This is a genomic window from Pseudomonas sp. Tul2A7 (assembly GCF_054790505.1).
Genome location: NZ_CP186499.1, coordinates 2,083,648 through 2,141,318, shown reverse-complemented (window position 1 = coordinate 2,141,318; position 57,671 = coordinate 2,083,648). Strand labels below are relative to the sequence as shown.

The following is a 57,671-nucleotide window of genomic DNA, read 5'->3' as shown; positions in this document are numbered from 1 at the left end:
CGCTTTGCGCTTCGACCTGCCGTGCGAGCTCGCGCACCTTGGCGTGTTCGCTGTCGGTAAAAATCACCGAAGCGCCCTGACGCACAGCAAACAGTGTCGCCACGCCTTCGCCGCAACCGACATCCAGCAACGTATCGTCAGCGGTGATCGCAAAGCCCTTGAGCAACTCGCCGCTGTCATTCAAGAACCAACCGTCGAGCACGGCGTCATGTAAACCGACGTCGCGAGGCGACACCTTGGCCAACGGTGCCGACAGCGGTTGCGCGGCACGCGCCGGACGCCATCGTGCGAGCAGACGACGGATCATGCGAGCGTGACTTGCGCAGGCAACGTTCCGCGGGCTTGCAGTGGCTGCGCAAAAAAATCGCGCAATCTCTGCTCGGTGCTGGCCTGGCTGCAGAATCGCTGCAGACTGCGAATCGCCTCGGCGGACATCGCGGCGTAACGCTGCTCATCGGTTTTTGCCACGTCATAGCTGGCGCGATACGCCAGACACAGCGAGTCCCAGTCGGTGATGTAACGCATCGTGCGATAGGCCGCACGCGGGTCATGAGGCCAGGCGGTGAGCTCTTCGGTGAAGTCGACGATAAATGCATTGTCGCTGCTCACATAATCGGCCATTGCGGTGTTCAACGGCGCAATCGCCGGTTTGCCGCAAGACATGAACTCCATCAGCGGCAGGCACTGTCCTTCACCGTAAGAACTGTTGACCACGTAGCTGGTGGCCTGCACCAGGGCTTCGTAATCGGCATCCGCCAGATAGCCATGGATCAGCACGATCCGGCACTGGAACGACTGGTTCTTGTACAAGTGATGCAGCATGTCGCTCAGCGCATCGGCGATGTCATGGTGGGTCAGCTTGAGCACCAAGGTCACATCGCTGATGTCGCGAAACGTGGTGCAGAACGCGCTGACCATATCCTGCCAATTCTTGCGGCCGTCGTAAGGATTGAACACCGAGGTGTAGACCACGCCCTCCAGTTGCAATTGGCAATCCTGCGGCGGTCCTGCGAAGGAAATCGGCGTGCCTTCGCGCAATCGTGGTGGGCCATACGGCCGCAAGTCCGTGCGACGACTGTCGATCAGCAATCCACGCAGGTTCAGCGTCACAAGGTCAACTACCGGACGCTTGGCCAATTGCTCGCCGCGAGCGGCAAAGCGATCCCACACCGGAGCCGGGATCGCGCAGATCGGATAGTCCGCCCCCATCACGTCGCGCACCGCGTTCACCGTGAATGTCGAATGCGTAATCGCCCGGCCACACGCCTGCAACACCACACGCCAATCGTGGCGGGATTCGCCCTGCCAGCTTTCGGTCGGGATGGTGCTGAATTCCCAGGCGAACACCGGAATGGTCGGGCATGCGTAATGGATGGGCGTGCGATGCGGCGGCGAGAACGACAGGAAGACGCAATCCTCGCCCCGGCTCAAGCAGTCGAAATACAAGCGATCAACCAGCTCGTCAGGGTGGCTGACTTCGATGACCTGACCGAGTCGCTCCAGCACCGGGCGGAATTCCTTGAGCACGAAGTAATAGCTGTACTCGGGGCGTCCGAGGTTCTGCTGGATGTTGCTCTTGTTGGTTTCCGAATGAATGATGATCAGCATGAGGCCGCTCCGGTCTCGACCGCCAGCGAGGTGATCGCGCGATTGGCCTCCAGGCCGAAAAACGCCGCCACTCGCTGCTGCAGCGGCGCGAATCCACAGTACTCACGCATGCGTTCATTGGCGGCAATGGCCATCGCCTGGTAAGCCTGCGGGTGGTTTTTGGCCATGGCGTAGCTGTCCTCATAGGCGGCTTTCAACGAGCCCCAGTCAGGGCGATGGCGCAGGGTGCGGTAGAGGATCCGCACATCTTCCGGCCAGATGGTCGGCTCGCGACTGGACTTGACGATAAAGCCGACACGTTCGTCGATGTAATCGCGCATTGCCGTGTGATCCGGCGCGATCACCGGCCGAGCGCACGACATGAACTCCATCAGCGGCAGGCACAAACCTTCGCAGCGTGACGCGTTGACGTAGAAACTGGCGGCGCCATACAGCCGGGCAAACTCCTCGTCTTCCAGGTAGCCATGCAGGACCACGACACGACAGGCAAAGGGCGATAGCTGCGAGAGCAAAGTGATGAGATGAACGTAGTAGCTCGACAGGTCGTTCTGGGTGATTTTCAGCACCAGTGTCGCGTCTTCGACATCACGCATGGCCCAACAGAACGCGGTGATCAGGTGGTGCCAGTTCTTGCGCCCGTCCTCGGGGTTGAACACGCTGACGTATACCACGCCACTGACGTCGATCCGGGCGTTTTCACGGGTGTCCGGCAACAACGCTTGAGGATGCTCAATCAACTCCGGCACTTCACTCTCGGCTGCAGCCGATGGCACTGGCTCGGACAACTCGGGGCGGTTCTCGCGACTGGCAGCCGGCAGCAAATCACTGACGGCTTCGCGATACCACAGCCGCAGGTTGTGCTTGAGCAAAAACAGCGTTCGATGCTGCGAAGGCGTTGCGACGGCTTTGTAGCCTTCGTACAAATAATGCTTGGTGATGAACGCACGCCGACGCAAGGTCAGTGGCGGTGGCGGTTCTGGCGTCGGCTCCGGTACTTCCTCGACAGGGCTCGGCGTCAGCGCTTCCTGTTCATTGAGTATCGGTGCGATCAAGCCATCAGCCGACAGTCCCAGCACGCGGCTGTCGATGATGCAGCCCTTGATCTGCAACGTGGTGCCGGGGTTTACCGGGACACTCGGGTAGTCTCGCCGTACCTGAGCAAAGCGTTCCCACAGCGGTGTGGGCAATACCAGTACGGGGAAATCTTCACCCAGGCTGCGACGTATCGCCTGCGCCGTGTGGGTCGACAACGTAATCACCCGGCCATGGCGCGCCAGTGTCTGGCGCCAGTCCTGGCGCACATCGTTGTCAGCGCATTCGGAGGGGATCGAGTCATATTCCCAGGCAATCACACACACCATCGGGCATTGCAGGCCGATCGGGGTTTTATGTGGCGGCGCAAACGAAAGGAACAGACATTCCTGACCGTCCTGAAGCAACTGCAGATACAGCGGGTCAACTTCAGCGACCGACGCCACAACATGCACTCGGCCGAGGCTTTCCAGCACCGGGCGATACGCCTTGAGCACAAAGTAATAGCTGTATTCGGCACGCCCGAGGCTCTGGCTGATGGAGTGCTCGTTGACGTCCGAGTAAAGAATGAAATTCATGGCATCCCACGATGAAGCAGCCGTCCCGGCAACCTCATGCTATGACGACCGGGCGTTGGATCAAGTCGGCATCGCCGCTGCTTGTCCATCATCCTCAGGCACGTCTTCGTTCTTGTTTTAGTGGTTGGTTTCACCCTGTTGCGCTACACCCGCGGCGGACCTGGGGGAATGGCGACGAGGGCCATTCTAAACACATCCTTCAAGGATCCGGGAACCGCCCGACGAGAATAAATCGGACTACGCTGACGAGAACTGACCGGTCACGGTTTGGCCTGTTGAAATTGCTGCGCAATTGGCACAGATTGGTAACAAACAACTACAACAACTGACTTCGCCCGTCTTTCAACCGGTTTTTCCTTCGGTCTGACAGACCTCTCCTTAAAGCCTGTGAGAAAGTGGCGCAAGTTCAAGACCAAGGGGTCGCTGTTTGAAAAAGCGTCTGTTCGTCACGGGTCTCAGTGGATTCGTGGGACAACATATTCAGTCGCGTCTGGCATTGCCTGATTCGTCGTGGGAGCTGCTGTCTGCCGCATCGCCCTACGACCTCGCGAAGGCTGACAGCCTCAACGATCTGTGGCCGCAAATGCCCGACGCGGTGATTCACTTGGCCGGGCAGACCTTCGTCCCGGAAGCCTTCCGTGATCCGGCGCGCACCTTCGACATCAATCTTTTCGGCACCCTCAATCTGCTGCAAGCACTCAAGACACGTGGCTTTGCCGGCACCTTCCTCTACGTCAGCTCCGGCGATGTCTACGGGCAAGTCGGCGAAAGCGATCTGCCGATCAGCGAACAACAGCCGCCCTGCCCGCGCAATCCTTACGCGGTGAGCAAACTCTCGGCGGAGTTTCTCAGCCTGCAATGGGGCCTGAGTGAAGGCTGGCCGGTGTTGGTGGCGCGTCCGTTCAACCACATCGGCAGCGGCCAGAAAGACAGTTTTGTCATCGCCAGTGCCGCCCGCCAGATAAGTCGCATCAAACAGGGCCTTCAAGCACCGCAACTGGAGGTTGGCGACATCGACGTGACGCGAGATTTCCTCGATGTCGGCGATGTGATTTCGGCCTATTTCGCGCTGCTGGAAAAAGGCACACCCGGACAGGTCTACAACATCTGCTCGGGCCGCGAGCAAAGCATCCGCAGCCTGATCGAGCAGCTCGGCGATCTGGCTGAAGTCGAGATGCAACTGGTGCAAGACCCCGCGCGCATGCGGCGCGCCGATCAGCGTCGCGTTTGTGGCAGCCATAGCAGGCTGACCCAGACCACAGGATGGACGCCTGAAATCACCACACAACAATCCCTGCGGGCGATCCTGTCCGACTGGGAGACGCGAGTACGACAAGAATGACAAAAAGTGCACTGATCACAGGGATCACCGGCCAGGACGGCGCGTATCTGGCCAAGCTGTTGCTCGACAAGGGCTACAAGGTTCACGGCCTCGTCGCACGGCGCAGCAGCGATTCGCGCTGGCGCCTGCGCGAGATGGGCGTCGAAGCCGACATCGTCTATCTGGACGGTGACATGGCCGACGCCTGCTCGGTACAGCGTGCAGTCATCAAGTCGGCGCCGGACGAGGTCTATAACCTCGCCGCGCAAAGCTTCGTCGCCGCCTCGTGGGATCAACCGGTGACCACCGGTATCGTCGATGGCCTGGGCGTTACTCACTTGCTCGAAGCGATCCGTCAGTTCAGTCCGCACACACGCTTTTATCAGGCCTCGACCAGCGAAATGTTCGGCCTGATCCAGGCTGAGCAGCAGGATGAAAACACCCCGTTCTACCCGCGCAGCCCTTACGGCGTGGCCAAGCTCTACGGTCACTGGATCACTGTCAACTACCGCGAAAGCTTCAACCTGCACGCCAGCAGCGGCATTCTCTTCAACCACGAATCGCCGCTGCGTGGCATCGAGTTCGTGACGCGCAAGGTCACCGATGCCGCTGCACGCATCAAGCAAGGCAAACAGCAGGAGCTGGCCTTGGGCAACATCGATGCGAAACGCGACTGGGGTTTTGCCGGCGACTACGTCGAAGCCATGTGGCTGATGCTGCAACAGGAAAAGCCTGACGATTTTGTGGTCGCCACCGGCGTCACCACCACGGTGCGGGAAATGTGCCGCATCGCCTTCGATCACGTCGGCCTCAACTACCGTGACTACGTGAAAATCGACCCGGCATTCTTCCGCCCGGCCGAAGTCGAAGTGCTGCTCGGCAATCCGGCCAAGGCTCAGCGCGTGCTGGGCTGGAAGCCGAAAACTGACCTGGATACCTTGATCCGCATGATGATGGATGCGGACATGAAACGCGTCGCCAAGGAGTAGGCCATGCTGATCCCCGTGATTCTGTCCGGCGGTGCCGGCACCCGTTTATGGCCGGTGTCCCGCGAGGGCCATCCCAAGCCGTTCATGACCCTGCCCGACGGCCAGTCGCTGCTGGGCAAGACCTATCAGCGTGCTGCCGCGTTGCTGGACGGCTGGGGCGATATCGTCACGGTGACCAACCGCGAGTACTACTTCCAGAGCAAGGATCACTATTGCGCCGCGCACGTGTCGCGCCATCGCGGGCACTTCCTGCTCGAGCCGACCGGCCGCAACACTGCTCCGGCCATCGCTGCGGCGGCGTTGTCGTTGCAAGCATTGCATGGTGATGACGCGATCATGGTGGTGATGCCCGCCGACCATTTGATCGTCAACCAGGACGCGCTGAAAACCGCCGTCGAGCACGCGGTCAATCTGGCCAAAGACGGTTATCTGGTGACCTTCGGTGTGACGCCGACCGCCCCGGAAACCGGCTTCGGCTACATCGAGACCGGCGCCCCGCTGGACGCCAGAGGCGCAGCGAAAGTGCAGCGTTTCGTCGAGAAACCCGACCTGCAAACCGCCACGCATTATCTGGAAAGCGGCAACTTCCTGTGGAACTCAGGGATGTTCTGCTTCACCACCGCAAGTGTGCTGGCCGAGTTGCAACTGCATGCGCCGCAGTTGCTGGAACAGACCCGCGCCTGCATGGCGGCAAGCACCCCGCTGGAAACTGTCGGCTGCCTGCAACAGGAACTGTCGCCAGCGCTGTTCGCCGAGATCACCGACATCTCCATCGACTACGCGTTGATGGAGCGCTCGGAAAAAGTCGTCGTGGTACCCGCAGGTTTCGACTGGAGCGATATCGGTTCCTGGGGCGCTGTCGCGGCCTTGATACCGGCCGATGCCGATAACAATCGTGCCAGCGGCGAAGCGATTTTCATCGACAGCCACAATAACTTCGTCCAAAGCGAAGGTCGGCTGGTAGCTGCCGTCGGCGTCGACAACCTGATCGTCATCGACACCGCCGACGCCGTACTGGTCGCTCACGCTGATCGCGCGCAGGACGTGCGACGGGTGGCCAAGCAGCTCAAGGACAAATCCCACGAAGCCTACCGCCTGCACCGTACGGTGAGTCGGCCATGGGGCACCTACACCGTGCTTGAGGAAGGCCCGCGCTTCAAGATCAAGCGCATCGTGGTCAAACCCGGCGGCAAGCTCTCTCTGCAAATGCACCATCACCGCAACGAACACTGGGTGGTGGTCGAAGGCATGGCCAAGGTCACCAACAACGGTACCGGCACCCATCTGGTGGCGAAAAACGAATCGACGTTCATCGCTGCCGGCCACCGCCATCGCCTGGAAAACCCCGGCGTGATCGATCTGGTGATCATCGAAGTACAAAGCGGCGAATACCTGGGAGAGGACGACATCGTTCGCTTCGAAGACCAATACGGCAGGACGGTTTGAATGCTGCTTTCCCTGTACCGCTCAATGCGCAGTTATCGCGGATTCATCCTCGGTAGCGTCAAGCGGGAGTTTCAATCACGTTATCGCAACTCGTTGTTCGGCGCGCTGTGGACGGTACTCAACCCGCTGTCGATGATCGTTGTGTACACGGTGATCTTTTCCCAGATCATGCGCGCGCGGCTGCCGGGCGTGGACGATGGCCTGGCCTACAGTGTCTATCTCTGCGCCGGCCTGCTGACCTGGGGTCTGTTCGCCGAAATCACCTCGCGCAGCCAGAGCATGTTTCTGGAAAACGCCAATCTGCTGAAGAAAATCAGCTTCCCGCGCATTTGCCTGCCAGTGATAACCCTGCTCAACGCCGGGATCAACTTTGCGATCATTCTGGCGCTGTTTTTCGGCTTTCTGCTGATCAGCGGGCGCCTGCCCGGCATGGCCCTGCTGGCACTGATCCCGCTGCTGATCCTGCAGGTGATCTTTGCCGCCGGGCTGGGCATGTTGCTCGGCATTCTCAATGTGTTCTTTCGCGATGTCGGGCAGATGTTCGGTATCTGCCTGCAGTTCTGGTTCTGGCTGACGCCCATCGTTTACCCGCTGTCGATCCTGCCGTCAGGCATCCAGCACGTCATCAGCCTGAACCCGATGACGGCGCTGATGACCAGCTACCAGAACGTGTTCCTCTACAACCAATGGCCGCAGTGGTCGTCACTGACACCGCTGCTGATCATCGGCGTGCTGCTCTGCGCCATGGCGCTGCGTCTGTTCCGTCAGCGTGTCGGTGAAATGGTGGACGAACTCTGATGGGACACATACGCGTCACTGGCCTGGCCAAAGCCTATAAACAGTACCCGAATCGCTGGAGTCGCCTGCTGGAATGGCTGGTGCCGTTCTCCCCGAACCGCCACCACCTGCACTGGGTCTTGCAAGACGTCGATTTCGAGATCAGCCCCGGTGAAGCCGTTGGCATCGTCGGCGTCAACGGCGCAGGCAAAAGCACCCTGCTGAAGATGATCACCGGCACCACCCAACCGACCTGTGGACAGATCCATCTGCAAGGCCGCGTGGCCGCGTTGCTGGAATTGGGCATGGGTTTTCACCCGGACTTTACCGGTCGGCAGAACGCTGTCATGGCCGGTCAGCTGCTGGGCATGCAGGTCGAAGAGATCGAAGCGTTGATGCCGCAAATCGAAAGTTTTGCCGAAATCGGCGAAGCCATCGATCAACCGGTGCGCACCTATTCCAGCGGCATGCAGATGCGCCTGGCATTCAGCGTCGCGACTGCGCGGCGTCCGGATATCCTGATCGTCGACGAAGCGCTGTCAGTGGGCGATGCGTATTTCCAGCATAAAAGTTTCGAGCGCATCCGCAGCTTCCGCAAAGCCGGCACTACCCTGCTGATCGTGTCCCATGACCGCTCAGCCATTCAATCGATCTGCGACACCGCGATTCTCCTGGAGAACGGCCGTCTGGCCATGCGTGGCAAGCCCGAAGAAGTCATGGACTACTACAACGCCATGCTCGCTCAGCGCGAGGGCCAGACGGTACGCCAGGAGATGCTCGCCAATGGCCAGGTACAGACCATTTCCGGCACCGGTGAAGCTGGGATTCTCAGCGTGCGCCTGCTCGATGCGCAGGGCCGCAGCCTTGAAGTCGCGGAGGTCGGTCAGCCTGTGGTGCTGGAGGTGCAGACCGAAATTCGTGAAGACATCGAGCGGCTGATTCTCGGCTTCATGATCAAGGATCGTCTGGGCCAGGCCATTTATGGCATCAACACCCATCGCCTCGACAAAGCGATTACCGAGCTGAGTGCCGGCGAACGCGTGACCTTTCGCTTCGCTTTCGACATGCGTCTGGGCAAGGGTAACTACTCGGTGGCGTTGAGCCTGTCACGTCTGGACTCGCACCTGGATCGCAACTTCGAGTGGCGCGACTATGGTTTGATCTTCCACGTGATCAACAATCGCCAGGAAGACTTTGTCGGCTGCTCCTGGTTGCAGGCCCGGACCGAAATCAGCCGCTCCAGTGAAATCCTTGTAGAAGCGCCTGATACGGAGATCTTGCGATGACACGATTGTTGGTGGAGTGCACCTACGTATTCGAACATCCCTCCGCCAACTCGGGCATTCAACGTGTTGTACGCAACGTCATTCAGCAGTTGCCGGCGGCCGATGAAACCGTCGAATGCATCCCGGTGGTGATGATCAATGGCCGTTTGTACGAAGTTAAAAGTCTGGCGCCGCTGAAGTCCACGAAGCTCGACCTGATGGGCCTGCGGGTGAAACTGGAACAGTGGGCCAACGCCTTCTGGCTACGTCACCGGGCCGTGGAACGGCGCTGGCCGTTCAACCGGTCGCATTTCACCCGTCGGGTGCTATACGTCGGCTGCCGGCTCACGGCATTCGCTTGTTTGAGCTTGCCCATGCGTCTGCTTGATCGAGTCCTCAAGGGCCAACATATTCCCGAGCGCTGCGTACCGCTGGCCCACCGGGCAGGCGATCAATTGGTGCTGCTCGACTCATCCTGGCACGCCAACTTTTTTCCCCTCGCCGAGCAACTCAAGCGTGAGGGTGTGGGCATCATTTCAGTGATCTACGACCTGATCCCCCTGACCCACCCGCAGTTTTGCGATGCCGGGCTGGTCAAAGTGTTCAACGACTGGTTCGACTGGATCGCGCGCACCGCCGACGGCTATGTCGCGATCTCGACCACTATCCGCGATCAGGTGCGCGAGGAAATGCTGCGCCGGATCGGCACGCAACAGGTCGGGCAGCGCTGGTTCGATTACTTCCACCTCGGCTCCGAGCTGGACTTGAGCGAGGCCGATGCCAAGGTCGACCGTGGCCTGCTGGACATGTTCCAGACGACTGACCCGGTGTTTCTCATGGTCAGCACCATCGAGCCGCGCAAAAACCATGCGTACCTGCTCGAGGCGTTTGAGCTCGCCTGGGCAACAGGATCGAAAGCGCGGTTATGCATCGTCGGCAAGATTGGCTGGAAGTGCGACGCACTGATCGAACGAATCCGCCAGCATCCCGAGCTGAACCGGCGTTTGTTCATGTACAACTCGCTCTCTGACAAAAGTCTCGAACACGCCTACTCCCACGCCACGGCGCTGGTGTTTCCGTCCCATGTCGAAGGTTTCGGCTTGCCACTGGTGGAAGCCATGCAACGCAAGTTACCGGCAATGGCCAGCGATATTCCGGTGTTCCGCGAGATCGGCGGCGACTACATGGCGTATTTCGACCTGGCGAATCCACAGAGTCTGAGCGATCTGGTGACCGGCATGGAGCGCTCCGGCGAGTTTCCGGCAGCGCTGGGCCTCGAACAATGGCGCTGGCTGAGCTGGCGCGAAGCGAGCGCCCAATTGGTCGAGCGTATTGAGCGCAACTTGCATGCATCGTTGCCTGCCCCTGAGAGCCAGCATGCGCATTGCTCTTAACGCGCGCATTCTCCAGGCACCGCGTACCGGCATCGGCCATTACGTTGCCGAACTGGTCAACGCCTTGCGCAACGAGCCCGATGTTGACGTGACGCTGTTCCACGGCTGGGGCTGGAGCTCGGCGCTGCCGGAAGCGGCCATGCCCGGTTACTCACGCCTGACGCCGCTGCTGCGGCAGATTCCCGGGGCCTATCAGGCGCGTCGCTGGCTGGAGCAGAAACGCTTCGATCAGGGCCGCGCGCAAGGCATCGACCTCTATCACGAACCGAGCCTGTGGCCGCTGGCCTTCGACGGCCCGACCGTGATCACCCTGCACGACCTGACTCACCTGCACTTCCCCGAGACCCAGCCACCGGCACGGCTCAAGGAAATCGAGCGTCGATTGACTGTCGGGGTGCAACAGGCGCAGGTGATTCTCACCGACTCGCAAGCGATTGCCGACGAAGCTCAAGCGTATTTCGGGCTGCCTGCCGAGCGTTTTGTGGTGGCACCACTGGGGGTCGCCGCGCGCTTTCATCCGCGTGAGGCGAGCGCCATTGACGCGGTACTCAAGGCGCACGCGGTCGAGGCGCGGGAGTATTTTCTCTGCGTGGGCACGCTGGAGCCGCGCAAGAATCTTGGCCTGGCCCTGCGCGCCCATGCCCTGCTGCCGGAGGCGCTGCGTCAGCGCTTTCCATTGCTGATCGTCGGCATGGCCGGATGGGAGCGCGAGCAATTCAGTGAACCTTTGCGTCAGGCACTGGCCAGCGGGCATGTGTGCCTGCTCGGTTATCTGCCCGACGAACAAGTGGCGCAGCTGTTGGCTGGCGCTCGGGCGCTGATTTTTCCATCGTTGTATGAGGGTTTTGGTCTGCCGGTACTGGAGGCCATGGCCAGCGGCACACCGGTGCTGCTCACGCGTTCTTCGGCGATGCCGGAAGTCGCCGGTGCAGCGGGCAACTATATTGAAGCTGACGATGCAGAAGGCCTGCGTGATGCGCTGAGCCGACTGATCGACGATCAAGCGCATTGGCAGGCATGCCAAGAAGCCGGGTTGCAGCAGTCACGGCTTTTTTCCTGGGAGCGTTGTGCACAGGCCACCGCCGGTGCCTACCGTCAGGCCATGGGAGGTTGAATGCGAGTTCTTCATTTTTTCAAGACGTACCTGCCTGACTCGGTCGGCGGCATTGAGCAAGTGATCTTCCAGCTGTGCGAGAGCGGCGCCCAGCACGGTATCGACGGCCAGGTGCTGACGCTCAGTGCTGACCCGACACCGGCCGTGCTGAAATTGGGCCAGCACGAAGTGCACCGCGCCAAACTCGATATTCAATTCGCCTCCACCGGTTTTTCCTGGAGCGTGTTCAAACGGTTTCGCGAACTGGCGGCCGAGGCCGACGTGGTCAACTACCACTTCCCGTGGCCGTTCATGGACCTGGTGCATTTCGCCAGCGCCAGGAACAAACCCACTGTGGTGACTTACCACTCGGACATTATTCGCCAGAAGCACCTGCTCAAACTCTACCGGCCGCTAATGAACCGCTTCCTCGCCAGCGCCGACCGCATTGTTGCCGCTTCGCCGAACTACCTGCACACCAGCGATGTGCTGCAGCAGTTTCAGGACAAGACCCGAGTGATTCCCTACGGTTTGAACAAGGCCGGTTATCCACAGCCCGATCCCGAACGAATGAATCGCTGGCGCCAGCAGGTTGGGGATAAGTTTTTTCTGTTTGTCGGCGTGATGCGTTACTACAAAGGCCTGCACATTTTGCTGGAGGCCCTGAAAGATGTGGATTATCCCGTAGTCATTGTCGGCGCCGGGCCGCTGGAACTGGAACTGCACGCTCAAGCGCAAGCGCTGGGCCTGCGCAATATTCATTTCCTCGGACGCCTGGGTGATGAGGACAAAGTCGCGCTGCTGCAACTGAGCTACGCGATTGTGTTCCCGTCGCACCTGCGCTCGGAAGCGTTCGGCATTTCTTTGCTGGAAGGCGCTATGTACGGCAAACCGATGATCTCCAGCGAGATCGGCACCGGCACCAGTTACATCAATATTCACAACGAAACCGGTCTTGTTGTACCGCCAAGTCACCCACAGGCGTTTCGCGAGGCGATGCGCACGCTGTGGGAAGACCCGGTGCGAGCCGCCGCGATGGGGGTGAAAGCCGAAGCGCGTTACCGGCAGTTATTCACCGCCGATGACATGGGCCGCAAGTGGACGGAGTTGTATCAGGAATTGCTGGAAGAGAAATCGCTGTCCTACGCCTGAACCCTATTTTGGAACGCATACCCACTGTGGGAGCGAGCCTGCTCGCGAAAGCGGTCTGTCAGCAACAATGATGTTGACTGATCCGACGCATTCGCGAGCAGGCTCGCTCCCACAGGGTATTTGTGGTGGGTTCGGAATTACAGATCCAGCACTAAAGGCTGATTGCTTTGCGCCGGAACGGCACAGCAAATCAGCACATGTCCCGCTTCCGGAATATCCGCCGGTACCTGTGGATAATTCACCGCGCCACTGACCAGTCTGGTCTTGCAGGTACCGCACGAACCACCGCGGCAACTGAACTCCGGGCGTAATCCGCGGCTTTCCGCCAGCTCCAGCAAACTGCCGCCATCGGGCTGCCAGCGCGCCTCTTTTGCCGAGCGCTCGAACACCACCGGCACCGAAGTGGTCGCTGCGGGCGGTTGCTCGATGACGATCGCGTCCGCATCGGCCTGACGTTTCAGCGTCGACGGGCCAAAGGTTTCCGCATGGATCTGCGCATCGCGCACATCCAGTTCACGCAAAGTGTCGTAAAGCCCTTGGGTAAAACCACCGGGGCCGCAGAGCACAAAGTCGAGCTGACCAAAATCCTCGGCTTGCAGCAGGTTTCTCAGCACTGCGCCGTCGATGCGCCCACGCACATCGAAATCCTCGCCCTCTCGCAGATCGGCTTCCGGCTGGCTGAGCAAGCGCAGGACTCGCACAGAGTCGCCTGCGGTTTCCAGCAAACGATCCAGCTCCTTGCGAAACGGCTGATCGACGAGGCTGCGCGAACTCTGCAGCAACAATGTCGGACGAATCCCCCGCGTCCGTAGGCCTTGGTAGACCACCTCGCGCAGCATCGACAGCAACGGCGTGATGCCCACACCGGCGGCCAGCAGCACCAACGGTCGCTGCTCCAGCGGTGCCACGGTGAAATTCCCCTGCGGCGCCCGCGCCTCAAGCACATCGCCAACGCGGATCTGCTCATGCAGGTGCGACGAAATCAGCCCTTCGCGCTTGACGCTGATCCGGTAGAACCCATCCGACGGCGCACTCGAAAGACTGTAGGTGCGGATATGCACCTCGCCATCGATCGTGAAACGCAGCGGCAAATGCTGGCCAGCGAGAAACACCGGCAAACCGGCGCCATCGGTCGGCTCCAGATAGATCGAGCGGATGCTGCGGCTTTCCGCCTCGATCTTCGCCACCCGCAGCGGCCGCCATTGATTGCCCAACGCCTGCGCCTGCAATCGCGCGTCGGCTTCGGCCCAGTTACCGGTCAACAGGCTGGTCGGCGACATGCCGTCGAAGCGCCAGCGCAAGGCCAATGCGGCCGGGCGCCGCACCAGTTTCTCCACTTCAAATGTCCACAACCGCTCCGCACCTTGAAACGCCTCGATCTGCGGGTCATCGAGAAGGATCTCGGTACGCCCGCTCAGTTGCAGCAGATCGCCTGTGGAAAAGTTGATGAACAGCAAGCCAGCCTTAGGGTTCAGCAACAAATTGCCGAGGGTGTTGAAATGCAGATTGCCGGCGAAATCGGGGATGGTCAGACGATTGCCTTCCACCCGCACGAAACCGGTCTGGCCGCCACGGTGAGAAACATCCACCGCACGCTGGTCCTCGACATCGACATAACTGGCGACAAAGAACGTGTCGGCGCCATTGATCAGCGCGATGGCCGCGTCATCGAGGCCGTTCAGATGCTGAGCCGGACGAGTATTCGGATCCGTCAGCGGCACCCGTTGAAACTGGCGCAGTTGAATGTACTGCGGGCAATTACCGAATGCCTGATCCACGCTCACGTCAAAACCATCAGCGCTCAGATTGCCGACATGGCCGTTGAGACGATTGCGCCGGCGGGTGTGCAATTCGATGCCGAGCAAACCGATCGGCTCGCCGTTACGCAGTTGCGCCGGGTCATCGGCAGCAGGCTGGCTGGCGAAATGCAGATGCTCAGGATCGGGCGAATGGGCAAACCCCGGCGCGCCTTCGAGCACACTGGCCCACGGGCGCCCATCTGCATCAACTGCGCCGTACAACATGAAGGGTAATTGCTGATAGAACTCACGGTGCTGATCCGGCATCCAGGTGCGAATCACCTTGCGCCCGAAGGCTTCCATGCGCTCGGCAACGCCGACATGGGCCTGTAACTGTTGCTCGCCAGCGTGCCACGGTGAACGTTCCATCACGACCTCTCCCCTGCACCGTCGGCACAGTGTGGATTGCGAAAATCAGGCGGTGGTTTGCAGACCGGCGACGGTGCGCGGCATGCCGACGAACCCAGGCAAGGCTTCAACCCGGGCCAGCCAGGCGCGGACGTTGCCGTAGTCGTCCAGCGACACATTGCCTTCCGGTGCGTGGGCGATGTAACTGTAGGCCGAAACGTCGGCAATAGTCGGTTCGGCGCCGGCCAGATACGGCGTTTTGCCCAACTCGATGTCCATCACCTTGAGCAGGTTGTGCGCACGGGTAATCGCTTCTTCTGCATTCAGTTGGGCACCAAACACCGTGACCAATCGCGCAGCGGCGGGGCCGAAAGCAATCGGTCCGGCGGCAGCCGACAACCAGCGCTGCACATGTGCCGCACCGACCGGATCCGTTGGCAGCCAACGACCGTGGCCGTATTTCTGCGCGAGATAAACCAGAATTGCGTTGGAGTCGGCCAGCACCACGCCGTCGTCGTCGATGGCCGGCACCTGCCCGAAACTGTTGATCGCCAGATACGCCGGCTGCTTGTGCTCACCTTTGGCCAGATCGACGAAGATCAACTCGGTCGGCAGTTGCAGCAGGGACAGCATCAGCTCGACACGGTGAGCGTGGCCGGAACGTGGAAAGTTGTAGAGTTTGATCGCTTGCATGGTCGACTCCGCTGAACAGGGGCGCCACTGCGGGGATGAGAGCGCCGATGCAGGCCATCTTCCACTTATCTCGAAAACAACAGAATCACCAGCAACTGCAATCGATTATTTCACTGAGTGAAATAACGCAGCATTTTTCAAGGCCGGATGTTCGCGCAAAGCCTCTGCCGTGAAATCGACAAAACTGCGGATCCGCGCTGGCGCCTTGCGCCCGCCCTGATACACGACGTGGATCGGCAGCGGCGGCAGTTCAAATTCGGCGAGCACTATTTCCAGTGTGCCGGCGGCAACCTGACTCGCCACTTGATAGGACAACACCCGGGTCAAACCCAAGCCCGTGCAAGCTGCTGTAATCGCAGCCTGATTGGCGGTCACGATCAGACGCGGCTCAGGACGCACACTGAGCGGCTCGCCCGCGTCGAGAAACGGCCAACTGCGTTGCTGGCCAATCGCTGAAGTCGCCACCACTGGCGCGCCCGCCAATGCGTGGGGATGAACCGGTCGGCCATATTTGGCAAAGTAGTCCGGCGAGCCGCAAATGACCCGACGCACCTCACCCACGCGAACAGCATGCTGATTGCTGTCCGGTAGATCACCAATGCGCACCGCCACATCGATGCCCTCCTCGACCATGTTGACGATCCGATCAACCAGTACGGCATTGATCGTGACATCCGGATACTGCGCGAGATAACTCGCCATCACCGGCGTCACAAACAAATCACCGAACAACACCGGCGCTGTCACCGTCAATTGCCCGCGCGGCTCGGCATGACTGCCCGCCGCCGAATCCTCGGCTTCCTGCACCTCGGCGAGAATCCTCCGACAATCTTCCAGGTAACGCTGCCCGGCTTCGCTCAAATGCACACTGCGCGTGGTGCGGATCAGCAACTGCGTGCCGATGCGCAACTCCAGCGCCGCCACCGCCCGCGTGACGCTGGCCGCTGACAAACCCAGACGCCGCGCCGCCGCTGAGAAGCCTTGCTCCTGGGCGACAGTGGTGAAGATGTGCATTTCCTGGAAGCGATCCATGGAGACCCTCAAGTCAGATACAAAAATCGCAGCCGAAGCTGCGATTTTTTTGTGGCGATATCAGCTGTGGATAACTTATTCCACCGTCACCGACTTCGCCAGGTTACGCGGCTGATCGACGTCCGTGCCCTTGAGCACCGCAACGTAGTACGACAGCAACTGCAGCGGAACCGTGTAGAGGATTGGCGAGAGGATGTCGTGGATATGCGGCATCTGCACCACGTGAGTGCCTTCGCCGTTGGTCATACCGGCTTTTTCGTCGGCGAACACGATCAGTTCGCCGCCACGGGCGCGGACTTCCTGCAGGTTGGATTTGAGCTTTTCCAGCAGTTCGTTGTTCGGCGCCACGGTGACCACGGGCATGTCGTTATCCACAAGTGCCAACGGGCCGTGTTTCAGTTCGCCAGCCGGGTAGGCTTCGGCGTGGATGTAGGAGATTTCCTTGAGTTTCAGGGCACCTTCCATCGCCACCGGGAATTGCGCGCCACGACCGAGGAACAGGGTGTGGTTTTTCTCGGCGAACAGCTCGGCGATTTTCTCCACAGTACTATCCATGGCCAGTGCTTCGCCGAGACGGGTTGGCAGGCGACGCAGTTCTTCGACCAGACGTGCTTCGACGCCGTCGGCCAACGTGCCGCGCACCTGGCCCAGCGACAGCGTCAGCAGCAACAGGCCGACCAATTGCGTGGTGAAGGCTTTGGTCGAGGCCACGCCGATTTCACGGCCGGCCTGGGTCAGCAGGGTCAGATCGGATTCGCGTACCAGCGAACTGATGCCGACGTTGCAGATGGCCAGACTTGCGAGGAAGCCAAGTTCCTTGGCGTTGCGCAGGGCAGCCAGGGTGTCGGCGGTTTCACCGGATTGCGAGATGGTCACGAACAGGGTGTCCGGCTGCACCACCACTTTGCGATAGCGGAATTCGCTGGCGACTTCGACCTGGCACGGAATGCCAGCCAGCTCTTCAAGCCAGTAACGCGCGACCATACCGGCGTGATAGCTAGTGCCGCAGGCGACGATCTGCACATTGCGGACTTTGGCGAACAGCTCGGCGGCTTGCGGGCCGAATGCCTGCACCAGCACCTGATCATTGCTCAAGCGACCTTCAAGGGTGCGCTGCACAACGGCTGGTTGCTCGTGGATTTCCTTGAGCATGTAGTGGCGGTACTCACCTTTGTCGGCGGCTTCGGCACCGTCGCTGTACTGCACGGTCTGCCGCTCGACGGCATTGCCGTTGATGTCCCAGATCTGCACGTTATCGCGGCGAATTTCGGCGATATCGCCTTCTTCCAGGTACATGAAGCGATCGGTGACCTGACGCAACGCCAACTGGTCGGAAGCGAGGAAGTTCTCGCCCAGACCCAGACCGATCACCAGTGGGCTACCACTGCGCGCGGCGACCAGACGATCCGGCTGTTTGGCATTGATCACGGCCAGACCGTAAGCACCGTGCAGTTCCTTGACCGTCGCTTTAAGCGCAACGCTCAGGTCTGGCTGGTCTTTGAGTTTGTGGCTGAGCAGGTGGGCGATGACTTCGGTATCGGTGTCCGAAGTAAACACGTAACCCAGCGCTTTCAGTTGTTCGCGCAGGGCTTCGTGGTTTTCGATGATGCCGTTGTGCACCACGGCGATGTCGCCGGAGAAATGCGGGTGGGCGTTGCGTTCGCAGGGTGCGCCGTGAGTAGCCCAACGGGTGTGAGCAATGCCGAGACGGCCCACCAGTGGGTGTTCGGCCAGCGCCGCTTCGAGCTCGCTGACTTTACCCGGGCGACGCATGCGCTCGAGGGTTTCGTCGTTGGTGAAGACCGCGACACCGGCGCTGTCATAGCCGCGGTATTCAAGGCGCTTGAGGCCTTCGAGCAGGATGGCGGTGATATTACGTTCAGCAACTGCGCCGACAATTCCACACATGCTTATTTCTCCTGACTGACAGCCGCGCAAATCACGGTGATACCGCGGGCCTGTATCTGATCGCGCGCTTCGATAGGCAGGCGATCATCGGTAATGAGGGTATGGACGCTGCTCCACGGCAGTTCCAGATTGGGAATCTTGCGACCGATCTTGTCGGCCTCGACCATGACGATGACTTCTCGCGCCACCTCGGCCATGACCCGGCTCAGTCCCAGCAATTCATTGAAAGTCGTCGTGCCGCGCACCAGATCGATACCGTCGGCGCCAATGAACAACTGGTCGAAGTCGTAAGAGCGTAGTACCTGCTCGGCGACCTGGCCCTGAAAGGATTCCGAATGCGGATCCCAGGTGCCGCCGGTCATCAACAGCACCGGTTCGTGCTCGAGTTCGCTCAGGGCGTTGGCGACGTGCAGGGAATTGGTCATTACCACCAAACCCGGCTGCTGGCCAAGTTCGGGGATCATCGCGGCGGTGGTGCTGCCGCTGTCGATGATGATGCGCGCGTGTTCGCGGATGCGTTTCACCGCTGCACGGGCGATGGCCTGTTTGTACTTGGAAACGCTCTGCGCCGTTTCCGCGACCAGTTCCTGCGGCATGGTGATCGCCCCGCCGTAGCGGCGCAGCAACAGACCGTGGCTTTCCAGCGCGGCGAGATCCTTGCGAATCGTAACTTCGGAGGTTTCGAAGCGCTTGGCCAGTTCATCCACACTGACTTCGCCCTGCTCGTTGAGCAAGGCGAGGATGTTGTGGCGGCGTTGCGGCGTGTTGCGTTTCGACATGGCGGCTTAAGTTTCGTTTCGAAAGATAACGTAAGCAATCAAAACCTATCGGCCCTAAATCGTCAAGCGGTCGTCCAAAAAAAATCGCAACCCCAACAGTCCCCGTAGGAGCTGCCGAAGGCTGCGATCTTTTGATCTTCAAAAAGCCGCAGTGGATAACTCAGCTCTTCTTGATCTTCTCCGGCCGTTTCCAACCGTCGATATTTCTCTGCCGCGCTCGGCCCACGGCCAACTGCGCGTTATCCACATTCTGCGTGATGGTCGACCCGGCCGCCGTGGTTGCACCGGCAGAAATATCCACAGGCGCGACCAGCGAATTATTGGAGCCGATGAACACGTCTGCACCCAACACGGTTTTCCACTTGTTGGCGCCGTCGTAGTTGCAGGTAATGGTGCCCGCGCCGATGTTGCTGCGCGCTCCGATCTCGGCATCGCCCAGATATGTCAGGTGTCCGGCCTTGGCGCCTTCGCCCATGTGGGCGTTTTTCAATTCAACAAAGTTACCCACATGCGCACGCGCTTCGAGCACCGTGCCTGGACGCAGACGCGCGAACGGGCCGGCATCACTGCCCTCGCCCAGAACGGCACCTTCAATGTGCGAGTTGGCCTTGATCACCACACCTTTGCGCAGGGTGCTGTCCTTGATCACACAGTTCGGACCGATCTCCACATCATCTTCGATGACCACGTTGCCTTCGAGGATCACGTTGATGTCGATCAGCACGTCACGACCCACGGTCACTTCGCCACGCACATCGAAACGTGCCGGATCCCGCAAGGTGACGCCTTGCGCCATCAACCGCCGACCGGCGCGCAACTGGTAATGGCGCTCCAGCTCTGACAATTGCTTGCGATCGTTGGCGCCCTGCACTTCCATTGGATCATGCGGTTGTTCGGTGGCGACAGCCAGGCCATCGCTGACCGCCATTTCGATCACATCGGTCAGGTAATACTCGCCTTGGGCATTGTTGTTTGACAGACGACTCATCCAGTCGGCCAGACGATTGGCCGGCACGGCGAGAATGCCGGTGTTGCCTTCAGTGATCGCGCGCTGCGCTTCGCTGGCGTCTTTGTGTTCAACGATGGCTGCGACCTTACCGTCTGCATCGCGCACGATGCGACCGTAACCTGTCGGGTCATCCAGCTCGACGGTGAGCAAACCCATCTGCCCTGGAACGACGTGCTTGAGCAGACGCTGCAGGGTTTCGACTTCGATCAGCGGCACGTCACCGTAGAGGATCAGCACGGTGTCGGCAGTAATGAACGGCACCGCTTGCGCAGTGGCGTGGCCGGTGCCCAATTGCTTGTCTTGCAGGACGAAATTCAGATCATCAGCGGCCAGACGTTCACGCACCACATCGGCGCCATGGCCGATCACCACATGAATGCGCTGTGGATCAAGTTGCCGGGCGCTGTGGATAACATGACCCAGCATGGAGTTGCCGGCAATCGGATGCAGCACTTTCGGCAGCGCCGAACGCATACGGGTGCCTTGACCGGCCGCGAGGATAACGATTTCAAGAGACATGACTGGCTACCAATCCTGGGTGGTCAGCAACTGCGACCGGGTTTCGGGAATTCGGAAAAGAAAAAAGGGTAGCCGAGGCTACCCTTTTTTATCAATCGCACAACAAGCGGCTGACGGATTAACCGCCAAACTTCTTGCGGATCTGCTGGACGGTGCGCAGCTGAGCTGCAGCCTCGGCCAGACGTGCGGACGCAGCTCCGTAGTCGAAATCTGCGCTCTTCTCGTGCAGAGCAGCTTCGGCAGCCTTGAGAGCTGCTTGAGCTTGAGCTTCATCCAGGTCGGCGGCGCGTTGCACGGTATCGGCAAGCACCTTGACCATGTTCGGCTGAACCTCGAGGAAACCACCGGAGATGTAGAACACCTCGGCTTCCCCGCCTTGCTTGATCAGGCGGATCGGACCTGGCTTCAGATTAGTGATCAGCGGCGCGTGACCCAGAGCGATACCAAGATCACCCAGTGCACCGTGCGCAATCACCATCTCGACCAGGCCGGAAAAGATTTCCCCTTCCGCGCTGACGATATCGCAATGGACTGTCATAGCCATCTGATTGCCTCAACCTAAATGAGCGCCCGTTGCCGGGCGCCGGGATTACAGTTTCTTGGCTTTCTCGATCGCTTCTTCGATGCCGCCAACCATGTAGAACGCTTGTTCTGGCAGGTGGTCGTAGTCACCGTTGAGGATGCCTTTGAAGCCAGCAATGGTGTCTTTCAGGGAAACGTATTTACCCGAAGCACCAGTGAAGACTTCAGCCACGAAGAACGGCTGCGACAAGAAGCGCTGGATCTTACGAGCACGGTTTACCAACTGCTTGTCGGCTTCCGACAGCTCGTCCATACCCAGGATCGCGATGATGTCCTTCAGCTCTTTGTAACGTTGCAGAACGTACTGAACGCCGCGAGCGGTGTCGTAGTGGTCCTGGCCGATTACGTTCGGGTCCAGCTGGCGCGAAGTCGAATCCAGTGGATCTACCGCTGGGTAGATACCCAGGGAAGCGATGTCACGGGACAGAACGACGGTGGCGTCCAAGTGGGCGAAGGTGGTCGCTGGCGACGGGTCGGTCAAGTCATCCGCAGGTACGTATACCGCTTGGATCGAAGTGATCGAACCTTCCTTGGTCGAAGTGATACGTTCTTGCAGAACGCCCATCTCTTCAGCCAGGGTCGGCTGGTAACCTACTGCCGAAGGCATACGGCCCAGCAGTGCGGATACTTCAGTACCGGCCAGGGTGTAACGATAGATGTTGTCGACGAACAGCAGAACGTCGTTACCTTCGTCACGGAACTTCTCGGCCATGGTCAGACCGGTCAGTGCTACGCGCAGACGGTTACCCGGCGGCTCGTTCATCTGACCGTAAACCAGTGCCACTTTGTCCAGAACGTTGGAGTCCTTCATCTCGTGGTAGAAGTCGTTACCCTCACGAGTACGCTCACCCACACCGGCGAACACGGAATAACCGCTGTGCTCGATGGCGATGTTACGGATCAGTTCCATCATGTTTACGGTTTTGCCTACACCGGCACCACCGAACAGACCGACTTTACCGCCTTTGGCAAACGGGCAAACCAGGTCGATAACCTTGATGCCGGTTTCCAGCAGGTCGTTGCCGCCTGCCTGTTCAGCGAACGAAGGTGCTGGACGGTGAATGCCCCAACGCTCTTCGGTGTCGATCGGGCCAGCTTCGTCGATCGGGTTACCGAGGACGTCCATGATCCGGCCCAGGGTCGCTTTACCGACCGGTACGGAGATGGCTGCGCCAGAGTCGGTAACTTCCAGACCGCGCTTCAAGCCTTCGGTGGAACCCATCGCAATGGTGCGAACCACGCCGTCGCCCAGCTGCTGCTGAACTTCCAGGGTGGTTTCAGCCGCGCTCACTACTTTCAGCGCGTTGTAGATGCTCGGTACGCTGTCGCGTGGAAATTCCACGTCGATAACGGCGCCGATGATTTGAACGATACGTCCGCTACTCATAGCTGGATCCTCTGAATATTTGAACCGTTAAACCGCGGCAGCGCCGCCGACGATTTCCGAGATCTCTTGGGTGATCGCAGCCTGACGCGCCTTGTTGTAGATCAGCTGCAAATCGCTGATCAAATCACCGGCGTTGTCGGTAGCGTTCTTCATCGCGATCATCCGCGCAGCTTGTTCAGCCGCGTTGTTCTCGACCACCGCCTGGTAGACCTGCGACTCAACGTAGCGGACCATCAAGCCGTCAAGCAGCTCTTTGGCATCCGGTTCGTAGAGGTAGTCCCAGTGGTGCTTGAGATCCTGATCCGGGGTCGCCACCAGTGGAATCAACTGCTCCACGGTAGGCTGCTGCGTCATGGTGTTGATGAACTTGTTGGACACCACGGACAGGCGGTCAATACGGCCGTCCAGGTAGGCATCCAGCATCACCTTGACGCTGCCGATCAGATCATTGATCGACGGCTCTTCACCCAGGTGGCTGATAGCTGCAACGACGTTACCGCCGAAGTTGCGGAAAAAGGCCGCACCCTTGCTACCAACGACACACAGATCAATCTCGACGCCGTTTTCGCGGTTTACCGCCATGTCCTTGACCAGGGCCTTGAACAGGTTGGTGTTCAAGCCACCGCACAGACCACGGTCACTGCTCACCACAACATAACCAACGCGCTTGATTTCGCGCTCGATCATGAACGGGTGGCGGTATTCCGGGTTGGCGTTGGCCAGATGCCCAATTACCTGGCGGATACGCTCCGCATAAGGACGGCTAGCAGCCATGCGCATTTGTGCCTTGCGCATTTTGCTGACCGCCACTTTTTCCATGGCGCTGGTAATCTTTTGCGTGCTTTTGATGCTCGCAATCTTACTGCGAATCTCTTTTGCGCCTGCCATGTAACACCTATCAGGTTAGCAAGCGGGAGCCTCGCGGCTCCCGCTGCGGCTTACCAGGTTTGGGTGGCCTTGAACTTCTCGATACCGGCTTTCATGCCAGCGTCGATTTCGTCATTGAAGTCACCTTTAACGTTGATCTTGGCCATCAAATCGGCGTGATCGCGGTTGAAGTAAGCAATCAGCGCTTGTTCGAAGCTGCCGATCTTGGCGATTTCAATGTCAGTCAGGAACCCACGCTCAGCGGCATACAGCGACAGCGCCATGTCAGCGATCGACATTGGTGCGTATTGCTTCTGCTTCATCAGCTCGGTAACGCGCTGACCATGCTCAAGTTGCTTACGGGTCGCTTCGTCCAGGTCAGAAGCGAACTGGGCGAATGCCGCCAGTTCACGGTACTGAGCCAGAGCGGTACGGATACCACCGGACAGCTTCTTGATGATCTTGGTCTGAGCGGCACCACCCACACGGGATACCGAAACACCGGCGTTCACTGCAGGGCGGATGCCCGAGTTGAACATGGCCGATTCCAGGAAGATCTGACCGTCGGTGATGGAAATCACGTTGGTCGGAACGAACGCGGAAACGTCGCCAGCCTGGGTTTCGATGATCGGCAGTGCGGTCAGGGAACCGGTTTTGCCGGTCACTGCGCCGTTGGTGAACTTCTCTACGTATTCTTCCGAAACGCGGGATGCGCGCTCCAGCAGACGGGAGTGGAGATAGAACACGTCGCCTGGGTAAGCTTCACGGCCTGGTGGACGGCGCAGCAGCAGGGAAATCTGGCGGTAAGCCACTGCTTGCTTGGACAGATCGTCATAAACGATCAGCGCGTCTTCACCGCGGTCGCGGAAGAATTCACCCATGGTGCAACCGGAGTACGGTGCCAGGAATTGCAGCGCAGGAGATTCCGAAGCACTGGCAGCCACGATGATCGTGTTGGCCAGGGCGCCGTTTTCTTCCAGCTTGCGAACCACGTTGGCGATGGTCGATTGCTTCTGACCGATGGCTACGTAGACGCAGAAAATGCCGCTGTCTTTCTGGTTGATGATCGCGTCGATCGCCAGAGCGGTTTTACCGATCTGACGGTCACCGATGATCAGCTCACGCTGGCCACGGCCGACAGGGATCATGGCATCGACAGCCTTGTAGCCAGTCTGTACAGGCTGGTCTACCGACTTACGCCAGATCACGCCCGGAGCAACTTTCTCGACCGCGTCGGTCTCGGTGTTGCCCAGTGGACCTTTGCCGTCAACAGGGTTACCCAGTGCGTCGACTACGCGACCCAGCAGTTCCTTACCAACAGGAACTTCGAGGATGCGGCCGGTGCACTTGGCGCTCATGCCTTCAGCCAGAGACTGGTAAGCGCCCAGTACAACGGCACCTACGGAGTCTTGCTCCAAGTTGAGGGCCATACCGTAGACGCCGCCCGGAAACTCGATCATCTCGCCGTACATTACGTCGGCCAGACCGTGAATCCGCACGATGCCGTCAGATACGCTGACGACAGTGCCTTCGTTACGGGCTTGGGAGGTCACATCGAGCTTGTCGATGCGGCCCTTGATAATTTCACTTATTTCGGAAGGATTGAGTTGCTGCATTGCTCTGCTGCCCCTTCAAACTCAAGATTTCAATGCTTCGGCAAGTTTCGCGATTTTGCCGCGAATCGAGCCATCGATAACCAGGTCGCCGGCGCGGATGACGACACCACCTATAAGGGCAGCATCCTCCGCAACTTGCAGGCGCACTTCCCGGTTGAGTCGTGCACTGAGAACCTTGGCGAGTTTGTCTTGCTGTTCTTGGTTCAATGCAAAAGCACTGGTCACTTCAACGTCTACCGACTTCTCTTGTTCGGCCTTGTACAGGTCGAAAAGAGCGGCAATCTCCGGCAGAAGCGGGAGACGGTCGTTTTCGGCAACGACATTGATGAAGTTCTGTGCCTTGGCATCAAACTTGTCGCCGCACACGTCAATAAACGTGGCGGCCTTTTCTGCGCTCGTCAGTCGCGGGGCCTTGAGCACGCGCTGCATGGTGTCGTCTTGCGACACCGCTGCAGCCAGGCCGAGCATGGCTGACCAATTGGCCAGTTGCTGGTGGGCCTGAGCGTGCTCGAAGGCCGCCTTAGCGTAAGGTCGGGCCAACGTGGTCAGTTCTGCCATGATCGCCCTCGCTTAGATTTCAGCAGCCAGTTGGTTAACCAGCTCTGCGTGCGCGTTTTGATCGATTGTGGCACCCAGGATCTTCTCGGCGCCGCCGACAGCCAGCAAGCCCACTTGGGCACGCAGCTTGTCTTTGACACTGTTCAGTTCCTGTTCGATCTCGGCTTGAGCCTGAACCTTCACACGGTCAGCATCGACACGGGCCTTTTCAACGGCCTCTTCGACAATCTGGTTACCGCGTTTCTTGGCTTGCTCGATGATTTCAGCTGCCTGAGCTTTCGCTTCGCGCAGTTGCTGACCCGCTTTTTCTTGGGCCAACTCCAGGTCGCGAGCTGCACGGCTGGCAGCGTCCAGACCATCAGCGATCTTCTTTTGACGTTCGTGCAGAGCAGCGATGACCGGAGGCCATACATACTTCATGCAGAACAGTACAAAAATCAGGAACGCAACGGACTGGCCAATCAGGGTCGCATTAATGTTCACGCCAACACCTCGCAGTTACGTTGTCCATCACATCAAATTACTCGGAAGAATCCGGGTAATTAGCCAGCGATCTGACCAACGAACGGGTTCGCAAAGGTGAAGAACAGAGCGATACCAACACCGATCATGGTTACGGCGTCGAGCAGACCGGCAACGATGAACATTTTAACTTGCAGCATTGGAACCATTTCTGGCTGACGCGCTGCGCCTTCCAGGAACTTGCCGCCCAGCAGGCCGAAACCAATTGCGGTACCCAGTGCGCCCAGGCCGATCAACAGTGCAACAGCGATAGCGGTTAGACCAACTACAGTTTCCATCTTTCCTCCCGACTTTTACGTCGTATGGTTTAGGTTTTTTAGATTAAAGCGGTAAAACAAATCGTTTCAGGTGCCCTGTGAAGAGCCCCTTCCCGTTTGACCGGGAAGGACATCAGACTAGTCGAGACTGGCCTTAATGGTTTTCTTCGTGCGCCATCGACAGGTAGACGATGGTCAGCATCATGAAGATGAACGCCTGCAGCGTGATGATCAGGATGTGGAACACAGCCCACGCCCACTGCAGAACAACGCCCAGGCCGCTCAGCCAGAGCAGACCGCTGCCGAACATCACAGCGATCAGAATGAACACCAGCTCGCCGGCATACATGTTGCCGAACAGACGCAGAGCCAGAGAGATCGGTTTGGCGATCAGGGTCACGAATTCCAGCAGGAAGTTCACCGGGATCAGCAGGGCTTGAACGAAGATGTTCTTGCTGCCGAACGGGTGCAGGGTCAGTTCGCCGATGAAGCCGCCGAAGCCCTTGACCTTGATGCTGTAGAAAATGATCAGTGCGAAAACCGAGAACGCCATGCCCAGGGTCGCGTTCGGGTCGGTAGTCGACACGGCGCGGAACGGGATGTGGTGGTCACCGGAGATCAGGATGGCCAGCTGAGGAATCCAGTCGACCGGTACCAGGTCGACGGCGTTCATCAGGAACACCCAGACGAAGATGGTCAGTGCCAGCGGTGCAATCACCGGGCTACGGCCATGGAAGCTGTCTTTCACGCTGCCATCGACGAATTCGACCAATACTTCAACGAAGTTCTGCAAAGCACCCGGCTGACCCGAAGTCGCTTTCTTTGCCGCCATGCGGAAAAGAAGAACGAAGATCAGACCCAACGCGACCGACCAGCCGAGAGTATCGACGTGGAAAGCCCAGAAGCCCATTTCTTTGGCCTCTGCTGCGGTATGGGCAAAGCCCCAGCCGCCGTTAGGTAGCTGACCGAAGGTCAGGTTCTGCAAGTGGTGCTGGATATAGCCCGAAGCGGTTGTTTCTGCCATGGTTGCCTCAAACGCCCTAAGGTCTCGAAAGTCTTGTTCTCATCAGCAGGGGAGCGAACCAGCTGACCGACTGAGTCAGCACGAACACGCCGAATACTGCTATCGGCGCCAGTGGCTTCACACCTGCAAACACCAGTGCAAAGAGCACTGCCGTCAAAATCAGTTTGCCTGCCTCGCCGGCATAAAATGACCGGACGATGGACTGGGCTGCTCGGGCGCCGGAAAACCGAAATGCCTTGTGAGCAAAATAAACATTGGGCAGCAAGGCTATCAGGCCTCCGCAAAGTCCCGAGTATCCGGCAACGACTCCATGCCATTGCCAGAGCGCCAAAGCGGCAATGAGCAAAATGACAAATTGAGCCATCAACACCGGAAAAACCGTCAGGCGATGGAACGGCAGGCGGTTTGGCTTGCGGGTTTCCATCACGTTTGCTCTCCAATGGTCGGCTGCCAGAATTCAATAACTTGGCATAATTTGTGCCGACAAAATGCGCGCAGAGTATAGGGGCGGTTCTGCCCCTATTCAACTGTCAGGTAGTGATTTCCGACTGCGCGCTACATGAGGAAATGTTTCAGCGGATGTGTGCGAGCACACCTTGAAGCTCATCGAGCGAGTTATAACCGATCACCAACTGACCCTTTCCCTTCTTGCCGTGGCGAATCTGCACCGCAGAGCCTAGGCGCTCGGCCAGACGCTGTTCGAGACGGGCGATATCCGGGTCGGGTTTGGTGGCTTCCACAGGCTCCGGTTTGCCACTCAGCCACTGGCGAACCAGTGCTTCAGTTTGGCGCACGGTAAGACCGCGTGCGACAACATGTCGCGCCCCTTCCACCTGCTGATTGTCCGGCAGACCGAGCAAAGCACGGGCATGACCCATTTCCAGGTCGCCGTGGGACAACATGGTCTTGATGACTTCCGGCAGTGCAATAAGCCGCAACAGGTTAGCCACAGTGACGCGGGACTTACCCACAGCCTCGGCAACTTGCTGCTGAGTCAGTTGGAATTCCTGCTGCAAACGCTGCAGGGCCACCGCTTCTTCGATCGGATTGAGGTCTTCGCGCTGGATGTTCTCGATCAGCGCAATGGCGATTGCGGTTTCATCCGGCACATCGCGGACCATCGCCGGGATGGTTTCCTGCCCGGCTTGCTGGCTCGCGCGCCAGCGGCGTTCACCGGCGATGATCTCGAAGCGGCCACCGCCAATCGGGCGCACCACGATCGGCTGCATCACGCCTTGCGCCTTGATCGACGCTGCCAGTTCTTCCAGCGCCTGCGGATCCATGTCGCGGCGCGGCTGGTATTTGCCGCGCTGCAGCAGATCCAACGGCAAGTGCTGCAATTCGCGGGTGTCAGCTTGCGCGGCTTGTTCTTCCAGCGCGCTGACGGTCGGACCACTCAGCAGTGCATCCAGTCCACGTCCGAGACCTCGTTTCTTGACGGCCATGGGGATTCCTTAAGTTGCCTGAGCGGCGGCAATGCGTGAGTTTTTGCGCTGACGACGAACCATCTCGCCGGCCAGGGCCAGATAAGCCAAGGCGCCGCGCGATTGCTTGTCGTAGGCCAGCGCCGGCATGCCGTAGCTCGGCGCTTCGGCCAGACGGATGTTGCGCGGGATCACCGTGTCGTAGAGTTGCTCGCCGAAGTGTTCCTTGAGCTGCGCCGAAACGTCATTCATCAGGCTCAGGCGCGGGTCATACATGGTCCGCAGCAGGCCTTCGACTTTCAGGTTCGGATTGAGCAATTCGGCGATGCGCTTGATGTTATCCACAAGGTCGCTCAAGCCTTCGAGCGCAAAGTACTCGCACTGCATGGGGATAATGACCCCATCAGCGGCGACCAGCGCGTTCAGCGTGAGCATCGACAGCGACGGCGGGCAGTCGATCAGAATGTAATCGTAGTTTTCACGGATCGGCGCCAGCGCGCTGCGCAGACGGCTTTCCTTCATCTGCATTTCCAGCAGCACGACTTCGGCCGCCGTCAAATCGCGGTTGGCCGGCAGCAGTTGGTAACCGCCATGTTCGGAATAGTGCATGGCCTGGGCCAGATCGCACTCGCCGATCAGCAGGTCATAGACCGAATTTTCCAGGCCGTGTTTATCCACACCGCTACCCATGGTGGCGTTGCCCTGTGGATCGAGATCGATCAACAACACCCGGCGCTTGGTTGCGACCAGGGATGCTGCGAGGTTGATGCAGGTGGTGGTCTTGCCCACACCACCCTTCTGGTTCGCTATCGCGAATACCTTAGCCATTCTTGCTTGTGTTCCCAATCATGCCGTGCGGCGCAGTATCAGCAGATGGCGTTGGCCTTGGCAACCGGGTACGGCCAGGGCGTGTTCGCTATCGAGTTTGAAGTCTGCCGGCAATGCTACCAGCTCATCGGCCGGATGAACGCCCTTCATTGCCAGCCAGCGTGTATCGGCATCGCCGAGGTGGCGAGTCCAGTTGGTGAAGTTCTCCATGCTGCTGAACGCCCGGGAAATGATCCCGTTGAACGGCTGCGCAGGCTGGAAAGCTTCGACACGACTGTGGATAACTTGCAGGTTATCCAGTTTGAGTTCGAGTTTGACCTGGGTCAGGAAGCGGGTTTTCTTGCCGTTGCTGTCCAGGCAGGTCACTTGCGAGTCCGGATAGAGGATCGCCAAAGGAATCCCCGGCATGCCGCCGCCACTTCCGACGTCGAGCCAGCGACCGTTTTCGATGAACGACATGACGCTCAGACTATCGAGCAAGTGCCGCGAAACCATTTCGTCCGGATCGCGTACGGCGGTCAGGTTGTAGGCCTGGTTCCATTTGATCAACAGGGCCAGATAACCCAGCAGCAATTCGTGCTGGGCTTCAGTGAGATTGACACCGAGCTCGCGGGCTCCTGTGGATAACTCTTCGGCATGTTGCGAAGTGACCTTAGAACTCAAGCGCTTTGCTCCAACTGACGGCCCGCGCCGCGTTTTTTCAAATGAATCATCAACAGCGAAATAGCTGCCGGGGTCACGCCCGGGATCCGCGAAGCCTGACCCAGCGTCTCTGGACGAGTCGCGCCGAGCTTGCTCTGGATCTCCTTGGAGAGACCGGAAATGTTGGTGTAATCGATATCCACAGGCAATTTCGTGTCTTCACTGGCGCGCAGACGGGCGATTTCGTCCTGTTGGCGGTCGATGTAACCGGCGTATTTGGTCTTGATTTCAACCTGTTCGGCAACCTGTGGATCTTCGGCGCCATTGCCGGTCACTTCGACCAGACCAGCGTAGTCGATTTCCGGACGGCTCAAGAGGTTGAGCAAGTTGTATTCGTGAGTCAGCGGTGTGCCGAATTTCTCGGCAATCGCATCGCCCTGCTGCGTATTCGGACGAACCCAAGTGCTTTTCAGGCGCTGTTCTTCCAGCTCGATGCTTTCGCGTTTCTTGCAGAAGGCCGCCCAACGCGCGTCATCGACCAGACCGAGCTCGCGACCTTTTTCGGTCAGACGCAGGTCGGCGTTGTCCTCACGCAGAATCAGGCGGTACTCGGCACGGGAAGTGAACATGCGGTACGGCTCTTGGGTACCGAGGGTGATCAGGTCGTCGACCAACACGCCGATGTACGCTTCATCGCGACGCGGACACCAGGCTTCTTTGCCCTTGGCGCGCAGAGCGGCGTTGGCGCCGGCGAGCAAACCTTGGGCGCCGGCTTCTTCGTAACCGGTGGTGCCGTTGATTTGTCCGGCAAAGAACAGACCGCCGATGACTTTGGTTTCCAGGCTGTACTTCAGGTCGCGCGGATCGAAGTAGTCATACTCGATCGCGTAACCCGGACGCACGATGTGCGCGTTTTCCATGCCGCGGATCGATTGCACGATCTGCAATTGCACGTCGAACGGCAAGCTTGTGGATATCCCGTTCGGGTACAGCTCATGGGTGGTCAAACCTTCCGGTTCGATAAACACCTGATGGCTTTCCTTGTCGGCAAAGCGGTGGATCTTGTCTTCGATCGACGGGCAATAGCGCGGGCCAATGCCTTCGATTTCACCGGCAGCGGAATACATCGGCGAACGATCGAGGTTCGCCGCAATGATTTCGTGGGTGCGGGCGTTGGTGTGAGTAATCCAGCAGCTGACCTGGCGCGGATGTTGTTCTTTGTTGCCCATGAACGACATCACCGGGATCGGCGTATCGCCGGGTTGCTCGGTCATTACCGAGAAATCCACAGATTTGCCGTCGATACGCGGCGGTGTGCCGGTTTTCAGGCGACCGACACGCAGTGGCAGTTCACGCAGACGGTGAGCCAGGGCGATCGACGGCGGATCACCGGCGCGACCGCCGGAAAAATTCTGCAAACCGATGTGGATAAGTCCACCAAGAAACGTACCGGTGGTCAACACCACGGAATCGGCGAAGAAGCGCAGACCCATTTGCGTGACAACACCACGGACCTGTTCCTGCTCGACGATCAGGTCATCAGCCGCTTGTTGAAATATCCACAGATTCGGTTGGTTTTCCAGAATTTCGCGGACAGCGGCTTTGTAAAGAATGCGGTCGGCCTGAGCGCGGGTTGCACGCACGGCCGGGCCTTTACGGCTGTTCAACACACGAAACTGGATGCCACCCAAATCGGTAGCCGTGGCCATCGCGCCGCCGAGGGCATCGATTTCCTTGACCAGATGGCTTTTGCCAATGCCACCGATGGCCGGGTTGCAACTCATGGCACCGAGGGTTTCCACGTTATGCGTCAGCAACAGGGTTTTTGCCCCCATACGTGCTGACGCCAGTGCTGCCTCGGTACCGGCATGACCGCCGCCGATGACGATCACTTCAAAACGGGAAGGGAAATCCACCACGCACCTCGTGCCTGCTTAAGTAGGTAATTCAGGAATAGTTTGAGATCAGGTTTCTGGACCTGGTCGACAAGTATAGGGACTTCGCCCTCCCTAAAGAACCCTTTGCACAAAATTTAACCAGCTGTGGAGAACTCGAGGTTAAAAGAATAAAAAAGAGAGAAATTTATAAAACCTTTGTTTTTATGTTTATTCTTACTGAGCACCCTTTCTGTGGATAGATCGCTACAGGCCTTTATATTCAATATGTACAGAGTTTCAAAACCCTGTGCTCATGTGCCAATGAGGGCCTTGGATAACCGGTGTAAGCCTGTGGATGAAAGGGGTGGTTATCCACAGAGGGGGTTATATCCAGTTTTCAGGCCCTGTTATCAACTGCCCTTAGTGGCAGTTATTCACAGGGCTTAATCCACAGAAAATCGACCAAATGGCTTTTTCTGGGCGCAAAAAAACCGCCATCGAAAAATCGGTGACGACCAGGAAGCCGATAGAGGGATGTGAAAGGGCTATTGTGAGAGAACGTAACAGAGGCTAATAATAGCCATTATCATTAACTCGCCAGTTTATCCCCATGTCCCCACCCGCCCATAACGCTGCGATCGAGCAAATCTACGAGCAACACCATTCGTGGCTATATGGATGGCTCAAGGGCAAATTGCATAACGCCTGCGATGCGGCCGATGTCGCGCATGACACCTTCGTGCGGATCCTCGCGGCACGGAATGCCGCGCAGATTCGCGAACCGCGGGATTATCTGGCGACCATTGCACGCGGCCTCGTCATTGATCGCTATAGAAGACAGGCCATCGAAGTCGCCTACTTGCAGACCGTGGCTGCTCGACCGGAAGCCACCGCCATCAGCGAAGAAGACAAGGCACTGATCATCGAAACCCTGATCGCTGTGGATAAAGCCTTGGCCGGTCTGGGCGCGCGAAGCCGGCAGATCTTTATGCTCTCGCAGATCGACGGCCTGACTTATCAACAGATCGCCGTGCAATTGAAGGTTTCCCTGACCACAGTAAAGAAGCACATGATCCACGCTTTGACGGAATGTGCCCTGATCATGGCGCAGCGCTGATGGCCATCGCCCCCAACCGCAAAGTGTTCGAAGCTGCTGCCGGTTGGTACGTGCAGTTTCAGGCAGATCCGCCGACGCTCGCCGAACAAAAAGCCTGGCGGCTGTGGATAGATAGCGATCCAGCGCACTTGGCGGCGTGGAACCAGATGGAACAATTGCAGCGTCATCTCGGCACCCTGCCGCAGGATTTGAAACGTCGCGCGCTGAATACCGGCCAGCAACGGCGTCAGGTACTGAAGCTGTTGCTGCTCGCGACCGGGACAGGGTTCCTGGGTTGGAACGCTCAGCAACATACATCCCTGGGGAATGTCTGGGCCGACTACAAAACCGACGTTGGCCAGCGTCGTAGCATTTCATTGGCGGATGGCAGTCAGATCCAGCTCAACACTGACACCGCCATTGATGTGTCCTTCGATGCGCTGCAGCGCCTGATTCGCTTGCGCTCGGGTGAGATCCTCATTCAAACCGGCAAACTTGGTGATCAGCGGCCGTTTTTTGTCGAGACCCGCGATGGCCGAATTCAAGCGTTGGGCACGCGTTTTTCTGTGCATCAGTTGTCGGGCTCAACGCGGGTCGGCGTGCTGGAAGAGCGGGTCAGCGTGCAACCCGCTGATTCATCAACGGCCGCGATGATCTTGAAGGCAGGCGAAGGCGCTGACTTCGATAGTCGGCATATCGGACGCCTTCTTCCATTTGAATCCTCAGCAGTGGCGTGGACTAACGGCCAGTTGATTGTGCTTGATGCACGGTTGGGTGAGTTGATCGACGAGTTGGGGCGTTATCGCAACGGTGTTCTGCACTGCGATAGCCGCGCCCGGGATCTGCGGGTATCCGGCAACTTTCGGCTCGATTCCACCGATGCCGTGCTGGCCAACCTTCAGGCCTCGTTACCGATCCACGTCCGCTACTTCACCCGGTACTGGGTCTCGATCAGCCTCAACGTCTGATCGAAAATCACCTGGGGAAAAATAAATCGAAAACAGGGTTATCTTTTTTTGCCCTGACCCGGCCCTACAGGTAATCGCGATAAACGCGGCTCTTCGCCACCTCCAGGGCTTATCCACACATGCGTCTTCCCACGTTCCGTCAGTGCTTTTCCCACCACTGCTTTACTTACAGCTTACTGATGACCAGTGCCGCGTCCTGTCTGGTCATCACCCATGGCGCCTTCGCGGCGACGACAGCCCAGCGCTACACCATTGCTGCCGGCCCGCTGGACAATGCGTTGAGCCAGTTCGCCTCAGCCGCGAATGTGATTCTGTCGTTTTCTCCGCAGCAGACCAGCCGTTTACGCAGTGCCGCACTGAACGGCAATTTCACCGTCGACCAGGGATTCGCCCAACTGCTGCAAGGCTCGGGTTTACAAGCCATACCGCAGGCACCTGGCAGCTACATTCTGCAGGCGCTGCCCAATGGTGACGCGCTGGAACTGGCCCCGACCAACATCAACGGGCAATTGGCCAACCCGATGAACCTCGATTACGCCGCCGACGTTGGCTACAAGGCGCAGAACAGCCGGATCGGTACGAAAACCAGCACGCCGTTGTCGGAAACGCCGCGCTCGGTGTCAGTCGTGACCGCGCAACGCATGAAAGATCAGAAATCTCAGACGCTCACCGAAGTACTCGGCTACGTGCCGGGGATCTTTGCCCCACCGTTTGCCGCCGGCGACAGTCTGGCCGGGGATTTGTTTTTCATTCGCGGTTTCAACGCCACCGATTATGGCTACGGTCTGCTGCGCGATGGACTGCGTGTACAAGGCAACCGCTATGACACCAGTACCGAACCTTATGGACTTGAGCGGGTGGAAATTTTCCGTGGCCCGTCCTCGCTGCTGTATGGGGAAAACGCGCCGGGCGGTCTGGTCAATCTGGTCAGCAAACGGCCAACCGCTGCACCGCAAGGCGAAGTGCAACTGGGCTATGGCTCGAACAACCGACGGCAAATCGGCGTTGATGTGTCGGGACCACTCAACGACAGCGGCAACATTCTCGGGCGCGTTGTCATGCTCGGGCGCAAGTCCGACACCCAGACCGATCACGTCCCGGATGACCGCATTTACATCGCGCCTTCGCTGACTCTGAATTTCGATGACTTCAATACCCTGACCCTGCTGGCCAACTACCAGAAGGATCACACCAACATGGAACTTGGCCTACCGGCCGCCGGCACTTTGCTGACAAACCCCAACGGCAAGTTATCCAAAGGCACCATGCTCGGCGACCCGGACTGGAACACCTTCGAACGGGAAACCTGGAGCAGCGGTTACGAGTTCAGCCACTCCTTCAACGACGACTGGCAGTTCCGGCAGAACTCACGCTACATGCAGTCGCGCATCACCCGCCACGAAACCTGGCCAGGCAACCTCAACAATGCGGGCTTCGGCACGCGGCTGAACATGACCGCCTACGATCGTTTCAACAAGTCGATGGTGTATTCGCTGGATAACCAACTGGAAGGCAAATTCCAGGTCGGCGAATTGGAAAACACCGTGCTGTTTGGTGCCAGCTACGATCGCACTTCGTTCAATCAGGACTGGAATGCCGGCATCGTCGGGCCAATCGATATCTACAACCCGGTTTACCTGCGCGATCCCACCACCCCGATCACGGTGCAAAACACGCTGCTCGAGCAACAGATGAAAGGTGTTTATGCACAGATCCAAAGCAAATATGACCACTGGTTGTTCTTGCTCGGTGGGCGCCAGGACTGGGTCGACAGTGATTTCCGCGACAAGGTGGCCAAGGGCAGCAACATCAGTTCCGAGGACAAGAAATTCACCTATCAGGGCGGGGTGATGTACCAGTTCGACAACGGCATGACGCCGTATGTCAGCTATTCCACGTCGTTCGTACCGGTGCAGCAGATCTCCAATGCCGGCGCACCGCTCGACCCGATCACCAGCAGCCAATACGAAGTGGGCCTGAAGTACGAACCGATTGGCTGGGACACCGCGTTCACTGCGTCGGTGTACGACCTGCGCAAAAAGGACGACACCTACTTCGACTCGACCACGTCGACCTATCGCCAGGTCGGCGAAAGCCGTTCCAAAGGCGTGGAACTGGAACTGAACAGTAACCTGACCCAGAACCTCAATGTCACGGCGGCTTACACCTACACCGATGCGCGGATTACCAAGGATGCCGCGACGTCATTGGTCAAAGGCCATCAAATGACCGGGGTACCACGTAATCAGGCTTCGGTCTGGACGAAATATCGATTCCTTGATGGCGACTTGAAAGGCTTCTACGTCGGCGGTGGTGTGCGTTACTTCGACAGTGCCTTCGCTTATACCTCGCCTTCTCTATACGGCAAGCTGGATGCCGGCGACGTCACGTTGGTGGATGCGGCCATCGGTTATCAGATCGACACGCACTGGAGCGTCGACCTGAACGCGAAAAACCTGTTCGACAAGGAGTATGTGTCGGGATGCAACGATGCCGGCCGCTGCTACTGGGGTGAAGACCGCACCTTGCTCGGTACGGTCTCTTACAATTGGTAAAACGAAGAAGGGTGTGGATAAATTTCCACCGCCCCTTTTTGTTATTTGCCGATGCAGAAGCTGGAAAAGATTCTTCCCAGCAGATCATCAGAGCTGAAAGCCCCGGTGATTTCACCCAGAGAATGCTGGGCCTGACGCAAATCTTCGGCGAGCAATTCACCGGCACCCGCCAATGTCAGCTGCGCACGGCCGTGTTCCAGCGCGGCACTGGCATGGCGCAGAGCCTCGAGATGGCGGCGGCGTGCGCTGAAGCTGCTTTCCGACGTTTGCTCGTAACCCATGCAAGCCTTGAGATGGTCACGCAGCAAGTCCAGCCCCTCACCGGCCGACTTGGCGCTAAGGCTGATCGTCACATGTCCGTCTTCACTGGTTTCCAGGGCAATTACTTCGCCGGTCAGATCCGCTTTGTTGCGAATCAGGGTGACTTTCGCCGGATCCGGACGGGTTTCGAGGAATTCCGGCCACAACGCAAACGGGTCCAGCGCCTCGGGGGCGGTCGCATCGACCACCAACAACACCCGATCGGCTTCACCAATTGCCTTCAATGCCCGTTCGACACCGATCTTTTCCACATGATCATCGGTATCACGCAGACCTGCGGTATCGACAACGTGCAGTGGCATGCCGTCGATGTGGATATGTTCGCGCAGGATATCCCGCGTGGTGCCGGCAATCTCCGTCACGATCGCCGCTTCGCGACCGGCCAGCGCATTCAACAGACTGGACTTGCCGGCATTCGGACGGCCGGCAATCACCACGGTCATGCCATCGCGCAACAACGCACCCTGCCCGGCTTCACGCAGTACTGTGGATAACTCATCGCGCACTTTGTCGAGCATGCTCAACACATGGCCATCGGCGAGGAAGTCGATTTCTTCTTCCGGAAAGTCGATGGCGGCTTCGACGTAGATGCGCAGACCGATCAGTTGTTCGGTCAAGTTATGCACACGTTGGGAAAAAGCGCCTTGCAAAGAACGCAGAGCATTGCGTGCAGCCTGTGCCGAACTGGCTTCGATCAAATCGGCAATCGCCTCGGCCTGGGCCAGGTCAAGTTTGTCATTGAGGAAGGCTCGTTCACTGAATTCACCGGGACGGGCCAAACGACAACCCAACTCCAGGCAACGCTTGAGCAGCATGTCCAGCACGATCGGGCCGCCATGTCCCTGCAATTCCAGCACGTCTTCGCCGGTAAACGAGTTCGGTCCTGGGAAATACAGCGCCAGACCTTCGTCCAGCACCTGTTTATCGTCAGTAAAAAACGGGCCGTAATGGGCGTAACGCGGTTTCAGTTCGCGGCCGCTGATGGCTTTGGCTGCATCGCTGGCCAGCGGCCCGGAAATACGGACGATGCCCACACCACCACGGCCTTGAGCGGTGGCGACAGCGGCGATGGTTTCACGAGGTACGCTCATTAACCGGAATCCAGACAAAAATGACAGATAGCAAAACGCCCCACTAGGGGGCGTTTTGAGTGGTTATACACAGTGTAAATCAAGCGGCGGCTTGGGTAGCCCGTTCGATCTTACGCGTGATGTACCACTGTTGTGCAATCGACAGGCAGTTGTTCACAACCCAGTACAGCACCAGACCTGCAGGGAACCACAGGAAGAAGAAGGTGAAGATGATTGGCATCATTTTCATGACCTTCGCCTGCATCGGATCCGGCGGAGTCGGGTTCAACTGCTGCTGGATGAACATGGTTGCGCCCATGATGATCGGCAGGATGAAGAACGGATCCTTGATCGACAGGTCAGTGATCCACAGCATGAACGGCGCCTGGCGCATTTCCACGCTTTCCAGCAGAACCCAGTACAGCGAAAGGAAAACCGGCATCTGCACAAGGATCGGCAAGCAGCCGCCCAGCGGATTGATCTTCTCTTTCTTGTACAGCTCCATCATGGCTTGCGACATTTTCTGCCGGTCATCGCCATGTTGCTCTTTCAGAGCAGCCAGTTTCGGCGCGACAGCACGCATGCGCGCCATCGATTTGTAGCTGGCAGCCGACAGAGGGAAGAAAATACCCTTGATCAGCATGGTCAGGAAGATGATCGACCAGCCCCAGTTACCGACAATGGCGTGGATGTGTTGCAGCAGCCAGAAGATTGGCTGGGCAATGAACCACAGAATGCCGTAGTCGACGGTCAGTTCCAGACCTGGGGACAACTCTTTCAGCACAGCCTGGCTTTTCGGACCGGCGTACAGCACAGCGCTGGTTTCAACTTTGGCACCCGGAGCAGCGGTCAGTGTTGGACCGGTGTAACCGATGATGTAGTTGCCTTTGCTGTCTTTACGGGTCTGGACGATGTTGTTTTCGCCCTTGGCCGGAATCCACGCAGTCACGAAGTAGTGTTGCAGCCAGGCTACCCAACCACCGGTGACGGTTTCTTTCAGCTGTGCCTTGTCCATGTCCTTCATGGACACTTTTTTGTACGGCTCCGAACTTGTCCACAGGGCGGCGCCCAGATAAGTCGCGGTGCCAGTAGCGGTTGTGGACGAAGGATCAGCGCTAGCATCGCGCTTCAACTGCGCGAACATCGCGCCATTCCAGGGCTGAGCGCTCTGGTTATCCACAATGTAGGAAACGGCTACGTCATACAGGCCGCGTTTCAGAGTGAAACGCTTGATGTAATTGACGCCGTCCTTGCTGAACTTCAGGTCGACGACCAGTTGGTCCTGACCGTCAGCCAGTTGATAAGTCTTCTTCTCCGAGGAGTAGACCGGACGACCGGCCGGATTTGCATCCGGACCATTGGTGCCGATCAGACCGCTTTGTGCCAGATAAACACGTTCGCCGCCGTTATCGAACAGCTGGAACGGAACATCAGGACGATCCTGACGACGTGGATACAAAGGCAAGGTCAGTTGAGCAACATCGCCACCTTGTGGATCGATCGCGAGATCGAGCACGTCGGTTTTGATCTGGATCAGATCCTTGCTGGCGGCTACCGGTGTTTCGGCAGGTGCGCTGGTATCGCTAGCGGCGCGCGGAATATCGTCACTGGCGGCAGCATTATTGCCAGTGGCGGTGTCCGGCAAACCGGATGTAGTCGTACTGGAAGCAACATTCTGAGTCGGCAGGGCAGCCTGGCCATAGTCCTGGTTCCATTTAAGAACCATAACGTAGGACACGATTGCCAGGGCGACGATCAGGATCGTGCGTTTGATATCCATGATTACTCGGCCATCGAAGAAGAACGGGAGGTAGGGATAGGTGGAACCGGGTCATAACCACCGGGATTCCACGGATGACAGCGACCTAAACGACGAAAGGTCAGCCAGCCACCGCGCAGAAGGCCATGATTTTCAATGGCTTCATACGCGTAGCAGGAACAACTGGGGTAGAAACGACAGTGGCTGGCCATCAAAGGACTAATGGCATAGCGATAAAACTGGATCGGAACGAGGGCCAGTTTACGCATCGGTACTGTCTACCCCTACAGTTTCGGTTTTGACTTCCGGAACCGGCTTGCTGCGTGCCAGGCGTTTCCAGAGCTTGCCGAAATGCTGAATCAATTCGGGGTTTTCTACATCGCCCAGACCTTTGCGCGCGACGATAACGATATCCCAGCCGACCAGTGAATCCTGGTGCAGACGGAACGATTCGCGCATCAAACGCTTGAGGCGATTGCGCTCAACGGAGAGCTTTACGCTCTTTTTCCCGATAACCAGCCCGAGACGGGGGTGATCAAGATCGTTGTTGCGTGCAAGGAGCAGGAGATTTTTCCCCGGAACCTTGCCGGTAGGGGAGTCAAAGACTGCCTTGAAATGCCGGGGGGTAAGCAGACGCTTTTCCCGACTGAAGTCCTGACTCACCTCCAGTACCGGATTATCAAACTGCCAGACGCGCACGACCTTTGGCGCGACGACGCGACAGGACTGCGCGGCCGTTCTTGGTAGCCATGCGAGCACGGAAACCGTGGGTACGAGCGCGTTTGATAGTGCTTGGTTGGAAAGTACGTTTCATTGTCGTGTTACCTGGTTCGTCCACAACGGGCCGGAATGGCCCCCGTTTTAAGAGACCGGGGATTCTAGAGAAAGCAAGCCTTCAGGTCAATTTCCAACCAACGTTTCCTTATAAATAGATCTCGAGGTGTTCTTTGCCTGATCACCTGCTCGCCATACATAAAAATAAAGAAGGGAATTATTTAAAGCTTTTCTGTAAAGCTTATAAAAGCTAGGCAAGCCTTCTTCTGTGGATAAGTGGCACCGGCCCATGTTTTACCTGATGTACAGAGAATGACAACTACAGTGGAAAACCGTGTTCAGCCTGTGCTGCGCCATCGGATAACCTGTGCGTGGAATGGGCTGTTATCCACAGGCAGGTTATCCACCGAGTTCAACCCCCAGTTGTCCAGTGCCCTTAGAGGCGGTTATCCACAGAGCTTATTCACACACCGTTGGTCGCCTTTTTCTGATTCAACGCATTGATAAATCATGCTCACCCGGCAACCTGCATGTGGATAAGTGGACGGCTCGCCGCTACAATGGCCGCTTGTTTTTGCCTCACCGGCTTTCAACTTAGGGGATATCCGTGTCAGTGGAACTTTGGCAGCAGTGCGTGGAGCTTTTGCGCGAGGAGCTGCCTGCCCAACAATTCAACACCTGGATCCGTCCACTACAGGTCGAAGCCGAAGGCGACGAGTTGCGCGTCTACGCACCGAACCGTTTTGTGCTGGACTGGGTCAACGAAAAGTATCTGGGCCGCGTCCTTGAACTGCTGGATGAGCACGGCAACGGCATGGCGCCTGCGCTTTCCTTATTGATAGGCAGCAAACGCAGTTCCGCTCCGCGTGCCGCACCGAACGCGCCGCTTGCAGCCGCGCAGGTTTCCCAGCAGGCCCAGGCAAATGCCACGCCTGTGAGTACGCCGGCACCCACCCAGACGTCAGCCCCGGCAGCCAAGCGTTCAACGCAGAAAAGCCCTGAAGTCAGCGATGAACCGTCTCGTGACAGTTTCGACCCGATGTCCGGCGCTGCTTCGCAACAGGCCCCGGTCCGTGCCGAACAGCGGACTGTGCAGGTCGAAGGTGCGCTCAAGCACACCAGTTATCTGAATCGCACCTTTACCTTTGAAAACTTCGTCGAAGGTAAATCCAACCAGCTCGCCCGCGCGGCGGCCTGGCAAGTGGCGGACAACCCCAAGCACGGCTACAACCCACTGTTCCTTTATGGTGGTGTCGGCCTGGGTAAAACCCACTTGATGCACGCGGTGGGTAACCACCTATTAAAGAAGAACCCGAATGCCAAGGTCGTGTACCTGCATTCCGAGCGTTTCGTCGCCGACATGGTCAAGGCGCTGCAACTGAACGCGATCAACGAGTTCAAGCGTTTCTACCGATCGGTGGATGCTTTGCTGATCGACGACATTCAGTTCTTCGCCCGTAAAGAGCGTTCGCAGGAAGAGTTTTTCCACACCTTCAACGCCCTGCTTGAAGGTGGCCAGCAGGTCATTCTCACCAGTGACCGCTACCCGAAAGAAATCGAAGGCCTGGAAGAGCGCCTCAAATCCCGTTTCGGCTGGGGTCTGACGGTGGCCGTCGAGCCGCCGGAACTGGAAACCCGCGTCGCGATCTTGATGAAAAAGGCTGACCAGGCCAAAGTCGAGTTGCCGCACGATGCCGCGTTCTTCATCGCCCAGCGTATCCGCTCCAACGTCCGTGAGCTGGAAGGCGCGCTGAAACGCGTGATCGCCCACTCGCACTTCATGGGCCGCGACATCACTATCGAGCTGATTCGCGAATCCCTGAAAGACCTGTTGGCGCTGCAAGACAAACTGGTCTCTGTGGATAACATTCAGCGCACCGTCGCCGAGTACTACAAGATCAAGATCTCGGATCTGCTGTCCAAGCGCCGTTCGCGCTCGGTAGCGCGTCCGCGTCAGGTGGCCATGGCGTTGTCCAAGGAACTGACCAACCACAGCCTGCCGGAAATCGGCGACGTGTTTGGCGGCCGCGACCACACCACCGTGTTGCACGCCTGCCGCAAGATCAACGAGCTTAAGGAATCCGACGCGGACATCCGCGAGGACTACAAGAACCTGCTGCGTACACTGACCACTTGATGAACACCAGCGCAGCTTATTAAGGCAAGGGACTAGACCATGCATTTCACCATTCAACGCGAAGCCCTGTTGAAACCCCTGCAACTGGTCGCAGGCGTCGTCGAGCGTCGACAGACCTTGCCGGTACTGTCCAACGTGCTGTTGGTAGTCGAAGGCCAGCAACTGTCGCTGACCGGTACCGACCTGGAAGTCGAGCTGGTCGGTCGTGTGCAACTTGAGGAGCCGGCGGAAACAGGTTCCATCACCGTGCCTGCGCGCAAGCTGATGGATATCTGCAAAAGCCTGCCCAACGATGCGCTGATCGATATCAAGGTCGATGAGCAGAAGCTAGTGGTGAAGGCGGGTCGTAGCCGTTTCACCCTGTCGACGCTGCCAGCCAACGATTTCCCGACTGTTGAAGAAGGTCCGGGCTCGCTGACTTGCAGCCTCGAGCAAAGCAAACTGCGTCGTCTGATCGAACGCACCAGCTTCGCCATGGCCCAGCAGGACGTGCGTTACTACCTCAACGGCATGCTGCTGGAAGTGTCCGAAGGCATTATCCGCGCGGTGGCCACCGACGGTCACCGTCTGGCCATGTGCTCGATGAAAGCCGATATCGGTCAGCCAGATCGTCATCAGGTGATCGTGCCGCGCAAAGGTATCCTTGAACTGGCGCGTCTGCTCACCGAGCCGGACGGCAACGTCAGCATCGTGTTGGGCCAGCACCACATCCGCGCCACTACCGGTGAATTCACCTTCACCTCGAAACTGGTCGACGGCAAATTCCCGGACTACGAGCGCGTGCTGCCGAAGGGCGGCGACAAGTTGGTACTGGGCGATCGCCAGGCACTGCGTGAAGCGTTCAGCCGTACCGCGATTCTGTCCAACGAGAAGTACCGTGGCATCCGTCTGCAACTGGCCAGCGGTCAGTTGAAGATCCAGGCCAACAACCCGGAGCAGGAAGAAGCGGAAGAAGAAGTGGGCGTTGAATACAACGGTGGTTCTCTGGAAATCGGCTTCAACGTGAGCTATTTGCTCGACGTGCTGGGCGTGATGACCACCGAGCAGGTTCGCCTGATCCTGTCCGACTCCAACAGCAGCGCGCTGGTGCAAGAGTCCGACAACGACGATTCGGCTTACGTTGTCATGCCGATGCGTCTGTAATCAGCTGACCCTGGATGTCCTTAAGTCGTGTTTCGGTCACCGCGGTGCGTAATCTGCACCCGGTGACCTTCTCCCCCTCCCCCCGCATCAACATTCTTTACGGCGCCAACGGCAGCGGCAAAACCAGTGTTCTGGAAGCCATTCATCTGCTGGGGCTTGCCCGTTCGTTTCGTAGCACGCGGCTTTTGCCGGTCATCCAGTACGAACAGCTCGCCTGTACCGTGTTCGGCCAGGTCGAATTGGCCGAGGGTGGGCATAGCGCTTTGGGCATCTCGCGCGATCGTCAGGGTGAGTTCCAGATCCGCATCGACGGCCAGAACGCCCGCAGCGCCGCGCAACTGGCGGAGATCCTGCCGCTGCAGTTGATCAACCCCGACAGCTTCCGCCTGCTCGAAGGCGCGCCGAAGATTCGCCGGCAGTTTCTCGACTGGGGCGTGTTCCACGTCGAGCCGCGCTTCATGGCCACCTGGCAGCGTTTGCAGAAGGCCTTGCGCCAGAGAAACTCATGGCTGCGGCATGGTACACTTGACGCCGTTTCGCAAGCGGTTTGGGACAGGGAACTGTGCCAGGCCAGCGCTGAAATCGATGAATACCGCCGCGCTTACATCAAAGCCTTGAAACCAGTCTTTGAACAAACCTTGAGCGAACTGGTTGAGCTCGAAGGTTTGACGCTCAGCTATTACCGAGGCTGGGACAAAGACCGGGAGTTGAGCGCCGTACTCGCCGGTTCCGTGCAACGGGACCAGCAAATGGGTCATACCCAGGCAGGACCACAACGGGCTGATTTGCGTCTTAGATTGGGCGCACACAACGCCGCGGACATTTTGTCCCGGGGTCAGCAGAAGTTGGTGGTCTGTGCACTGCGGATTGCCCAAGGGCATCTGGTCAGCCAGGCCCGACGCGGTCAGTGTATTTATCTGGTGGATGACTTGCCGTCCGAGCTGGACGAGAGCCATCGTCGCGCGCTGTGCCGCTTGCTGGAAGACTTACGCTGCCAGGTGTTTATCACCTGTGTAGATCACGAATTATTGAGGGAAGGCTGGCAGACGGAAACGCCAGTCGCTTTGTTCCACGTGGAACAGGGCCGTATCACCCAGACCCACGACCATCGGGAGTGAAGGCATTGAGCGAAGAAAATACGTACGACTCAACGAGCATTAAAGTGCTGAAAGGCCTGGATGCCGTACGCAAACGTCCCGGTATGTACATTGGTGACACCGACGATGGCAGCGGTCTGCACCACATGGTGTTCGAGGTGGTCGACAACTCGATCGACGAAGCCCTCGCCGGCCACTGCGACGACATCAGCATCATCATCCACCCGGATGAGTCCATCACCGTTAAAGACAACGGCCGTGGCATCCCGGTAGACGTGCACAAAGAGGAAGGCGTTTCCGCCGCCGAGGTCATCATGACCGTCCTCCACGCTGGCGGTAAGTTCGACGACAACTCCTACAAAGTTTCCGGCGGTCTGCACGGTGTAGGTGTGTCGGTAGTGAACGCACTGTCCGAAGAGCTGGTTCTGACTGTTCGCCGCAGCGGCAAGATCTGGGAACAGACCTACGTCCACGGCGTACCTCAGGCACCGATGGCCATCGTTGGCGACAGCGAAACCACCGGCACCCAGATCCACTTCAAGGCTTCCAGCGAAACCTTCAAGAACATTCACTTCAGCTGGGACATCCTGGCCAAGCGTATTCGTGAACTGTCCTTCCTCAACTCCGGTGTCGGTATCGTCCTCAAGGACGAGCGCAGTGGCAAGGAAGAGCTGTTCAAGTATGAAGGCGGCCTGCGTGCGTTCGTTGAATACCTGAACACCAACAAGACTGCGGTCAACCAGGTGTTCCACTTCAACATCCAGCGTGAAGACGGCATCGGCGTGGAAATCGCCCTGCAGTGGAACGACAGCTTCAACGAGAACCTGTTGTGCTTCACCAACAACATTCCGCAGCGCGACGGCGGCACCCACCTGGTGGGCTTCCGTTCGGCACTGACGCGTAACCTGAACAACTACATCGAACAGGAAGGTCTGGCGAAGAAGCACAAAGTCGCCACCACCGGTGACGATGCCCGTGAAGGCCTGACCGCGATCATCTCGGTGAAAGTGCCGGATCCGAAGTTCAGCTCGCAGACCAAAGACAAGCTGGTGTCTTCCGAAGTGAAGACCGCGGTCGAGCAGGAGATGGGCAAGTACTTCTCCGACTTCCTCCTGGAAAACCCGAACGAAGCCAAGCTGGTCGTCGGCAAGATGATCGACGCTGCGCGTGCCCGTGAAGCTGCGCGCAAGGCCCGTGAGATGACCCGCCGTAAAGGCGCGCTGGACATCGCCGGCCTGCCGGGCAAGCTCGCTGACTGCCAGGAAAAAGACCCGGCGCTGTCCGAACTGTACCTCGTGGAAGGTGACTCCGCGGGCGGCTCTGCCAAGCAGGGACGTAACCGCAAGACCCAGGCCATCCTGCCGTTGAAGGGCAAGATCCTCAACGTCGAGAAAGCGCGTTTCGACAAGATGATCTCTTCCCAGGAAGTGGGCACCTTGATCACCGCACTGGGCTGCGGCATCGGTCGCGACGAGTACAACATCGACAAGCTGCGTTATCACAACATCATCATCATGACCGATGCTGACGTCGACGGTTCGCACATCCGTACCCTGCTGCTGACCTTCTTCTTCCGTCAGTTGCCGGAGCTGATCGAGCGTGGCTACATCTACATCGCTCAGCCGCCGTTGTACAAGGTCAAGAAAGGCAAGCAAGAGCAATACATCAAAGACGACGACGCCATGGAAGAGTACATGACGCAGTCGGCCCTGGAAGATGCGAGCCTGCACCTGAACGAAGAAGCCCCGGGCATTTCCGGTGAAGCGCTCGAGCGTCTGGTGAACGACTTCCGCATGGTGATGAAGACCCTCAAGCGTCTGTCGCGCCTGTACCCGCAGGAGCTGACCGAGCACTTCATCTACCTGCCGGCCGTGAGCCTGGAAAAGCTTGGCGACCACGCAGCAATGCAAGAGTGGCTGGCCCAGTACGAAGCGCGTCTGCGCACCGTTGAAAAATCCGGTCTGGTCTACAAGGCCAGCCTGCGTGAAGACCGTGAACGTGGCGTCTGGCTGCCAGAGGTCGAACTGATCTCCCACGGTCTGTCGAACTACGTCACCTTCAACCGCGACTTCTTCGGCAGCAACGACTACAAAACAGTCGTCACCCTCGGCGCTCAACTGAGCACCCTGCTCGACGAAGGTGCGTACATCCAGCGTGGCGAGCGCAAGAAAGCGGTCACCGAGTTCAAGGAAGCACTGGACTGGCTGATGGCGGAAAGCACCAAGCGCCACACCATCCAGCGATACAAAGGTCTGGGCGAAATGAACCCGGATCAGCTGTGGGAAACCACCATGGACCCAAGCGTGCGCCGCATGCTGAAGGTCACCATCGAAGACGCCATTGGCGCAGACCAGATCTTCAACACCCTGATGGGTGATGCGGTCGAACCTCGCCGTGACTTCATCGAGAGCAATGCTCTCGCGGTATCCAATCTGGACTTCTAGGTTGCCGACTCCGCACAGGAAAGGCCCGCGCAAGCGGGCTTTTTTTTGCGTTCAATTTCGTCTTGAAGCGCGATACGATGCGGCTCTTTCGTCGCAGACAGGCGGCGGCCAGATTGTAGAAAAACGACTAAAAAAAGAGCAATCAATTGACTCATCAATGCGTAAGGAAGGATTCCGTCACACGTCTATCGGTCAATGTGCTGCCCGTGCTGTTGGGGGTTCTGGCCTTTTTTATCGTCATCGGTCCAAGGGCGCTAAACCCGCAAAACATTGCGTGGCTGGGCAGCGGTGATCCGGCAACACACTACCTTGGCTGGGTGTTTTTCAGGCATTCGCCCTGGTCGTTGCCGCTGGGGCTCAATCCTTCGTATGGGTTGGAGCTGAGCAGCGCGATCATCTACTCAGATTCGAACCCGCTGCTGGCGTTGATCTTCAAACCCTTTGCCGCATGGCTTCCCGAGCCTTTCCAGTACTTTGGCCTGTGGCTGTTGTTGTGTTTTGTGTTGCAGGGCTGGTTTGCCTGGAAGCTGATGGGCCTGGCCACCGCCAACATTGCGCTGCGTTTGCTGGGGGCGGCACTGTTTCTGTTCAACCCGGCGCTGATTTCGCGGATGGCAGAGCATTTATCCCTCGCCGGACACTTCCTGATCCTGGCTGCCCTGTATCTGGCCCTGCGCCCTCATGTCGAGCGGCGTTGTCCGGCCTGGGGCCTGTTGCTGGCGGTCGCGGCCTTGGTACACGCTTATCTGTTGGCAATGGTTGGCTTGATCTGGCTGGCCGACTTGCTGGCCCGATCATTGAGGCGGCAGCTGCTGCTGAAAAAGGCGATCGTCGAGCTGGTTGGCCTGCTGTTGCTGACCGGGGTGTGTTGCTGGCAAGCAGGCTATTTCACCGTTGAAGGTGAGGGACTGGCTTCATTCGGATTCGGATTGTTTCGCGCCAATGTGCTGACGTTTTTCGACCCCGCTGGATGGTCTCGCGTCCTCGGCGATATACCTGGCGTACCTGGGGATTCGGCCGGCATGGCTTTCCCGGGGCTGGGGGTGATGTTTCTGCTCGTTTGCGCGCTGTGGTTCATTTGCTCCGGCGAAGGCCAGATCGTTGCAACGATGCGCAAACGCTGGTTATTGCTGCTGGCACTGTTTGGACTGATGCTTTTTGCGTTCTCCAACAGGATCGGCGTCGGACCGCTCGAGTTCGTCTACTGGTTGCCTGACCCCGTCATTTCCATGGCCGGTATTTTCCGCGCTTCGGGGCGGATGATCTGGCCGGTCATGTACGCGGCGATCTTTGCGGTGGTGTTCCTGATCGCGCGTAACGCGGCGCCACGGACTGCGCTGTTGCTGCTGGTGATAGCCCTTCTGGTACAGGTCTTCGACACCCGTGCCGGTTGGTCAGGCATACGCCGGCAGCAGATGGTCACACCTGCTGCGACGTGGAAAACCCCGATGGTCAATCCGTTCTGGCAAAGCGCGGCAGCGCACTATCAGAAGGTCCGCTACGTGATTCCGCAGAACCTGACGACTCATTGGATGACCCTCTCCGATTACGCGGGCCGGAATCATCTCGCCACCGATGCGGTGTACCTGGGCCGGGTGAGTGCGCAAGCGCAGGAGGATCTGCAGCGTACTGCCGCCAGAACCATCGACTCCGGCAAGTATGAGCGCGATACCCTCTACGTGCTTGAGCAGCGGTCAGCGCTGCAAGCGGCGCTCAACGTGGATGACGACAGCGATATGCTGGCCAGGATTGACGGCTTCCATGTGCTGGCACCGGGCTGGAAGCGCTGTGTTGACTGTCTGCCACTCATGGACGGTGCTTCCCGGGATTTGATCCCTTCATTCGACGCCGGCGAAAAGCTGCAGTTTGTGGAGGGCAGTCGGGGCACGGCTGCACTTGGAAAAGGCTGGTGGTTTGCCGAGGCGTGGGGCACCGGATCGGTCGGGCCGGATGCCGAGATCATCCTGCGCCCCAAGGCTGGCGTGAGTTCACTGACGCTTGAAACCAACGCGTTCCTGTCTGAAAAAACGCCGCGCCAAACGGTGGATATCAGCATCAATAACGTGCCGGTAATCTCTGCCAGCCTGACCAACGCCACCAGCAACACAATCAATATCAACCTGCCTGCCGAGGTGCAGGCCCTCGTTGCGCAACAAGGCGTGCTGCGTATCCAGCTGCATTTTCCGCTGGCAGTCAGTCCGCATGATCTCGGCTGGGGAGAAGACATCCGCAAACTGGCGATTGGATTGCTGGCATTGACCTTTCATTGATCAGTGGTGCCAGCCAGGGCCAACGCAATGCCGTTGGCCTGCCCTCTTCACTCGCTCGTTGCCGTGACACTTTCCAGCCGATATCCATATCCGTAAATGGTCAGCAGTTGCCAGCCCCGCTCCGCCGTCAGCCCAAGTTTGTTGCGCAGGCGGTAGATGTGCGTATCCAGCGGTCGCGAAGAGACCGCCTCTTCATGGGGCCAAAACCGCTCATATAGATATTCACGCGACAACGGCCGCCCCAGATTGCTGAACAGGCAGCGAGCGAGGCGGTATTCGCGTTCGGTCATGACGATGGGTTTAAGGTCGCGGGTGACAGTCAGTTCGGCGTCATCGAAGATCAGGTCATTGAAACTCAACACTTCGGCGGCGGCACTACGTGGCTGGCTGTGCCGGCGCAGCACGGCGGCGACTCGGGCTTTCAGCTCATTGGGGCGGAACGGTTTGCTGACGTAATCGTCGGCTCCGGCATTGAGGGCCTGGACGATATCGCTTTCGCCGTCGCGGCTGGTCAGCATGATCGCGGCGGGCGGCGACTCCATGTGTTCGCGGGTCCAGCGCAGTAGCGCCAAGCCGGTGAGGTCGGGCAGTTGCCAGTCGAGGATCAGCAGGTCGAAAGTGTCCCGGCGCAGCTGGCGCAACAGGTCCTCTCCCCGTTCAAAGCTGTGCAGTGACCATGGCTGGTCCCCCGCAGCAGCCATTTGCTGCAGGGTTTGCTCGACCCGGCGCAGTTCGGCGGGTTCATCGTCCAGTATCGCAACGCGCATACGCGTGGGTTCCTTGTTGCTTGGGCAGTGGCCGGCAACCTTAACGGGCTGGCCTGTGCATTGAAAAAGTTAGCCGTCCGCCGTCGATCAACGTCCGCTATGATTCTTCGGATCTACGTCTTCAGACCTGTGACCCATGAAACCATTCACTGCCCCCTGCCCTGATTGCCATGAATAACCCGCGTCGGCGTGAAAGTCGCGAGCCGAGTCAGGTCCAGCGCCTGTTTCGACGGCTGGTGCGTGAGTGGTTGTGGATAAGTCTAGTTCTGTTGCCGCTGACTGCGCTGTCGTCGTATCGCGCCCAGACCAACCTGGACGACGTCGTGCCTGGCTGGAGCGCGTTGCTCTCGGTGGGGCTGGTGGCGTGCGTCCTCGGTTTGCTGCTATGGCGGCCGCGCTGGGCGATCTGGGTGACTCTGGGCGGGGTGGCGTGCGTGTTGCTGAGCAGCGCGGGTCTGGCGGAGATCCGGCACTGGTGGTCACCGACCCCGGCGGCGCTCGGCATATTGTTCGGCTATTTGATCTGGAACTGGCGACGCCTGAGCGTGGTGCTGACTTATTTTGGCTGGGAACTGGCGCGTCTCGATAGCGAGCCGAAAGTTTTCCCCGAACGCCGCCGCACGCAATTCACCGGCGCCGATCGCCTGCAGGGGCAAATCATGGCGCTTGAACAGGCCATGAGCCGTACTCGTGATACTCGGCGTTTCATTGCCGATGGACTGGAATACTTGCCCGTCGCCACGCTGATCAGCGATCCAAAAGGGCAGATCCTGCTCGGTAATCGCAAAGCTCGTCAGCTCTTCGACAACAATCTGGTAGGTGACGACGTTCTCGATCAACTGGCTCGACTCGGTTACCCGGAGTTGTCCACAGAGCAACGCCCGTCACTGTCGCTCATGCCGCTGCTGGAGTTTCGCGATTACAAGGAACGCAGCTTGCGGCTAGAGCGTGCGGCTTTACTACCGGTGGATGGAGATACGCCAATCGGATGGCTGCTCAGCCTCACGGACCTTAGTGCCGAACGTGCCGCCGAGGAGCAACGCAGTGTGTTGCTGCGTTTTCTGTCCCACGATCTGCGCGCACCGCATTCGGCGATTCTTGCGCTGCTGGACGTTCACCGCCATCAGGCCGGGGCGGATTCGCCGTTGTTCGAGCAGATCGAACGGCAGGTACGCCGCGCACTCGATCTGACCGATGGATTTGTTTTGCTGGCGCGGGCCGAATCCGAGACTTACCAATTTCAGCCGACGCTGTTCGCGATGCTGGTGCTCGACGTCATGGACCAAGCATTGCCGATTGCCCAGCAAAAACGCATCGAACTGTTGCATGACATGGATGAGCGATGCCAAGAGCGCCTGATCAACGCTGACCAAGGCTTGCTGACCCGTGCACTGTTCAACTTGCTGGAAAACGCGATCAAGTACAGCCCGGCCTACACTACGATAAAGCTGAACGTGCGCTGCGACGAAGAATGGTTGCAGTGTGAGCTGATCGATCAAGGCAAAGGCATCGCTGCCGAAGAATTACCCGATCTGTTCAGCCAGTATCGACGTTTTTCTTCTGCAGAAGGCATTGATGGCGTAGGCCTGGGTCTGTCGATGGTCAAAGCGGTGGTCGATCATCATGGCGGCGTAATCGAGTGCCACAGCGTGGTCGATCAAGGCACTAAATTCCTCCTCGAAATTCCACTGATCCCGGAGTGAGCAGGCACAAAAAAACCGGCTATAACAGCCGGTTTTTTTACATCCGAAAAAAACTTATGCACCTTTTACGCTGTTTTATGAGCTTGAGAAATATATAAGTAAATCAATCACTTAATTTCAATATTCAAGCGTTTTCAACAAAACCGTACACAGGTTATCCACAAAATCTCAGACAGCGATCTGATCACTTGCGGCCGGTGCCTGCGGGGCCGGTGGCAGTGAGCCCATTTCGCGCTGGGTCTTCTCGTTCCAGGCTTGTACCCGGTCGTTCAGCTCGGCGATGGCGCGAGGGCCAGTGCCTTCGGCATACATCGGCTCACCGATGACCACGGTGATCACTCCGGACTTTTTGCCCCAGCCGATTTTCGGCCAGAACTTGCCGGCATTGTGTGCAATCGGCAGCACCGGAAGCGCCGCATTCACCGCCAACGCGCTACCACTGCGAGAGAACTTGCCGACAGTGCCGTAAGGAACGCGTGTACCTTCGGGGAAGATCAGCACCCAAACGTTGTCCTTCAGCAGCTCATCACCCTTCGCCGCGACTTGTTTCAAAGCAGCTTTCGGGTTGTCCCGGTCAATCGCGATCGGCCGCAACATGGCCATGGCCCAGCCGAAGAACGGCACGTAAAGCAATTCGCGCTTGAGCACTTGGCTCAGCGGCGAGAAATAAGCGGAGAGAAAAAACGTCTCCCAAGTGCTCTGGTGGTTCGACTGAATCACGCAGGGCCGGTCAGGCACGTTTTCCGCGCCTTTGATTTCGTAACGGATACCGAGAAACACCTTGGTCAACCATAAAGCGCAACGGCACCAGTACACGTTGATAAAACGATAACGCGCCTTGAATGGCAAAAACGGCGCGATAAAAAAACTCAAGCTGCACCACAGCAGGGAAGTGGTGCCCAGCAGCAGGTAAAAGAGAAAAATCCTGATGGCCCGCAGTATCGACATAGTGACGTTTACCGTTACGGGGCAATGCCCGAGTGTTCAAGCGCACTCCCGATCAATCCCTGGTCAGGAACTTCAGAAGTACTCTAGTTGTGGATAAGTTCTGCGGCAATCGCCGCCAGATCGTCAAAAATCAGAGTGCCAACCGGCAGGGTTTTGCCCTGAGTCTTTGCGCCTTTTCCGGTCTTTACCAAAACTGGCTGTGAATCGACGGCTTTGGCGGCCTCCAGGTCACCAAGGCTGTCGCCGACGAACCAGACATTCGTCAACGCTACGTCGTAATGCGCCGCGATGGTTTTCAACATTCCCGGTTTCGGCTTGCGGCAATCGCAGCCTTCGTCCGGCCCATGCGGGCAATACACGATCAGCCCGACTTCACCGCCCTGCTCCGCGACCAGCTCGCGCAACCGCGCGTGCATGGCATCGAGGGTGGCGAGGTCGTAATAGCCGCGAGCAATGCCCGACTGGTTGGTGGCCACCGCCACCGTCCAGCCGGCCTTGCTCAACTGCGCAATCGCTTCGATCGAGCCGGGCAACGGAATCCACTCCGCCACTGACTTGATGTAAGCGTCGGAGTCGTAATTGATCACTCCGTCCCGATCGAGAATCAGCAGTTTCAACAGCAATCCCTCAACCCAGCAGCGAAATGTCGGCAACACCGAGGAACAGACCACGCAGACGCGCCAGCAGCGCGTAACGGTTGGCCCGCACATTGGCGTCGTCGGCATTGACCATCACTGCGTCGAAGAACGCATCGACCGGCTCACGCAATGCCGCCAGGCGTGCCAGCGATTCGTTGTACTGACGCGCGGCGGCCATTGGCTGCACCGCTTGATCCGCTTGCTGGATCGCCGAGTACAGCGAGAACTCGTTGGCGTTGTCGAAGTACTTGGCTTGCACCTCGGTCGGCACCGCGCCTTCGAGTTTGCTCAACAGGTTCGATACACGCTTGTTCACCGCCGCCAGCGCAGCCGCTTCCGGCAGTTTGCGGAAGGCCTGCACCGCTTGCACACGCTGATCGAAGTCCAGCGCCGAACCCGGCTTCAGGGCACGTACCGACAGGTAAGTGGCCACTTCGACGCCTTCGTCTTCGTAACGCGCACGCAGACGGTCGAAGATGAATTCCAGCACGGCTTCGTTGAGGCCGGCAGCCTTGACCTTGGCACCGAACGCATTCACCGCGAATGCGACGGCGTCGTTCAGGTCCAGATCGAGTTTTTTCTCGATCAGGATACGCAGCACACCCAGCGCCGCACGGCGCAGGGCATACGGATCTTTGCTGCCGGTTGGAAGCATGCCGATACCGAAGATACCGACCAGGGTGTCGAGCTTGTCAGCGATCGCAACGGCTGCACCGGTCAGGGTCGCCGGCAGTTCTGCACCGGCACCGCGTGGCATGTACTGCTCGTTGAGCGCCAGCGCGACGTCTTCTGGCTCGCCGTCATTGAGGGCGTAGTAGTAACCGGCGACGCCTTGCATCTCCGGGAACTCGCCGACCATTTCAGTGGCCAGGTCGCACTTCGACAGCAGGCCTGCGCGAGCAGCCCAAGAAGCGTTGCCACCGATGCGGGCGGCGATGTACGCGGCCAGTTTGGAAACGCGTTCGGCCTTGTCGTAGACGCTGCCGAGTTTTTCCTGGAACACCACGTTCTTCAGGCGATCGTTAAAGGCTTCGAGCTTCTGCTTCTTGTCTTGCTTGAAGAAGAACTCGGCGTCGGTCAGGCGTGGGCGAACCACTTTCTCGTTACCGGCGATGATCTGCTGCGGGTCCTTGCTTTCAATGTTGGCCACAGTGATGAAACGTGGCAGCAACTTGCCGTCGGCATCCAGCAGGCAGAAGTACTTCTGGTTGTCCTGCATGGTGGTGATCAGCGCTTCTTGCGGTACGTCGAGGAAGCGTTCCTCGAACGAGCACACCAGCGGCACCGGCCATTCAACCAGCGCGGTGACTTCGTCGAGCAGTGCCGGCGGAACGATTGCCGTGCCTTCCTGACGGGTGGCCAGCTCTTCGGTGCGCTTGCTGATGATCTCGCGACGCTCGTTGGCGTCGGCCAATACATAAGCGGCACGCAGGTCGGCGAGGTAGCTCGACGGCGAACCGATGCGCACGCTTTCCGGGTGATGGAAGCGGTGACCACGGGAATCACGGCCTGCCTTCTGCGCGAGGATGGTGCAATCGATGACCTGGTCACCGAGCAGCATCACCAGCCATTGGGTCGGACGCACGAACTCTTCCTTGCGCGCACCCCAACGCATGCGTTTCGGGATTGGCAGGTCGTTCAGCGAATCTTCGACGATGGTCGGCAGCAGGCTTGCGGTCGGCTTGCCGGCGATGCTCTGGCTGTAGCGCAGTTTCGGGCCGCTCTGATCGATTTCGCTCAGATCGACGCCGCACTTCTTGGCGAAACCCAGAGCTGCCTGAGTCGGGTTGCCGTCAGCGTCGAACGCCGCCTGACGTGGCGGGCCGTCGAGGTTGATGCTGCGATCCGGTTGCTGGGTAGCCAGCGCGGTGATCAGCACAGCCAGACGACGCGGTGCGGCGTAGACGGTTTTGCTTTCGTAGCTCAGGCCAGCGGCTTGCAGGCCCTTGTCGATACCGGCGAGGAACGCTTCAGCCAAGGTGTTCAGGGCTTTCGGTGGCAGTTCTTCGGTGCCCAGTTCAACCAGAAAATCTTGCGCACTCATTGTGCTGCCTCCAGCTTGGCCAGTACTTCGTCACGCAGGTCCGGGGTCGCCATCGGGAAGCCCAGCTTGGCGCGAGCCAGCAGGTAGGCTTGCGCAACGGAACGCGCCAGGGTGCGTACGCGCAGAATGTATTGCTGACGCGCGGTCACCGAGATCGCCCGGCGCGCATCCAGCAGGTTGAAGGTGTGCGACGCCTTCAACACCATTTCGTAGCTCGGCAACGGCAGCGGCTGGTCAAGTTCGATCAGGCGCTTGGCTTCGCTTTCATAGAAGTCGAACAGCTCGAACAGTTTGTCGACGTTGGCGTGTTCGAAGTTGTAAGTCGACTGCTCCACTTCGTTCTGGTGGAACACGTCGCCGTAGGTGACTTTGCCCATCGGGCCGTCAGCCCAGACCAGGTCGTAGACCGAATCCACGCCTTGCAGGTACATGGCCAGACGCTCGAGACCGTAAGTGATCTCGCCGGTCACCGGGTAGCACTCGATGCCGCCAGCCTGCTGGAAGTAAGTGAACTGGGTCACTTCCATACCGTTCAGCCAGACTTCCCAGCCCAGACCCCAGGCGCCGAGGGTCGGCGATTCCCAGTTGTCTTCGACGAAGCGAATGTCGTGGACCAGCGGGTCCAGACCGACATGCTTGAGCGAGCCCAGGTACAGTTCCTGGAAGTTGTCCGGGTTCGGCTTCAGGACGACCTGGAACTGATAGTAGTGCTGCAGACGGTTAGGGTTTTCACCGTAACGGCCGTCAGTCGGACGGCGGCTTGGCTGCACGTAGGCGGCGTTCCAGGTTTCCGGGCCGATGGCGCGCAGGAAGGTCGCGGTGTGGAAAGTGCCGGCGCCTACTTCCATATCGTAGGGCTGAAGTACCACACAACCTTGCTCGGCCCAGTATTGCTGGAGCGCGAGGATCAAGTCTTGGAAGGTACGCACGGCTGGCGTAGGCTGGCTCACGAAATTCACCTGTTTCTTGGGCTGCGATTTAAAGAGCGGGAGTATACCCGATTCATTGCTGCGCACGCCCCCTGGAGCCTTATGCCACGCTGCTTTTGGTGTACCGAAGATCCGCTGTACATGGCTTATCACGACCAGGAGTGGGGCACGCCGCTACGCGATGCGCAGGGTTTGTTCGAGTTGCTTTTGCTCGAAGGGTTCCAGGCCGGGCTGTCGTGGATCACCGTGCTGCGCAAACGCGAGCGTTATCGCGAGGTGTTGTTCGGCTTCGACGTGCAGCGGGTGGCGCAGATGAGCGACGCAGAAATCGACGAATTGATGCTCGATCCGGGGATCATCCGCAATCGCCTCAAACTCAACGCCGCCCGTCGTAATGCCCAGGCCTGGCTGGCGCTGGAGGACCCGGTGGCGTTCCTCTGGTCGTTCGTCGGCGACCAACCGATCATCAATCATTTCAAGGATCGCAGCGAAGTCCCGGCGATCACCCCCGAAGCGCTGGCGATGAGCAAAGGCCTGAAAAAGGCCGGGTTCACGTTCGTCGGCCCGACCATTTGCTACGCGCTGATGCAGGCCTCGGGCATGGTCATGGATCACACTCAGGATTGCGACCGCTACGCGCAGCTCGCCAACGGCGGTTAGAATGGCCGCCTCGCGCACCGCA

General features: G+C 58.5%; 50 protein-coding genes (1 of these 50 running past the window's edge). 18 read left to right on the top strand and 32 right to left on the bottom strand.

From position 1 onward, the window contains the following. The 3 genes in view from ACOYXJ_RS09565 to ACOYXJ_RS09555 are tightly spaced (each overlapping or abutting the next) and all read right to left on the bottom strand, a layout consistent with a single transcriptional unit that may run on beyond the window. On the bottom strand, window positions 1-307 hold the beginning of the coding sequence (locus tag ACOYXJ_RS09565) for a class I SAM-dependent methyltransferase (RefSeq protein ID WP_102902510.1). Its footprint begins 569 nt before the window's first position; 307 of the gene's 876 nt are visible here — the first part of the coding sequence; the start codon lies at window positions 305-307; its stop codon lies off the left edge, out of view. Beyond that, a complete protein-coding gene (locus ACOYXJ_RS09560) occupies window positions 304-1,608 on the bottom strand; it encodes a glycosyltransferase (protein ID WP_460369153.1) in 1,305 nt (434 codons plus the stop codon). The genes ACOYXJ_RS09565 and ACOYXJ_RS09560 overlap by 4 nt, the downstream gene beginning before the upstream one ends. Continuing rightward, window positions 1,602-3,218 carry a glycosyltransferase gene (locus tag ACOYXJ_RS09555; protein ID WP_460369150.1) on the bottom strand — a complete coding sequence of 539 codons (1,617 nt, stop codon included), beginning with the start codon at window positions 3,216-3,218 and terminating at the stop codon, window positions 1,602-1,604. The genes ACOYXJ_RS09560 and ACOYXJ_RS09555 overlap by 7 nt, the downstream gene beginning before the upstream one ends. A gap of 427 nt (window positions 3,219-3,645) precedes the next feature. Between ACOYXJ_RS09555 and ACOYXJ_RS09550 the strand changes: the two genes are divergently transcribed. The 8 genes from ACOYXJ_RS09550 to ACOYXJ_RS09515 are packed head-to-tail and all read left to right on the top strand — an operon-like array spanning window position 3,646 to window position 12,655. Then, window positions 3,646-4,560, top strand: coding sequence for a GDP-mannose 4,6-dehydratase (locus ACOYXJ_RS09550; protein WP_460369147.1), 915 nt, complete (start codon window positions 3,646-3,648; stop codon window positions 4,558-4,560). Next, window positions 4,557-5,528 carry a GDP-mannose 4,6-dehydratase gene (gmd, locus tag ACOYXJ_RS09545; protein WP_460369144.1) on the top strand — a complete coding sequence of 324 codons (972 nt, stop codon included), beginning with the start codon at window positions 4,557-4,559 and terminating at the stop codon, window positions 5,526-5,528. Before ACOYXJ_RS09550 ends, gmd begins: the two co-directional genes overlap by 4 nt. Window positions 5,529-5,531: 3 nt before the next feature. Further along, window positions 5,532-6,974: a mannose-1-phosphate guanylyltransferase/mannose-6-phosphate isomerase gene (locus ACOYXJ_RS09540; RefSeq protein WP_460369142.1), complete on the top strand. Its 1,443-nt coding sequence runs from the start codon at window positions 5,532-5,534 to the stop codon at window positions 6,972-6,974. After that, window positions 6,975-7,772, top strand: a complete 798-nt coding sequence (locus ACOYXJ_RS09535) for an ABC transporter permease (RefSeq protein WP_102902514.1) — start codon at window positions 6,975-6,977, stop codon at window positions 7,770-7,772. Then, entirely contained in the window at window positions 7,772-9,037 is a 1,266-nt protein-coding gene (locus tag ACOYXJ_RS09530) for an ABC transporter ATP-binding protein (protein ID WP_102902515.1), read from the top strand. The genes ACOYXJ_RS09535 and ACOYXJ_RS09530 overlap by 1 nt, the downstream gene beginning before the upstream one ends. Then, window positions 9,034-10,410, top strand: coding sequence for a glycosyltransferase family 4 protein (locus tag ACOYXJ_RS09525; RefSeq protein WP_460369139.1), 1,377 nt, complete (start codon window positions 9,034-9,036; stop codon window positions 10,408-10,410). Before ACOYXJ_RS09530 ends, ACOYXJ_RS09525 begins: the two co-directional genes overlap by 4 nt. Beyond that, window positions 10,394-11,524: a glycosyltransferase family 4 protein gene (locus ACOYXJ_RS09520; RefSeq protein WP_460369136.1), complete on the top strand. Its 1,131-nt coding sequence runs from the start codon at window positions 10,394-10,396 to the stop codon at window positions 11,522-11,524. Before ACOYXJ_RS09525 ends, ACOYXJ_RS09520 begins: the two co-directional genes overlap by 17 nt. Then, window positions 11,525-12,655: a glycosyltransferase family 4 protein gene (locus tag ACOYXJ_RS09515; protein ID WP_150793899.1), complete on the top strand. Its 1,131-nt coding sequence runs from the start codon at window positions 11,525-11,527 to the stop codon at window positions 12,653-12,655. It begins immediately after the preceding gene. A gap of 137 nt (window positions 12,656-12,792) precedes the next feature. On the opposite strand, the gene ACOYXJ_RS09510 is transcribed toward ACOYXJ_RS09515, so the two are convergent. From ACOYXJ_RS09510 to mnmG, 19 genes are all read right to left on the bottom strand, one after another. Beyond that, window positions 12,793-14,823, bottom strand: coding sequence for a pyridoxamine 5'-phosphate oxidase family protein (locus ACOYXJ_RS09510; protein ID WP_460369133.1), 2,031 nt, complete (start codon window positions 14,821-14,823; stop codon window positions 12,793-12,795). A gap of 45 nt (window positions 14,824-14,868) precedes the next feature. Then, on the bottom strand, window positions 14,869-15,495 hold the full coding sequence (locus ACOYXJ_RS09505) for a glutathione S-transferase family protein (RefSeq protein ID WP_460369130.1): 627 nt from the start codon (window positions 15,493-15,495) through the stop codon (window positions 14,869-14,871). Window positions 15,496-15,600: 105 nt separating this feature from the next. Further along, complete coding sequence (locus ACOYXJ_RS09500; protein WP_460369127.1) at window positions 15,601-16,527, bottom strand: LysR family transcriptional regulator; 927 nt, start codon at window positions 16,525-16,527, stop codon at window positions 15,601-15,603. Window positions 16,528-16,602: 75 nt separating this feature from the next. After that, the gene (gene glmS / locus ACOYXJ_RS09495) at window positions 16,603-18,435 is read right to left on the bottom strand and encodes a glutamine--fructose-6-phosphate transaminase (isomerizing) (RefSeq protein ID WP_038359538.1); all 1,833 of its coding nucleotides are present in this window, start codon (window positions 18,433-18,435) and stop codon (window positions 16,603-16,605) included. A 2-nt stretch (window positions 18,436-18,437) separates the two neighbouring features. Beyond that, window positions 18,438-19,214, bottom strand: a complete 777-nt coding sequence (locus ACOYXJ_RS09490; protein WP_007911964.1) for a DeoR/GlpR family DNA-binding transcription regulator — start codon at window positions 19,212-19,214, stop codon at window positions 18,438-18,440. A gap of 160 nt (window positions 19,215-19,374) precedes the next feature. Next, on the bottom strand, window positions 19,375-20,742 hold the full coding sequence (gene glmU / locus ACOYXJ_RS09485; RefSeq protein WP_460369124.1) for a bifunctional UDP-N-acetylglucosamine diphosphorylase/glucosamine-1-phosphate N-acetyltransferase GlmU: 1,368 nt from the start codon (window positions 20,740-20,742) through the stop codon (window positions 19,375-19,377). Between the two features lie 118 nt (window positions 20,743-20,860). After that, a complete protein-coding gene (locus ACOYXJ_RS09480) occupies window positions 20,861-21,286 on the bottom strand; it encodes a F0F1 ATP synthase subunit epsilon (RefSeq protein ID WP_007954164.1) in 426 nt (141 codons plus the stop codon). Window positions 21,287-21,331: 45 nt separating this feature from the next. Next, a complete protein-coding gene (atpD, locus tag ACOYXJ_RS09475) occupies window positions 21,332-22,711 on the bottom strand; it encodes a F0F1 ATP synthase subunit beta (RefSeq protein ID WP_007911961.1) in 1,380 nt (459 codons plus the stop codon). A 27-nt stretch (window positions 22,712-22,738) separates the two neighbouring features. Continuing rightward, window positions 22,739-23,599 (bottom strand): F0F1 ATP synthase subunit gamma, encoded by an 861-nt coding sequence (gene atpG / locus ACOYXJ_RS09470; RefSeq protein ID WP_016984063.1) that lies wholly within the window; start codon window positions 23,597-23,599, stop codon window positions 22,739-22,741. A gap of 50 nt (window positions 23,600-23,649) precedes the next feature. Further along, the gene (gene atpA, locus ACOYXJ_RS09465) at window positions 23,650-25,194 is read right to left on the bottom strand and encodes a F0F1 ATP synthase subunit alpha (protein ID WP_095119696.1); all 1,545 of its coding nucleotides are present in this window, start codon (window positions 25,192-25,194) and stop codon (window positions 23,650-23,652) included. 21 nt (window positions 25,195-25,215) lie between these two features. Continuing rightward, window positions 25,216-25,752 carry a F0F1 ATP synthase subunit delta gene (locus ACOYXJ_RS09460; protein WP_007911956.1) on the bottom strand — a complete coding sequence of 179 codons (537 nt, stop codon included), beginning with the start codon at window positions 25,750-25,752 and terminating at the stop codon, window positions 25,216-25,218. Window positions 25,753-25,764: 12 nt separating this feature from the next. After that, window positions 25,765-26,235, bottom strand: coding sequence for a F0F1 ATP synthase subunit B (locus ACOYXJ_RS09455; RefSeq protein WP_003229781.1), 471 nt, complete (start codon window positions 26,233-26,235; stop codon window positions 25,765-25,767). 59 nt (window positions 26,236-26,294) lie between these two features. After that, a complete protein-coding gene (gene atpE, locus ACOYXJ_RS09450) occupies window positions 26,295-26,552 on the bottom strand; it encodes a F0F1 ATP synthase subunit C (protein WP_003097235.1) in 258 nt (85 codons plus the stop codon). Window positions 26,553-26,685: 133 nt separating this feature from the next. Continuing rightward, window positions 26,686-27,555 (bottom strand): F0F1 ATP synthase subunit A, encoded by an 870-nt coding sequence (gene atpB, locus ACOYXJ_RS09445; RefSeq protein WP_007911917.1) that lies wholly within the window; start codon window positions 27,553-27,555, stop codon window positions 26,686-26,688. A 16-nt stretch (window positions 27,556-27,571) separates the two neighbouring features. Then, a complete protein-coding gene (locus ACOYXJ_RS09440; protein ID WP_460369121.1) occupies window positions 27,572-27,979 on the bottom strand; it encodes a F0F1 ATP synthase subunit I in 408 nt (135 codons plus the stop codon). A 148-nt stretch (window positions 27,980-28,127) separates the two neighbouring features. Beyond that, a complete protein-coding gene (locus ACOYXJ_RS09435; protein ID WP_034152184.1) occupies window positions 28,128-29,000 on the bottom strand; it encodes a ParB/RepB/Spo0J family partition protein in 873 nt (290 codons plus the stop codon). A 9-nt stretch (window positions 29,001-29,009) separates the two neighbouring features. Then, window positions 29,010-29,807, bottom strand: a complete 798-nt coding sequence (locus ACOYXJ_RS09430; protein ID WP_007911909.1) for a ParA family protein — start codon at window positions 29,805-29,807, stop codon at window positions 29,010-29,012. A gap of 18 nt (window positions 29,808-29,825) precedes the next feature. Beyond that, window positions 29,826-30,470: a 16S rRNA (guanine(527)-N(7))-methyltransferase RsmG gene (gene rsmG / locus ACOYXJ_RS09425; RefSeq protein WP_038359549.1), complete on the bottom strand. Its 645-nt coding sequence runs from the start codon at window positions 30,468-30,470 to the stop codon at window positions 29,826-29,828. Next, on the bottom strand, window positions 30,467-32,365 hold the full coding sequence (gene mnmG / locus ACOYXJ_RS09420; protein ID WP_016984066.1) for a tRNA uridine-5-carboxymethylaminomethyl(34) synthesis enzyme MnmG: 1,899 nt from the start codon (window positions 32,363-32,365) through the stop codon (window positions 30,467-30,469). Before mnmG ends, rsmG begins: the two co-directional genes overlap by 4 nt. 571 nt (window positions 32,366-32,936) lie before the next feature. Between mnmG and ACOYXJ_RS09415 the strand changes: the two genes are divergently transcribed. The 3 genes from ACOYXJ_RS09415 (at window position 32,937) to ACOYXJ_RS09405 (ending at window position 36,945) form a co-directional block, all read left to right on the top strand. Then, window positions 32,937-33,443, top strand: a complete 507-nt coding sequence (locus ACOYXJ_RS09415; RefSeq protein WP_460369118.1) for a sigma-70 family RNA polymerase sigma factor — start codon at window positions 32,937-32,939, stop codon at window positions 33,441-33,443. Then, on the top strand, window positions 33,443-34,390 hold the full coding sequence (locus ACOYXJ_RS09410; protein WP_460369116.1) for a FecR domain-containing protein: 948 nt from the start codon (window positions 33,443-33,445) through the stop codon (window positions 34,388-34,390). Before ACOYXJ_RS09415 ends, ACOYXJ_RS09410 begins: the two co-directional genes overlap by 1 nt. A gap of 119 nt (window positions 34,391-34,509) precedes the next feature. Then, a complete protein-coding gene (locus ACOYXJ_RS09405) occupies window positions 34,510-36,945 on the top strand; it encodes a TonB-dependent siderophore receptor (protein WP_460369114.1) in 2,436 nt (811 codons plus the stop codon). Between the two features lie 41 nt (window positions 36,946-36,986). Here the strand turns inward: ACOYXJ_RS09405 and mnmE are convergent, their stop codons facing one another. The 5 genes from mnmE to rpmH form a co-directional block, all read right to left on the bottom strand. Further along, window positions 36,987-38,357: a tRNA uridine-5-carboxymethylaminomethyl(34) synthesis GTPase MnmE gene (gene mnmE, locus ACOYXJ_RS09400; RefSeq protein WP_460369112.1), complete on the bottom strand. Its 1,371-nt coding sequence runs from the start codon at window positions 38,355-38,357 to the stop codon at window positions 36,987-36,989. 79 nt (window positions 38,358-38,436) lie between these two features. Next, a complete protein-coding gene (yidC, locus tag ACOYXJ_RS09395; RefSeq protein WP_150795037.1) occupies window positions 38,437-40,116 on the bottom strand; it encodes a membrane protein insertase YidC in 1,680 nt (559 codons plus the stop codon). Between the two features lie 2 nt (window positions 40,117-40,118). Further along, complete coding sequence (yidD, locus tag ACOYXJ_RS09390) at window positions 40,119-40,364, bottom strand: membrane protein insertion efficiency factor YidD (RefSeq protein WP_010465488.1); 246 nt, start codon at window positions 40,362-40,364, stop codon at window positions 40,119-40,121. Next, a complete protein-coding gene (rnpA, locus tag ACOYXJ_RS09385; protein ID WP_016984072.1) occupies window positions 40,357-40,758 on the bottom strand; it encodes a ribonuclease P protein component in 402 nt (133 codons plus the stop codon). The genes yidD and rnpA overlap by 8 nt, the downstream gene beginning before the upstream one ends. A 16-nt stretch (window positions 40,759-40,774) precedes the next feature. Beyond that, window positions 40,775-40,909 carry a 50S ribosomal protein L34 gene (rpmH, locus tag ACOYXJ_RS09380; RefSeq protein ID WP_003213577.1) on the bottom strand — a complete coding sequence of 45 codons (135 nt, stop codon included), beginning with the start codon at window positions 40,907-40,909 and terminating at the stop codon, window positions 40,775-40,777. A 567-nt stretch (window positions 40,910-41,476) separates the two neighbouring features. Here rpmH and dnaA point away from each other — a divergent pair. The 5 genes from dnaA (at window position 41,477) to ACOYXJ_RS09355 (ending at window position 49,960) form a co-directional block, all read left to right on the top strand. Further along, window positions 41,477-43,006 carry a chromosomal replication initiator protein DnaA gene (gene dnaA / locus ACOYXJ_RS09375; protein WP_034152191.1) on the top strand — a complete coding sequence of 510 codons (1,530 nt, stop codon included), beginning with the start codon at window positions 41,477-41,479 and terminating at the stop codon, window positions 43,004-43,006. Window positions 43,007-43,045: 39 nt separating this feature from the next. Then, window positions 43,046-44,149 (top strand): DNA polymerase III subunit beta, encoded by a 1,104-nt coding sequence (gene dnaN / locus ACOYXJ_RS09370; protein WP_007911887.1) that lies wholly within the window; start codon window positions 43,046-43,048, stop codon window positions 44,147-44,149. A 14-nt stretch (window positions 44,150-44,163) separates the two neighbouring features. After that, on the top strand, window positions 44,164-45,267 hold the full coding sequence (gene recF, locus ACOYXJ_RS09365; protein WP_003220208.1) for a DNA replication/repair protein RecF: 1,104 nt from the start codon (window positions 44,164-44,166) through the stop codon (window positions 45,265-45,267). 5 nt (window positions 45,268-45,272) lie between these two features. Beyond that, a complete protein-coding gene (gene gyrB, locus ACOYXJ_RS09360; RefSeq protein ID WP_007911885.1) occupies window positions 45,273-47,690 on the top strand; it encodes a DNA topoisomerase (ATP-hydrolyzing) subunit B in 2,418 nt (805 codons plus the stop codon). 146 nt (window positions 47,691-47,836) lie between these two features. Continuing rightward, entirely contained in the window at window positions 47,837-49,960 is a 2,124-nt protein-coding gene (locus ACOYXJ_RS09355) for a DUF6311 domain-containing protein (protein ID WP_460369109.1), read from the top strand. Between the two features lie 47 nt (window positions 49,961-50,007). Here ACOYXJ_RS09355 and ACOYXJ_RS09350 read toward each other — a convergent pair whose 3' ends face one another. Next, on the bottom strand, window positions 50,008-50,727 hold the full coding sequence (locus tag ACOYXJ_RS09350; RefSeq protein WP_102902528.1) for a response regulator transcription factor: 720 nt from the start codon (window positions 50,725-50,727) through the stop codon (window positions 50,008-50,010). A 170-nt stretch (window positions 50,728-50,897) separates the two neighbouring features. On the opposite strand from ACOYXJ_RS09350, the gene ACOYXJ_RS09345 reads away from it, so the two are divergent. After that, the gene (locus tag ACOYXJ_RS09345; RefSeq protein WP_460369107.1) at window positions 50,898-52,430 is read left to right on the top strand and encodes a sensor histidine kinase; all 1,533 of its coding nucleotides are present in this window, start codon (window positions 50,898-50,900) and stop codon (window positions 52,428-52,430) included. Between the two features lie 168 nt (window positions 52,431-52,598). On the opposite strand, the gene ACOYXJ_RS09340 is transcribed toward ACOYXJ_RS09345, so the two are convergent. The 4 genes from ACOYXJ_RS09340 to glyQ all read right to left on the bottom strand — a co-directional run bounded on the left by ACOYXJ_RS09340 (window position 52,599) and on the right by glyQ (window position 57,010). Then, the gene (locus tag ACOYXJ_RS09340; RefSeq protein ID WP_116028616.1) at window positions 52,599-53,378 is read right to left on the bottom strand and encodes a lysophospholipid acyltransferase family protein; all 780 of its coding nucleotides are present in this window, start codon (window positions 53,376-53,378) and stop codon (window positions 52,599-52,601) included. 83 nt (window positions 53,379-53,461) lie between these two features. Further along, entirely contained in the window at window positions 53,462-54,001 is a 540-nt protein-coding gene (gmhB, locus tag ACOYXJ_RS09335; protein ID WP_460369105.1) for a D-glycero-beta-D-manno-heptose 1,7-bisphosphate 7-phosphatase, read from the bottom strand. Between the two features lie 4 nt (window positions 54,002-54,005). Further along, a complete protein-coding gene (gene glyS, locus ACOYXJ_RS09330) occupies window positions 54,006-56,060 on the bottom strand; it encodes a glycine--tRNA ligase subunit beta (RefSeq protein ID WP_460369103.1) in 2,055 nt (684 codons plus the stop codon). Beyond that, window positions 56,057-57,010, bottom strand: coding sequence for a glycine--tRNA ligase subunit alpha (gene glyQ / locus ACOYXJ_RS09325; protein WP_025112261.1), 954 nt, complete (start codon window positions 57,008-57,010; stop codon window positions 56,057-56,059). Before glyQ ends, glyS begins: the two co-directional genes overlap by 4 nt. 81 nt (window positions 57,011-57,091) lie before the next feature. Between glyQ and ACOYXJ_RS09320 the strand changes: the two genes are divergently transcribed. Continuing rightward, window positions 57,092-57,649, top strand: coding sequence for a DNA-3-methyladenine glycosylase I (locus ACOYXJ_RS09320; RefSeq protein WP_034152197.1), 558 nt, complete (start codon window positions 57,092-57,094; stop codon window positions 57,647-57,649). The last annotated feature ends 22 nt before the right edge of the window (window positions 57,650-57,671 follow it).

Coding starts and splice junctions, on each gene's coding strand:
- ACOYXJ_RS09560 (WP_460369153.1), bottom strand. CDS start 1,608: ATGCTGATCATCATTCATTCGGAAACCAACAAGAGCAACATCCAGCAG.
- ACOYXJ_RS09555 (WP_460369150.1), bottom strand. CDS start 3,218: ATGAATTTCATTCTTTACTCGGACGTCAACGAGCACTCCATCAGCCAG.
- gmd (WP_460369144.1), top strand. CDS start 4,557: ATGACAAAAAGTGCACTGATCACAGGGATCACCGGCCAGGACGGCGCG.
- ACOYXJ_RS09540 (WP_460369142.1), top strand. CDS start 5,532: ATGCTGATCCCCGTGATTCTGTCCGGCGGTGCCGGCACCCGTTTATGG.
- ACOYXJ_RS09535 (WP_102902514.1), top strand. CDS start 6,975: ATGCTGCTTTCCCTGTACCGCTCAATGCGCAGTTATCGCGGATTCATC.
- ACOYXJ_RS09530 (WP_102902515.1), top strand. CDS start 7,772: ATGGGACACATACGCGTCACTGGCCTGGCCAAAGCCTATAAACAGTAC.
- ACOYXJ_RS09525 (WP_460369139.1), top strand. CDS start 9,034: ATGACACGATTGTTGGTGGAGTGCACCTACGTATTCGAACATCCCTCC.
- ACOYXJ_RS09520 (WP_460369136.1), top strand. CDS start 10,394: ATGCGCATTGCTCTTAACGCGCGCATTCTCCAGGCACCGCGTACCGGC.
- ACOYXJ_RS09515 (WP_150793899.1), top strand. CDS start 11,525: ATGCGAGTTCTTCATTTTTTCAAGACGTACCTGCCTGACTCGGTCGGC.
- ACOYXJ_RS09510 (WP_460369133.1), bottom strand. CDS start 14,823: ATGGAACGTTCACCGTGGCACGCTGGCGAGCAACAGTTACAGGCCCAT.
- ACOYXJ_RS09505 (WP_460369130.1), bottom strand. CDS start 15,495: ATGCAAGCGATCAAACTCTACAACTTTCCACGTTCCGGCCACGCTCAC.
- ACOYXJ_RS09500 (WP_460369127.1), bottom strand. CDS start 16,527: ATGGATCGCTTCCAGGAAATGCACATCTTCACCACTGTCGCCCAGGAG.
- glmS (WP_038359538.1), bottom strand. CDS start 18,435: ATGTGTGGAATTGTCGGCGCAGTTGCTGAACGTAATATCACCGCCATC.
- ACOYXJ_RS09490 (WP_007911964.1), bottom strand. CDS start 19,214: ATGTCGAAACGCAACACGCCGCAACGCCGCCACAACATCCTCGCCTTG.
- glmU (WP_460369124.1), bottom strand. CDS start 20,742: ATGTCTCTTGAAATCGTTATCCTCGCGGCCGGTCAAGGCACCCGTATG.
- ACOYXJ_RS09480 (WP_007954164.1), bottom strand. CDS start 21,286: ATGGCTATGACAGTCCATTGCGATATCGTCAGCGCGGAAGGGGAAATC.
- atpD (WP_007911961.1), bottom strand. CDS start 22,711: ATGAGTAGCGGACGTATCGTTCAAATCATCGGCGCCGTTATCGACGTG.
- atpG (WP_016984063.1), bottom strand. CDS start 23,599: ATGGCAGGCGCAAAAGAGATTCGCAGTAAGATTGCGAGCATCAAAAGC.
- atpA (WP_095119696.1), bottom strand. CDS start 25,194: ATGCAGCAACTCAATCCTTCCGAAATAAGTGAAATTATCAAGGGCCGC.
- ACOYXJ_RS09460 (WP_007911956.1), bottom strand. CDS start 25,752: ATGGCAGAACTGACCACGTTGGCCCGACCTTACGCTAAGGCGGCCTTC.
- atpE (WP_003097235.1), bottom strand. CDS start 26,552: ATGGAAACTGTAGTTGGTCTAACCGCTATCGCTGTTGCACTGTTGATC.
- atpB (WP_007911917.1), bottom strand. CDS start 27,555: ATGGCAGAAACAACCGCTTCGGGCTATATCCAGCACCACTTGCAGAAC.
- ACOYXJ_RS09440 (WP_460369121.1), bottom strand. CDS start 27,979: ATGGAAACCCGCAAGCCAAACCGCCTGCCGTTCCATCGCCTGACGGTT.
- ACOYXJ_RS09435 (WP_034152184.1), bottom strand. CDS start 29,000: ATGGCCGTCAAGAAACGAGGTCTCGGACGTGGACTGGATGCACTGCTG.
- ACOYXJ_RS09430 (WP_007911909.1), bottom strand. CDS start 29,807: ATGGCTAAGGTATTCGCGATAGCGAACCAGAAGGGTGGTGTGGGCAAG.
- ACOYXJ_RS09415 (WP_460369118.1), top strand. CDS start 32,937: ATGTCCCCACCCGCCCATAACGCTGCGATCGAGCAAATCTACGAGCAA.
- ACOYXJ_RS09410 (WP_460369116.1), top strand. CDS start 33,443: ATGGCCATCGCCCCCAACCGCAAAGTGTTCGAAGCTGCTGCCGGTTGG.
- ACOYXJ_RS09405 (WP_460369114.1), top strand. CDS start 34,510: ATGCGTCTTCCCACGTTCCGTCAGTGCTTTTCCCACCACTGCTTTACT.
- mnmE (WP_460369112.1), bottom strand. CDS start 38,357: ATGAGCGTACCTCGTGAAACCATCGCCGCTGTCGCCACCGCTCAAGGC.
- yidC (WP_150795037.1), bottom strand. CDS start 40,116: ATGGATATCAAACGCACGATCCTGATCGTCGCCCTGGCAATCGTGTCC.
- yidD (WP_010465488.1), bottom strand. CDS start 40,364: ATGCGTAAACTGGCCCTCGTTCCGATCCAGTTTTATCGCTATGCCATT.
- rpmH (WP_003213577.1), bottom strand. CDS start 40,909: ATGAAACGTACTTTCCAACCAAGCACTATCAAACGCGCTCGTACCCAC.
- dnaN (WP_007911887.1), top strand. CDS start 43,046: ATGCATTTCACCATTCAACGCGAAGCCCTGTTGAAACCCCTGCAACTG.
- recF (WP_003220208.1), top strand. CDS start 44,164: ATGTCCTTAAGTCGTGTTTCGGTCACCGCGGTGCGTAATCTGCACCCG.
- ACOYXJ_RS09350 (WP_102902528.1), bottom strand. CDS start 50,727: ATGCGCGTTGCGATACTGGACGATGAACCCGCCGAACTGCGCCGGGTC.
- ACOYXJ_RS09345 (WP_460369107.1), top strand. CDS start 50,898: ATGAATAACCCGCGTCGGCGTGAAAGTCGCGAGCCGAGTCAGGTCCAG.
- ACOYXJ_RS09340 (WP_116028616.1), bottom strand. CDS start 53,378: ATGTCGATACTGCGGGCCATCAGGATTTTTCTCTTTTACCTGCTGCTG.
- glyS (WP_460369103.1), bottom strand. CDS start 56,060: ATGAGTGCGCAAGATTTTCTGGTTGAACTGGGCACCGAAGAACTGCCA.
- ACOYXJ_RS09320 (WP_034152197.1), top strand. CDS start 57,092: ATGCCACGCTGCTTTTGGTGTACCGAAGATCCGCTGTACATGGCTTAT.